Here is a 57,671-nt window from a genome sequence, read left to right on the forward strand (position 1 = left end):
ATTAGTTGTGTAGAAAAGAAAGTCCCCTTGAGTTCCTTCCTTACGGTAGTTTTTTTTTTTTAAAGAAGAAGACGGAATACGATTTTCGCTTTAGTCTGGTGGGCTGGGAGATGTTAAAAAGAGACAGCAAAAAGAGGGGGGGGGTGAAAAGCACCGCCACTCTCTTTTGGTTTTAATCACTAAGCGGTCTAAATTCCTGCCTTCACAAAAAACTGCTCTGATGTCACTGCCAAATCAGGAAATATCTCATCTGTTAATATTCGATCTCGGCGATAAGTCTCAGGTGGGCGATCGACAAAAAACACGGTCAGACTTCGCATCGGTGGATAAACTACCCACACTCGATCAACTCCAGCATTCAAATAGTCCATCGCTTTCTGGGCTAACTGATTAAAAGTCTGTTCGGGCGATACAATCTCAATCACCAACTCAGGCAATACAGGACAAGGAGCATCCTCACGCCAATCTGCAGCAAGGCGATCATGAGAAACATATAGCAAATCAGGTACAGGAACCCAATCTTGTCCTCGTCGTTTGAGGACTACCGACCACTCGACCCTCACTCGCCCACGTCCATCACACCATGCCGAAAGCTCGACCCAAAACACAGTTGTTAAAGAAGAATGAAAAAACTTTGGTGACATTTTTTTTATGCAATCTCCTTCAAATAGTTCATAACTCCCATCAAGGTCGGGTAAGTCCAAAAACTGCTCTAAGGTGAGCTTTTGCTTTGCTTCTGATTCAGGCGTAGTTTTTTCAATAACAACAATGGTCATTTCTTCAACTCCTAGCTGTGATGATTAGCCAACGAGATTTGCGATCGCCGTGATTAAAAGAGGTACAGCCGCTGCATCCCAAAAACCTTCAAAACTTCGCTCAGTCAATAATTGTAAATGTAAAGTAAAAGCATGGGGAAACCCATTCACTTCAAGGCTTATATCTTCAGTTTCCAATGTACAACAAATTTTTTCGCAGTCCGATAGCTCGGCTGCCATAATCTGCATCGTCTCGGCAAGTTGTGATGCTAGCTTACAAAAATCTTTAAACTCACGTTCAGTTAGCTCGATCGCCCAACTGTCTGTCCCCACCAACCCCTTATACAAATCTACATCCGATCGCAGACCAATCCGCCAACCTTCACCGCTTAACAACTGCTTAGATGTATCTTGAGATGCGAAATTTAGCATAGTACTTAGCAAAGTTGACGGTGCTAAGCACCGCCAACTCTAGGGCTTTCAGTCGCTCAGAATTTCAGGCTGGGAAATTTCGTCAGACATTTCCAGAATGGCGCGTAAAATTGGCTTCATCATGCGATCGTCATAGTCATCATCTTCATAGCGTCTGAGTTTGGCTCGGTTCGCAACTTGCACAGTAATGCGATAACGATTGGAAGAAGCACTTATCAGTTCTTCGACACGACGAATAATTTGCGATGAGTCAATAGTGTATCGTTTTGCCATAAAACCGAAAGAAAATGGGTCTTTTAAGTTTAACGCGATCGCGCTCATCTTGTACTGTTCCAGAAACAGTAATTCTTAAATATAGCAATGTAAGGTTTGCTTAGGACATAAAACCCAAATAAGTAAAGGCGGCACTTCGTGCCGCCTTTACTTATTTGGGTTTTGATTTGTCTTAGCTATCTCTTACGTTGCTATAACAGCTCTTTGCGTCCAAATCCAAACCAAAGAAATTTTTGAGAGTGTTGCTTTGCAACACTCTCAAAAATTTCTTTGTGGTTCGTTTGACCTGTAATTACTTTATGAAAACAATTTTGGTGTTTTCAGCGACGCAGGCGATAAAATTGCTGGATCAGAAAATATTTCAACCAACCAAGTTTTGTGATGTAATATGATGGTCTCGCATAATAGCTATTTGGGGCGGATTCTTCAAATCCATGACTGCAAAGAAAGTACTGGTAATTGACGACAGCATCATGATCCGTAAAATGGTTAAAAGCATTTTAGCGGGCAAGTATGATGTCTTAGAAGCAAGTGATGGCAAATCAGGTTTAGATGCTGCTCGCCGAGCTTTTCCTGACCTAATTTTGCTTGATTTCGTGATGCCCAAATACAATGGCTATCAGACCTTACAAGCAATTCGCCGTGTTGAAGGATTACAAAAAGTTCCTGTGATCATGATTTCGGGACTCAAAGAGCAGGTCACCGAGCATGTTCCCGAGCCATTCACTGAATTTGACTTCCTCGAAAAGCCCTTTGAAGCCGATGTATTAGTTGCCCGCATTCAAAACTTTTTGCCCCCTGAGCCTGCTCAACAACCAGTTTCCGCAGCAACCGCCCGCAGTAGTGCTCCTGCGCCTGCAAGACAGATGCCGCGTACCGAAGAACCTAGCCTGCAAACAATCATAAATCGCCTCACCGCGACTGAGACTTTGCTAGTACAGGGGATCGAGAACTTGATTCAGCGCGAAGTTGTGGCACGATTTAATGATTTAAATACTCGGATTGATCATCAAGACAATGCGATCAATGCGTTGACTCAGCGCATGGAAAAAATCTCAGAACAAATCGATCATCAAAACAAAGGTTTGATGGTAATTTTGCGTGAGTTAAAATCTCTACAGGGCAAATAAAAAAGGGGAGGCGCTTCGCGCCTCCCCTTTTTTATTTGCTTTAACGAGTCGCGATCGTTTCTACTTTAGAAGCATCTACGGCTACTACTGGCATATTTGCAGCAGAGTTAGTGATCGTATTGTCATCTTTACCATTAGGCGTAGTCAGATAAAGCACAACAAGTGGCAAAGCGCCAACAACAATACCTAGTAATGCTGGCACATAAAACCCTGCATTAAAACTTAGGATCAACGCAAACATAAAGTTGCCTGCATACATAATCGCTGGGAAAATGATTTGCTGGCGGTTGAGAATTGGTTGATTATCTTTGCCCCAAATTAGTGAGGCAACGGTCATAAATAATGAGCCAGTTCCAAACCAACCAAAAAAGTTTTGGTAAGGCATTCCATAAAATTCGCCTGCTTGATGCCATTCCCAAAAAGGATATGGGGTCTGGCTCATGGCAGGATCAAGTACAAAGTCCCATGATGTCAGCATCAAAGCTCCAAGTGCGATCGCGGCAATTCGATAGCCCCAACCTGTACCGAAGCGCATCAAAGTTGCAGACACGAGAAAAGCGGAAAACCCCATGTAGAACCATGACAAGGGGATTGTAAATGGAACTAAGTCAGCGATTTTGTAACCTAACCCACTCAGATAGGCATAAGCACCAAAAGGAAACCCAGTACTAGTTCCTAATAACTCGCTACTTACCGACAATCCGATCGCAGGAATGCAAAATGCAAGAGTCCGCTTAAGCCCGATGGTTTGCTTACCGTAAAGAAATGCGGCGATCGCGCCAAAAATCATGTAGGATGCGCCGCCATTTTGCATTCCCCATGAAAAGACCTGCAAGCCAGCCTCGGATAAGCTTTCAATAAACTCGGTATTTGGCAGCACAAAAATTAAGCCAAATAGACCAAACACCATTGAAACTAGGTGCATTCCTAAATTAATCCATTGTGCGGGGATCGCTCGCCTCATCACGCCATTTACTCCCAGAAATAGTTGAAATTTACTCGTTTACAACATCTTGCGCTGAAACTAGAACCAAGATTTTTGTTGCAAGTGCTGCTATGCAGCACTTGCAACAAAAATCTTGTGGTTCTATTGCTCGCAAATCACTATAAGTTTGAACTTTGCTTTAAGTAACTTAACAAAAGTATAAGCTAGCATACCATTCATTTTTGAGTTTGATGTTTACAGCACTTAAACCTCTACAATTCTCATTTTGAGCCCTATTTTTGTGTTTCCAGCACCTTTGGCGCTGGAAACACAAAAATAGGGTTTTTTAGCTATTTTGCTGCCCAAATAGCTAAAAGTAAGAGGGAACTTGCGATCGCCACCCACAAAAAATTGTTAGAGCTATTGGTATTTGGTTTTTCAAGGGAAACCTCACGAAATGGCTTTTGCTCTTCTGAACTTTTACTTCTAGCGACAGGTTTAGATTGATAGGTGTCAGGTGACTGTAAAATCGGCACTTCAGAGACAACACCTTCGAGCTTACTCAATTGCGGTGCGGTCAAAATCCCCAACATATAACGCGCTGACTTTCGCACACTATTAACTGGGTGTTTTTTGAGACTGCGACATATAGCAACTGCTTCTTCTGTTTTACCAACTGCATCATAGGCATTAGCTAGCCATACGAGAATTTCGCCGCCCAAAGTAGTTTCTAAAACAGCTAAAGCACGAGCGCGTTCAAGCAGTGCGATCGACTGCTGGTAGTTACCATTCTCAAAGTTACTCACCCCTTCTTGATATAGCTGCGATGCTAGCTGTTCTGCACTGACTTCTTCCATCAGTAAATATTTTCTCCATTAGTAAAAGACAAATTTTTGCTGTTACTTGCAAGAAAATAAGATACCAATCCAGATTCCCCAGAATCAGTGGGGTGGCTCCGCCACCCCACTGGTTCTGGTTTTATATTTGGTATTTTATAAAGTCGCAAGTCCCTTAGTTACTTTGCGAAACTAGCGACAAAAATTTGACGAGCTATTTTCCTTTAAAGCTTGGACAATTTGGTAATTGGCGGCTGGCAATTGATAGTGGTCTAATTCGTCAACTGTTACCCAGCAAATTTCTGAACAGGCGATCATCTGCGGTTCACCTGACAGGTGAGTACAGTGATGCACAATCAGACTTACCCGCAGAGTTTCATATTCAAAATCGACTGTAATCAAATGATCGCCAACTTCAACATCGATCGCTAGTTCTTCTTGCAACTCACGCTTGATGCATTCCGCCGCAGTTTCATGTCCATCAATCTTGCCACCAGGAAACTCCCAATATCCTGCCAGCTCACCCTCAGGTAAACGGCGATCGATTAAGATACGACGGCGATCGCGATCCCAGACCACACCAACACCAATACATCGATACTTTTTAGCAGTTAATTCAGTCATCAAATTAGTCATCCATAAATTCCAAGCCTTTAGACATTGGAGTTAGACCTTTTTCTGCTAACCATTCTGGGTTATACATTCGGCTCTGATATCGACCGCCACCATCACAGAGAATTGTCGCGATCGTGTGACCTTTACCAAGTTTACGTGCTAGCTTTACAGCTCCAACTACGTTTAGTGCTGCCGAACTACCAACAAACAAGCCATCGTGCTTTAGCAAATATTGTGACATCTCAATTACTTGCTGGTCAGTTCCTTGAAAAGCTCCATCTAATCTAGCTCGATTAAAATTTGCTGTTGCTCTGTTAATGCCAATACCTTCTGTAATTGAATTACCCTCAGCCTTAAATTCACCCGTCGTCATATAGCTATACAGCCCTGAACCAGTCGGGTCAATTAAATAAGTTGCGATCGCAGAATTTTGTTCTTTAAGGTAAGCTGTCACACCACCGATCGTGCCACCTGTGCCAGAGGACATGACAATCCCGTCTAGATCGCCGTCAGTCTGACTCCAAATTTCAGGAGCAGTCGCATAGTAATGCGCGTCAGAATTAGACAAATTCTCAAACTGATTTGCCCAGAAAGCATTTTCAACTTCTTCTGCGCGTTTTCGGGCAACATGATAGTAATTATCAGGACTAGAGAAAGGAGCAGGATTAGTTAGCTCAACTTGAGCACCCAAAGTCTTGAGCAAATCAATTTTCTCTTGCGATTGATTGCTGGGCATCACAATCACACTACGATAACCTCGCGCATTAGCAACAAGAGCTAGTCCAATGCCAGTATTACCTGCCGTCCCTTCCACAATTGTGCCGCCAGCTTTGAGTGTTCCCGCTTTTTCAGCCTCTAACACCATAAACAAAGCTGCCCGATCCTTAACGCTACCACCTGGATTCAGAAATTCAGCTTTTCCTAAAATAGTGCAGCCCGTTGCTTCTGAAAGAGACTCAATTTTAATCAGGGGCGTATTACCCACAGAGTTAGCAAAACCAATACGAATATCGCGTGTCATGGAATATTACAAGAAATGAACTACAGCAAAGATTTACAACTTGTTTATTAACTTCAGTATATTTGGGTCTGTAATTAGTTATATAGATATTTGCAAATTTGAGTTTTCTCGGTTTATTGCAGTTACACATATCATTTATTGCAAATAAACGCGCTAGGTTAACCAAATCTTGAAAATTAAAATTGGCGATCGCTATATATGCAAAGAATGCATTACTTACCAAGCATTACAGATGCATTACAGACAATATAAGTTCTATATTACGGTAACCATATGAAATTCTTAGTTCCTATTGATGGCTCTCAAGCTAGCGAAAATGCGCTTGCGAAAGCCTTGACCTTTGCTAATCCTCTAAAAGCCGAAATTGTTTTGCTGACAGTTGTTGAACCACTTAGCAGCTATATCCCTGAAGTCATGCTGCCCACTGGTGATTGGGTTGGTTGGCGTGGACTTCCTGACATTGAGCTAGAGCGTAAAATTTTGAGCGCAGGTCAAGCCTTGCTCCAAAAAGCTCAAGACACTTGTCAAGCTGCCCAGGTGGATAGTCGTACTAGGTTAGAAACAGGTCAACCTCGTGATGTAATTTGCTACGTGGCAAAAGAGGAAAGCCCCGATTTAGTAATAGTGGGATCGCGAGGATTGGGGTCAGTTGAGCGGCTGATGCTAGGTAGTGTCAGTGATTATGTTGTACACCATTGTGCTTCACCAGTTTTAGTCGTGCGCTAAAATTTAAGAAGACTAAGAGTATTGCTTGGCAATACTCTTGACCTATACCAAAAAACTGCCGCTACCTTGGATAGTTTCCCCATCCGTCAAGTTCTTGTTTGTCAACATCGCACCTGTACAAAAGATGGTGCGGCTAAAGTTTTGACAACATTTCAACAGCTAAAAATTGCAAATGTAAGTGTAGAAGCTTGTGGATGTCTAGGACTATGTGGCTCTGGGCCAATAGTTGTCGTGTTACCAGATAATGTTTATTACTGGCGAGTTACCCAAAAAAAAGCTCAGGCAATCATTGCAACACACTTACTTGGCAATTTAGAGATTCCATCAATGATGCATCCTCGACTACATCCAAACTAAACAACAAGGGTGCGCCGATTTGCGGCGCACCCTTGTTGTTTGGGTTAGAAAAGCCCACATAAATATGGGCAAACTTGATAACAGAATTGACAGAAATCATATGTTTCGAAAATCTGTTGATATCTTTCACTCAATTCATAATCTTAAAAAACAAAAACTTTAGTAAGCTCCAAATCCAGACAAAACCTTAGGAACGGTCATTAACAAAATTTTTAAATCTGACCACAAAGACCAGTTACGAAGATAATTTAAGTCGCAATCAGTAACAGCATCTAAATCAAGCATTGTTGAACGAGCGCTAACTTGCCAAGCCCCTGTTACGCCTGGTAATGAATTTAGTCTTCTTTTGCGATCGCCATTAATACGCAAAGCATCATACAAAGCCCAAGGACGTGGTCCTACGAGACTCATCTCTCCACGCAAAACATTGAATAGTTGAGGAAGTTCATCAAGACTATACTTACGCATCCAACGACCAACATTAGTAATCCTTGGATCATCTTCACACTTATGAAGTCCAGTTTGACCACTCATCACCAGATGATGCAATTTATCAGCATCGGTAATCATGGTACGAAATTTAATGATTCTAAATAATTTGCCACTTTCTCCAATACGCCATTGATGAAAAAATATTGAACCACTTGAGCTACTTGCAATAATCGCAGCTAGTGAAATCATAACGGGACTAAGAATTAAGAGAATTGCAAAAGCCGCTAACCAATCCAAAGCTCGTTTTATATTCCAAGTAATTGGATTATTGCTTTGTGGTAGTTCATCTGCATGAGGCAAATTCAAAAATACAGCTTTCTCAGATCTAAAACAGACATCAGCTAAATTCTTAAGTTCAGCTTCTCCAAAGTCAGGTTCAACCCTAATTAATTTAACTGTAGACTGGCTATTCTCAACAGATCTTTGATTAATCATAGTAGATTTATATATACTCAAAAGTGTATATAAATCTATAGAGATTTTGATTTGCTTAAATTTGAACGTTAAATCAGACATATAAGAAATTAATTTGGGGTGATCAGCCAGTTCTTTTATTTGCACTTTACTTACAATAAAACTAGTCATTTCTTCCCTCTCTATTACTTCTAGGTCTTTGCAATATCAACCTACTGAGCTTAGATCTCAAGAATTTGATTTTAACAACGAATAACCGAATTTTTCGTTGTTAACTTTTAAGGCATACACTGTTTTTTAATATACATACTTATCTGTCAATTCTATTTACATAGCAACTACTAGAAGTTAGCAAAAGGTCATACCAAAAGTTATATAAAAGTTATATTCGAGGGTTACATTTTCTAGAGTTCTCAAACAAACAGCTATCACTCAAAGCAAAGGCTAGCATTTTGAGAATTAGCAATAGCAATCCTAAACGGAAAGAGACTGCCCCTGCGAAGCAGTCCCTTTCCTTAGAAAAATCAAAACCCAAAAATTGGTTGGCGGCTCTCCGCGCCAACTAATTCTTGGGTTTTATGTCCTAGTACACTTGGCGATAGCTATAGATGAAGATGAATATAGAAATAAAACTGCTTAATAACAAAGCACAAAATGGCGTAGCCATTTTGTGCTTTTAAAACCCATGCAGGGAAATGATTCGAGCAGATTGTATCTTTTGGGATTTAAGTCTTAAACTTTTAAGAGATCCTCATCACCAATACCAACTGGGTTGTAACTATGGGGTAAATCTTTAACTGCATTAGCAATCACCCCGATTAAATTTAGCTTTTGGAGAATAGAGATAGATTGAGAAAATTCACCGCGAGTAATCCGATCAATACGAGCCACTGAAACCACACCACCACAGCAAGAGGCTATTTGAATTGTATCGACTGTGCCGAGAATTGGAGGCGAGTCAATAATTACAAGGTCATAATCCTGCTCAAAACTGGTGATCAACTTTTGCATCCATTCAGAACTAAGCAAAGTCACTGAATCACTAGGAATTGGACCAGCCGTAAGAATATCAATAGCTGAGTTGGATGATTGGATCACATCTTGGCTATCTACAGTACCTTTACTAGAAAGTAATGTTGATAGACCTCGTTCATTAGGTAAATTAAGTTTCTTATGTAAAGAAGGCGATCGCATGTCTGCGTCAATTAGTAAGACACGTTTGTGCAAACGTGCAGCACTAGTGGCAAGCCCAAGAGCAATAGTGGATTTACCCTCACCAGGAAGAGCTGAGGTAATTACTAGCGATCGGACACTTATTTCTTTAGAAAAACTATTAAGCTGAATATTTTTATAAATTACATCTAGCCCCTCTCGAAAAGGTAACCACTGGACAATCTCCACAGTAAGCGGCGAAACAGATTGACCTTTAAGAAACTGTGGCATGAAGCCAGAGCTAGATTCTTCAGCCTGCAAATATTCGGGAGTCATGCCCAGTAGGGATAAAGAAGCTATTTGCTGCTCCAAATCATTATAAGTATGCATCGTATCGTCTTGCATATCCCTAAAAAAAGCAGCCATACCACCAATAAAGAGTCCTGCTACCACACCTAGCAATAGGTTGCGGCGGAGTGACTCAGCAGCATCAGTAGAACCCAGACTAGGTTCCTCAACAACTTGCCAATCAAAGCCACCACGAGAAATTTCAAGGCTTAGATCTTGACGATTTTTGAGTAATGTTTGCAATGTGTCTTGCTGAACTTTCAATTTAGGTATTAAGGACTCATATTCACCAAGTAATTTAGGTAAACGCTTAATTTCAGCTTTTAAAACTTGTTCTTGAGATCCCAAAGAATCAAGTCGAGATTGCGATAAAGTAATCTGAGTTTGGGTTTCTGCAATCTGGTTTGCTAGAGTTATATCAATACTACTGAGCTGATCAGTATTCCATTTAGGATAATTTGATAAATTAGTATCTCCTAAAATACTTCTTCTTTCCTCTTCAAGACTATTCTGCTGCTGACTAAAACGTAGCTCAAGGGCTTCAACAATAGGACTAGCAGATTGAAATCTAGCTTTTTCGCGATTTAATGCAACTTCTATACCTTGCATTTCTAGGACGAGTGCTTGATATCGTGGCGACTGATTCAAACGGGTAAGTAATATTGCATCCTGTGAAGACAAGTTAAGGTTTTGTTGCAGAGATTCTAGTCGAGTGACAGCTTGATCAAGTTCTAATTTAGCAGTGCGTTTTTGTTGATCAATCCCATTCAGTGCTGCTGTAACTTCGGTTACTCGCTGTGTCACATCAAACAGATTGTTCTTGCTACGAAATGATTCGATTGATTCAGAAACTTCAGAGATGCTTTTACGTACATTATCTACTTGCTCATCTATACCTGCTAAGCCTTTCTGTAAACGCTTTTCTTGTTGTTCGCGGTTGTAGTCGGTGTACACTTTTTGAAAAGCTCTTAAAACCTCTCTAGTTTTTAGAGGATCTAAGTCAGTGTAAAGGATTTCAATAATTTTGGTTGGCTCTTGTTTTTCTCCCAGCATACCAATTTTTAAGGTTTGCAGATCCGTACCAGTAATACCTGGATATTTATCGTTTAGTAAAGTAGCAGCTTTTTGAAATAATGCAGAGCTTTTCAACAACTGTAGTTGAGTTGCATAGTCAATCTGGACATTTGAGTCAAGATTTAAGGATGAAGTTCCAGCTGCTTTGGTGTCAGTCTTATAAGTTGATTCAACCAATAGGCGCATGGAGCTGGTGTATTTGGGCTTAGAGATAATGTTTATAGAAACGGCAATTACTAGCCCCAAACTTATGCCGCCCAAAAGCCAAAAACGTCTACGGGAGAGAACTGCAAAAATTTTCCCATAACCTGGATCTTGCTCAGCGAGAACTGGAGCTGTTTGATTAGCAGCATTGATATTCATAGGGTTTCACTTCTTAATAGTTCCAGTAATAAAAACTCTTCTTTTTTAGTTAAGTTATTTCTTTATCCCTCTGCTGATACAGATTCCCTCTACGATCTGATCAACTTTTTTGAAGAATACCAACTCGGAAAAGTTAGAGATTGCATGTTCTCGGATTTTGGCGTAGTCCCAATCTACTTTTTGTGCTTTGATTATGGCATTTTTTAATGACTCCGCAGTTTGTTGTTCAAACAAAATACCTGTTAGCTCTGATATTTGCGTGTCCATGACACCACCAGCGCCATAAGCAATTACAGGTGTACCGCTGGCATTGGCTTCAATAGGCACAAGCCCATAATCTTCTAAAGCCGCAACAATTACAAATTTTGCCTTTGACATGAGATTGCACCGATCGCGATCGCTAACATGACCAAGAAATTGAATATTGGGACGCGCTCTTGCCTGTAATTGTTTCGTTTCAGGGCCTACTCCTGTAATTAGGAGAGGTAGATCTAGGCTATTAAATGCTTCGACAATTATATCAAGACGTTTGTAACTAAGATGTCGCGAGGAGACAAGACAGTAATCATCTTTTTGATCTGAAAAGGTAAATCTACAGTCATCGATGGGATAGTTTACAACTACAGCATCTTTTTTGTAGGTTTCTCGAATTCGTTTGGCAACTGTGGTGGAATTAGCGATGTAATAATCTGGTGATTGCGCATAAAAGATATCTTGTTTTCGCATTCTCTGAAAGACTGTCTCAATTAGAGGCTTTAAAAAGCTGTATGCACCATATTCTCTCAAGTAAGTATTAGTGTCCCAAAGGAACCGGGTAATGTTGTGGCAAAAGCAAATATGCACTGCATCAGAGCGCTTTTGTACTCCTTTAGCAAAGCTCGCACTACTACTAAGAATCAAATCATATTTCTGAAGATCAAGTGCGTTAAATGCACTGTAATAAAATGGCGCAAACAGACGAAAGTATTTACGAGTTGCAGGAATATTTTGTAAAAATGTAGTGTGAACTAGGCGATCACCTAAATCAATGGTATTTTGGCGATCATGAACAGAAGTATACAGATCCGCATCTGGGAAATGTTTGCACAAAAGTTCAAATACCCTTTCAGCACCACCACGTTGCGTAAGATAGTCATGGACTAAAGCAATTTTCATTTAATTTTAATTGGACTGACTAGGGTTACGAATTTCAAAAAGCAATATTCCCACAATTCTCATTATAAAAATTGGTTTTGATGAAAGTCTGCCCACGTAGACGTTCATCAAAACCAATTTTGGTATGTTCAGCTCTTACAGAACAGAACATACCAAAATTGGTTTCATAATTTAGAGTTGACAGCAATATTCTCAACAAAATACAACAAAGCATAAAACGTCTTAGAATGACAAGAGTGAAGTTATATAAAAGTTATATTTATATCTTTAAGGCGCATCTATGACGGCTGATGAGGCGGTAACATTTATAGAGTTGTCGTTAAAAGAGCGCAGTCTGTCTCGAGTTGAGCAGTCTGTCTTTCTTGGGGTATGGCAGGGTTTGTCTTATTCTGAGATTGCTAAGCAGACTGGTTATGATGCAGGCTACATCAAGCTAGTCAGCCATAAACTTTGGCATTTATTAACTGAGACTTTTGGCGAGAAGGTAAGCAAAAGTACGGTGCAAAATGTAATTCGCCGTCAAATACAAAAGAAGCAATTTGATTCTCCCACGACTGCCCCTAATTTACAGGGTTCGGCAAGCAGTCATCAAGACTGGGGCGAAGTAGTCGATGTTACTTTTTTTTATGGTCGTAAATCCGAGTTAGAAATCCTTGATAAATGGATTGATCATGATCGCTGTCGGTTGGTAGCACTTTTGGGCATGGGTGGATTAGGTAAAACGGCTCTGTCTGTTAAATTAGCTCAACAGTTGCAAGAGAAATTTGATTTTGTGGTGTGGCGATCGCTAAATAATGCCAAAACACCAAGCGAAATGTTGGCTGCTGTGATCCATTTCTTGTCTCAGCAGAGAGAAACTCCCGACACCACTGATACCAATGCCTTAATTTCACGATTAATGGAATACTTACAGCGATATCGTTGTTTGTTAGTGTTGGACAATTTTGAATCAGTCTTGAGAGATGAGGCACAAGCTGGAGCTTACCGCAAGGATTATGAAGGTTATGGCGCTCTGTTAAGAAGAATTGGGGAGGTCGCCCATAAGAGTTGCGTGGTGATTACTAGCCGAGAGATGCCTGAAGAAGTCGCAACTTTAGAGGGAGATATTTTACCAGTGAGAGCCATGCTGCTGAATGGATTAGATGAATCCGCAGCAGAACATGTCCTCGAAGCTAAGGGGATTAAAGCTATAGCGGGCGATTTGCATCGGTTAGTGGACTGGTATCGTGGTAATCCCCTAGCGCTAAAGATCGCCGCAACTTCGATTAAGGATCTTTATTCGGGTAGTATTAATCGGTTTTTAGAGCAAAAGACGATTATTTTTAGTGGGATTGGAAATCTGATTGAGCAGCAGTATCAAAGACTTACTGCCCATGAGAAACAAATTATGATCTGGTTAGCAATTAATCGTGAGCCAGTCCAGCCAAATGAACTACGCTCAGATATTGTGCCAACGATTGAGCAAAATCATCTAATGATGTCTTTGCGATCGCTAAAGAGACGTTCGTTGGTAGAACATACAGCCGCAGGATTTACACAGCAACCTGTAGTTATGGAGTTTGTCACCAACTTATTGATTGAACAAATTTATCAAGAAATCACTCAAGAGCATCCTCTCGGCATTTTACCAAGTATCCAATTAAAGCTAAATCGGCAACTTTTCTATTTGCGCCACTATGCGTTGATCAAAGCAACCACCAAGGACTATGTTCGCCAAAGTCAAATCCGTTTGATTTTAGAACCTCTTGCTACCAAGCTTTTAGGACGTTTGGGCAGCAAGCAAATGGTGGCTAAAGAGCTATTACAGAGCCTTGAAGAGTTACGCAGACGCGAACTACGCCCTGAAGGTGAACTTAAATCAACTTTTGGCTATGGTGGCGGCAATATAATTAATTTGTTATGCAATCTTGGCATCGATTTAACAGGAATTGACTTTTCTTATTTAGCCATTCGTCAGGCTTACTTGTCTGAGGTCAAATTACATCGGGTTAACTTTTCTCAAACTGCTGTCATTAAATCGGTATTTGCGGAGGTAATTGGTGGTGTGCTGTCAGTAGCTTTTAGTGCTAATGGCAAATTATTAGCGATCGGAGATACTAAAGGCGATATCCATCTTTGGCAAGTCAGTGATGGTAAGCCAATACTGACTTATCGAGGACATAAAGGATGGGTGGTTTCTGTAGCTTTCAATCCTGAAGGAACAGTTTTAGCAAGCAGTAGTGTTGATCAATCGATCAAATTATGGGATGTCTCAACAGGTGATTGCCTGAATACTCTGCAAGGATATATTGGTGCAGTTATGTCAGTCGCCTTCAGCCCCGATGGCATAACCTTGGCTAGCGGCCATGCCGATCGCACGGTAAGACTATGGAGATCGGGGCAAGCTATTAAAATTTTGCATGGTCACGAAGATATTGTCGAAGCTGTTGCTTTTAGCTCAAAAGGGAATCTACTAGCAAGTAGTAGTGATGATTGCACGGTAAGACTGTGGGACATTGATACTAGTGAATGTTTACAAATATTTGAAGGTCATGAAGATATTGTCTGGTCGATCGCCTTTAGTCACAACGGCAATGTACTAGCTAGTGGTAGTGAAGACAAAACCATTCGCCTATGGAATGTGGAAACTAGTAATTGCATAAAAACCTTAACAGGGCACACCCATACTGTTTTTGCTGTGAGTTTTAGCCATGATGGTTCAACACTTGCCACGGGAAGTGGCGATCGCACAATCCGTCTTTGGGATCTGAAGACGGCTCAATGCTTTAAAACCTTATCTGGACACAACCATTGGGTGCGTTCAGTTGCCTTTCATCCTGATCGCTTAGTCCTTGCAAGTAGTAGCGGCGATGAAATGGTAAAACTTTGGGAAATTGATAAAGGTTTATGTATGCGGACTTTTCAAGGTCATACAGGACGATCATGGACAGTCAAAGGTAGCAATCAGAGTGATACCGATATATCAGGCAATATCTCTAATGAGCATCTCCTGAATCTTTGGGAAGTCACATCAGGAAAGCAGTTTCGGATTTTGCAAGGTTATACCAATGCTGTGCGCTCCGTTGTCTTTAACTTAGAGCAAAGCCTGCTAGCTAGTGGTGGTGACGACTCGATTATTCGTCTTTGGGATATCCAATCAGGTCAATGCATTCGAGCTTTGAATGGTCATGCAGGGCATGTTTGGCAAGTTGCCTTTAGTCCTATAGGTACATTACTTGCCAGTTGCGCGGAAGACTGCACGATCAAACTATGGGATGTTAGCAGCGGCAATTGCCTAACCACAATTACCGAACATCCTGATTTAGCCCGAACTTTAGTATTTAGCCATGATGGGAAATTGTTGGCGACTGGTGAAACCAGTCGAGTAATTAAACTTAGAGATATTATCACTGGTGAATGTTTACTTATTCTCCAAGGTCATACATCGGCAATCTTGGCAATCGCCTTTAGCGCCGATGATCGTTATCTGATCAGCAGCAGTCGTGATAAAACAGTAAAAATTTGGGATACCCAAACAGGAGAATGCCTCCAAACGCTGGATCAACTTACCTCATTTGCTTCAAATATCACATTTATGCCAATGCAACCCAATATGGTTTTTGGCTGTGGGGAAAGATTTATCTATCGTTGGAATATCAAAAGTGGTGAATTTATCCCTGAATTTATAGGTCACGATGGCAATGTCTTGACAATTGCCGCCGATCCCAAAGGGATGTTGTTGGCAAGTGCTGGCGAAGATGCCCAAATCAATATTTGGAACTGGCAAACTGGCGAAGTGATGGGCACTTTAGTTGGACATGTTGGCACGATTTATGCAGTGTCATTTTCTCCTAATGGCGATCTGATTGCTAGCAGTAGTCGTGATGAAACAGTCAAACTCTGGGATGCTAAAACAGGTAAATGCATCAAAACCTATCGTGAACCACGTCCATATGAAGGTCTAAATATTACTGAAGCCACAGGTTTAACTTCTGCCCAAAAAGCTAAGCTACTTGCCCTCGGTGCGATCGAAGAATAATAGGTAGTTTCACGAATCGAGACTATCTATTATTTGATTTGATAACTTGCTCATACACAGATCTCATTTGCGTCGCAATTACTTGCCAGTCATAATTTTGCTTAACATAGGTTTGGCATTCTTCCGCACTCGGAATTTTTCGCTGTCCAGACAAGGCTTCGCTAATCCCCTGAGCTAATTGATTGGTTGTGCTACCTTCCAAGACAAGATCGGGAGAAAATGGCAGCAAAATTTCAGGAATACCGCCAATCGGTGTCCCTAATACAGGCGTACCCGCTGCTAAAGATTCAATTACGATTAGTCCAAATCCTTCCAGTGATATTGTTGGCACAATTGATAGTTCTGAGGCACGATAAGCGATCGCAAGGTCTTGATCTGGCACAAATCCTAATAGCTGCACATGATCCTCCAATTGTAATTCTTGAATCTGCGATCGCAGATTCTCGGCGATCGCTCCTTTGCCAGCAATAAGTAGTAATACATCAGGATGTTGCTTACGCACCAAAGCGATCGCGGCAATCAAATTCTCCAAACCCATGCGCTGAACTAATCGCCGTACACAGAGGATAATCCTCCGATCCTTCTGCCAGCCTAGTTTTTCTCTGGCTTGAGCGATCGTCAAATCTAGATTAAATTCTGCCGTATCAATTCCCCCACCAACGATAAAAATCTTTTCTAACGGCACATTATAGGTTTTATGTAAAACTTGCCGAAATGATTCTGACAAAACAATAAATCCATTTACCCTTCGATAAACGAGCTTCTCGACTGCCCATTTACCCCAAGTCGATAATCGTCCTCCGCCTTCAGCTTGACTCTCAAGTGCCCAAGGCCCGTGAAAATGCATCACTAAAGGCAATTTGCCTAAGCGATCTAGTAGAGGCAATGTATACAAAGCAAAGTGTGATGCTACCAAATCAAATTCAGAATTCGCTATGGCATGATTAAAGGCTTTTCTCACACCTAGCGATCGCTGCCATGTTGAGCTATTTGTCGATGCAAATGTCTGCACTTTCCCACCTGAACTTTGGAAAATGCGATCGGAGCCAGCCACCAGACCATTAACCTCAACGCCAACTCTGGGCAGATAGTTTACACAACCGTAATAAACACGAGCTAATCCTCCTGCTTCTTCTAAAAACCAGCTTGTACCTAGCTGTAATGTTTTCATAAAAATTTATTAACTATTGACATCTCTACATACAGCAATTCTAAATGGTTTCTAGAAGAGCATAACCTTCGGCAGTAATCTTCCACAAACTTATGGAAATTTGCGATAAAATCAAACCCATATTTTTGATAAAAGCCACGCGAAGCGTGGCTTTTATCAAAAATATTTGATCATAATTTGCTATAGAAGCCGACGATAGCATAACCCTAGCTTCGACTTTAACTAAATTTTCTAAATTGCTCTCATAATTTAAGAATAGCCGTAATCATTGCTCCAATTTGGATGTCACCGCACATGTCTTATACGATCGCCTCAAATATATGTGAAGGCATAGCCGAATGCGTACCTGCTTGTCCCGTTGCCTGTATCGAACAGGGTGAGGGCGCAAACATTAAGGGAACGATTTGGTTTAAGATTGATGCCTCAATTTGTATTGACTGTGGTGTTTGTTTACAGGTCTGTCCAGTTCAGGGGGCTATTTTGCCAGAAGAGCGCCCTGAGTTAGTAACCTAAGAGAAACGTGTGTTTTCACTATTTTTTCTCCTAGATCTGTAATCGGCGTGATAGTATAACTCCAGTACAAGCAGGTAAGTAATCAAGAGTAAACACGTTAAGATAACGATGTTTTTCCTGTAGTACACAAGCTCCGAAGAAATGTATCTGTATACTACTTGTTGCATATTTTGCAGGTAGCCATCAGATATATAGCAGCAAGAGGGTCGCAACTGTGATCCTTTTTGCTGCGATCGGTTTAAAGATAAAAGCACTCAAAGAGTGGGCGATCGTCCCACTTTTTTGTTTTTAAAATAGCTTTTTACAGCTTGGCGCTTAAACTCTTACGTCAATAGCAAAAGAAACGTTCACACTCTAAGCTCAAATCTTAAATTCTATGAGTCATCCTCTAATTCCGCAAATTTTTCAAATTGCTGAAGAAGTTGCCTCGCCCCTTGGGTTGGAGGTTGTCGATGTTGTATTGCATACCAATAAAAATCCTGTGGTATTGCGGGTCGATATTCGCAATCCTGATCAAAATACGGGGTTAGATGACTGTGAGCGGATGAGTCGATCGCTAGAGCCAACTCTTGATGCGGCCGATTTGATTCCCCATGCCTATGTGCTGGAAATTTCTAGCCCAGGAGCCGAACGTCAATTACAGGGCGATCGCGAATTTGTGGCTTTTCGAGGTTTCATGGTCACCGTTGGTACAACAGTCCTCCATGAAGGTAAACAAAGTTGGAGTGGACATCTCATGTCTCGAAACGAGACACATGTGACGATTAGTATCAAGGGGCGGATTGTCAATATTCCCCGTGAACTTGTTGAGCGTGTTGAATTAGCCAAAATGGAATAAATAGAACCTATAGCGTTTAGCAAATGAGTGTGTACTCATTTGCTAAATGAAAGCCAATCACAGAAAGGGTTTGGAGTTGTCATTTCTTGCCTACGACAAAATGACAACCGTTATTGAGAATTGCAATTATTGATTTTTATAGAAGCGAGAAATACTTATGTCATTATTGAATTTACCTGGATTAGGACAAATGGTGGAGGTGATTAGTAAAGAGCGTAATCTCCCCAAACATGCTGTCCAAAATGCCTTGCGTGAAGCTTTGCTCAAGGGATATGAGCGCTTCCGCAAAACCTATCGCTCCGATGGAATCAACTTTGAAGAAGAACATTTTAATAACTTTGATGTAGAACTAGATCTCGAAGGTGAAGGGTTTCGGGTTCTAGCGACGAAGACTATTGTCGATGAGGTTGGTGATGCCGATCATGAGATTGGTTTGTTTGAAGTGCGTGAAGTCGCTCCTGAAGCCCAAGCTGGTGGAACTGTAGTTGTCGATGTGACCCCAGAGCAGGGTGACTTTGGACGCATGGCAGCAATTCAGACTAAACAAGTATTAGCTCAAAAGCTGAGAGATCAACAACGCAAGATCATTCAAGAAGAGTTTCAAGACATTGAAGGAACGGTTTTACAAGGTCGAGTACTGCGTTTTGAAACTACTTCCGTAATTGTCTCGGTCAGTAGTGGATTTGGACAACCTGAAGTCGAGGCAGAACTCCCAAAACGAGAACAACTTGCGGGCGAAAGACCTTATCGCCCCAATATGACCCTTAAGGTTTATCTTAAAAAGGTTTTTGAAGGTTCGCGGCGTGGTCCTCAGTTATTGGTCTCACGGGCTGATGCAGGATTGGTCGTGTATCTGTTTGCTAACGAAGTCCCCGAAATTGAAGAGGAAATCGTCCGTATAGTAGCAGTGGCGAGGGAAGCTAATCCTCCATCTTCAGCTGTTGGTCCCCGCACTAAAATTGCCGTAGATACGCTTGAGCGCGATGTTGATCCTGTGGGAGCTTGCATTGGAGCAAGGGGGGCAAGGATTCAAGCAGTAGTTGCTGAGCTACGCGGCGAAAAAATTGATGTGATCAGATGGTCGCCCGATCCTTCGACTTATATTGCCAACTCATTAAGCCCTGCGCGAATCCATGAAGTCCGCTTAATTAATGCCAATGAAAGGATTGCTCATGTGATTGTCCCAGAGGATCAACTAAGTCTTGCGATCGGAAAGGAAGGACAAAATGTACGTTTGGCGGCACGTTTAACTGGCTGGAAAATTGACATTAAGAACTTATCAAAGTACGACTATGAAGATGAAGATCGCAAAGCTCAAGAAAGTATTGCAAGGTCAGCGCCCATCCTTGAACAATCGAATCTAGATGATGAAGAAAATGATTATGACAACAATGAAGATTAAAAATTCACAGATTTGTTGTAAGGTTCCGCCCCTATGGGGCGAAACCTTACAACGTTGACTAGCTTAGGAGTGAATTAGCTTGGCTTTAAAGCTACTCCGTCGTTGTGTTAGTTGCCAATGTATCGCCAGCCGCGATACTTTTTGGAGGGTAGTGCGCGTGCCGATCGCTTCAACAGATGAGAATCTCATCGAGGCTAAATCCAAACATGATCAAAATCAAATTCAACTTGATCATGGTATGGGGAGATCAGCATATCTGTGTAAAAAGTTGGAATGTTTACAACTAGCCCAAAAGAAAAATCGCTTAGGGCGATCGCTCCGCACCCAAATTCCACCTGAAATTTTTGACATTCTCAAATCACGCCTTTAATACAAAAGCTCAAAATAGCGTAACCATTTTGAGCTTTTATAGCTAATTTCACTTGTCTTAAGACACATAAAACCCAAGAATTGGTTTGCGGCGCGGCGCGCCGTCAACCAATTCTTGGGTTTTATGTCCTAGTACACTTGGCGACAGCTATAAAACCCAGACTGGGTTTATTTTTTAATTTTCGAAAGTGTCGCTACACTTTCGGAAATTGGTATAAACTCGCATTCAATTAGCAATAATCGGCAAAGTTATGAGTAAACAAACAATTTTGGTTACGGGTGGTGCAGGCTATATCGGTTCTCATGCTGTCAAAGCGTTGCAGCAAGTTGGTTATAAGGTAGTAATTTTAGACAATCTCGTCTATGGTCACCAAGATATCGCCGAAACCCTAGATGCAGAATTGATTATTGGGGACACGAATGATCGAGAATTGCTCGATCGCTTATTTAGCGATCGCCAAATTAGTGCAGTCATGCATTTTGCCGCCTATGCTTATGTGGGTGAGTCGGTGACACAGCCTGACAAATACTATCGAAACAATGTGGTTGGGACTTTAACATTGCTAGAGGCAATGGTCGCCGCCAACATTAAATCCTTTGTTTTTTCTTCAACCTGTGCCAGTTATGGCGTACCGCAGCAAATACCCATTACCGAAGAACATCCGCAAGCACCGATCAACCCTTATGGGGCTACTAAGCTAATGGTAGAGCGGATTTTACAAGATTTTGATATTGCTTATAGTCTGAAGTCAGTAATTTTTCGATACTTTAATGCCGCAGGAGCTGATCCTGCTGGGGCGATCGGTGAGGATCATAATCCTGAGACACATTTGATACCGTTAGTTTTGCAGACGGCTATGGGTATCCGCGAAGCAATTACAGTTTATGGGTCTGATTATCCAACCGCAGACGGAACTTGTATCCGTGACTATATCCATGTAACCGATCTAGCTGAAGCGCATGTATTGGGCTTGGAATATTTACTCAAGGGTAACAAGAGTGAAATTTTTAATCTTGGTAATGGTAACGGCTTTTCGGTCAAAGAGGTAATTGATGCTGCCAAGCAAATTACGGGTAAGCCGATTAATGTAGTGATGGGCGATCGCCGCGCAGGAGATCCACCCGCTTTGGTCGGCAGCAGTGAGAAAGCAAGGTCAATATTGAATTGGCAGCCTAAATATGCTGATTTAAATTTAATTTTGCAACATGCATGGCAATGGCATCAAAAACGCCATGCATAACAAAAAGATGAAATGCAGTTCTTTGCGCTGCATTTCATCTTTTGGGTTTTATGCCTTTGGATTACATACCAAAGCATTACAGCAATTTGTCAATTTTTTGAGCTAGCTCAAAGTCGAGGGCACTGATGCCAGCAGCATCATGGGTGGTGAGATCGATCTTGACTTTGTTATAGACATTAAAAAGCTCTGGATGATGTCCCATCTTGTCAGCAACGATCGCTACTTTACTGATAAAGCCAAAGGCTTCGACAAAATCACGAAACTTGAAGTTTTTTTGCAACTTATGATCAACAACCGCCCAACCAGCTAACTGTGCGATCGCTGATGAGATTTCGACTTCAGATAATTTTTGAATAGCCATGGCTTTTGTGTGAATAGAGAGTTAAGCCTATATTCACACAAAACCAAAAAAAGAGGCGACACAATGTGTCGCCTCTTTTTTTAGTTTTTGATAGGTTGATCTCGATACCACCAAGATAAAATCTGAACCCAATTCCAGCCATTTTCAGCCATTTGTTGAGTCATTTCTTGATCGAGGTGTTGTCCGTCAGAGACTGGCATATATCCACCACCCCAGCTAATCCAGTTGCGGGGTAAGCGAGCGCGATAATAGCCTTTAAAACCAGGTCTGAGCATATATCCTGCGGTTGAGGCTACAGCCTGATCGCTACGACTATGAATTAGGGCGATCGCTTGACCTGTCTGTGGATCAAAGCGATAGAAGCCTTTGTATACTTGATCGCGAGTATCACTCACTAGATCATAGGGTGCTTCGCCCCATTTTCGTTGACGCTGAGTATTGACAGCATAACTACGAGCCGCCACCGCTTGCGCCATTAATGCATCCATGTGCCAACTAGCAGGCATTTCGCTAGGTACAACGCTACGAAGATATTCTTCAAGGGACAACACGTTAACCGCGATCGCCTTGTTATTCCAAGCACGCAATTCGATCTCGCCTGGATAAAGATTGCTACCGACTTGCACCAATCCATTATTGCTAGGGGTAATCCGATATGCAGAAGTAAGAGGCAATGTATACCATTTACCGGGATCGAGACGGCGGCTTGACTGTCCTGATGCTTGTAGGGTCGATGGTTGAGTTACAGCTACAGACATTTTGGAGCCATTTTCCTCTCTAACCAAAACCCTCAATAAATTGGCGGCAGCAGCCTGAGAGACTCCTGCGACAATTACCAACATCAAGGACAAAATTAGCGTGTACATCCCTTTGGAGAAGTGTTTCATCATTTAGTTAGTCACTCACACCTGTAAGCAGAGAATGTAATTAATTTTGAGTAAGACTTGAGGCATTTTAGTTTGACCTCGGATAACCAGATAGTTTAGCAAAACAATCCGATTTTGATAAACATTATTTCTGCATACTTATAGCAGCTTTTGCCTGAATTTTACCGAGGTAATTTAATAAAACCAAAAAACGTTGCGGCGGGCAAAGCCTGCCGCAACGTTTTTTGGTTTTATATTTAATTGAGCCTGGCCACTTAGTACATAATGGTAATAAGGGAGAGTAAGCGTGTGGTTGCGAAATTTGTCTCAAAATAAACGAAAGGATATTTCGAGCACAAATTTTGAGGAAAGTCCGGGCTTCCACGAAGATCAGGCTGCTGGATAACGCCCAGTGCGAGCGATCGTGAGGATAGTGCCACAGAAAAATACCGCCCTTTGTAGACATGGCGCGAAGCGCTATGTCTACAAAGGGTAAGGGTGCAAAGGTGCGTTAAGAGCGCACCAGCAGAGTCGTGAGGCTCTGGCTCGGTAAACCCCAGTTGGAAGCAAGGCGAGAGGATGCAAGTGTTGAGATCTTCAGTTGATCTTGTATCCGTTGCTTGATGTGGTGGTCTAGTGAAAACTAGGCGATCGCAATTAAGTGTGTGCCGCATGAGGTATTTGGTAACAAATATCCCAGATAGATAACCGCTAAGGCAGTTGATAAAACTCCTGAAACAGAACCCGGCTTATGTCTTACTCTTTCTATTAAAATTCTCTAAAGACCAGAAATTACGCCACTTCACGCTGTAATTCCCGATCTTTTAACAACAAATTTTATTGTGCTTAAAGCAAAAATAAAAACTCAAAAACTTACTAGGTTTAATTTTGTTTTTTTCAAATGTGCACAACCTCGTTTGAAAAAAGTTGGTGATTTATATTATTTTTTTAGTTTTGTGCCATAGGTGGTCAAAAAACAAAAGGCAGATTTTAAGTTTTTTGATTGATATTAACCTTGAAGATCTGGTACATCTAGAATCTATATGAGCTCGCTTGAATCGCAACCTTAAACTGCATTTGTTCTTACGCAACATTTTAACTAGAGTAATTAAACTATGGGAATTGCTCCCAACCATTCATCATTGCTCCCTGAGACGACCAATCGCATATCTCGCAAGTGGTCTGGTAGAGCAGTTGTAGGAATTACATTTATCTGCTTAATTTCAACCCTCAGCGTTCGTTTTTACTCTGAGCCACGCTTAGGAATCGGTACTTTTGTCGATCAAGATTTACGATCGCCAAGAACGATAACTGCGACTGATATTGAGGCAACTAAACAGGCAAAAGAACTAGCTAAACAACAAGTAACCCCGATCTATCGTAGCAATCCTGAGATGGATACTAATGCCATAAAGCACCTAGACGAACTCCTGCAAGTGGGCGATAACCTACGCATATCATCTGGTAACTTACCTTACGTCGATCGCAAAATCCTCAGTGATGACGTGCAACGCTATCTTAGACGGATCTCTAATTTGGATTGGTCACAGTTACAAGACAGGGCTAATAAACTTGCTGCTAATGTCAATAATCAGGCTGCTATAGCTAGTTTTATCAATAGAGATAAAGAAGCTCCATCCATAGCACTGGCTGAGCTAACTCTATACAAAATAAATGCTCTTCCCCAAGACTATCAAAAGCTCATCAATACAGTGACTGATATTCGCAAAGCCTATGCAATAACTCAGCAGAAAGCCGCAAAAGGACCAGAGATGTTTCGAGATCGTCTCTTGGAGATGACCAATGAAGAATGGGAAATTTGTAAAAAACTGACAAGGCAAGCATTAATCGATGTCCAGTCCACAGGAATTGTGGCTGGATTACCAGATGATATGTTGCAAAAACGGCTAACAAACCTGAGCAACTTACCGACAAATGAAGAGCATCGAGCTATGTCGATTTCTTTGCTCAGTGCTACAGTCAAGCCCAATATGACGCTGGACTATGTGGGTACAACCGAAAGAGTGCTCAAAGCATCTGAATCAGTTCAGGCTCAGAGAATTTCACTTAAGGCTGGTGATTTAATTGTTAAGGGTGGGGAAAAAATTACTGAGCGACAATTCGTTATTTTGGACGAGCTAAAAATGACGCAAAGACAAGTCAATCTCAATGGATTGATCTTGATGGTCGCAACTACAGCAATCTGCTTTGGCATATTTGGCTATGCCAATCAGCGATGGCAATATTTACTCAAAGTAAAATTACATATTAAAGATCTATTAGCGCTTGGAATTATCTGCACTGGCAGTGCCTTAGCAACTGTGCTCATGGCTCCTAATATGCTTGTATTTCTCCCACTAGCAAGTGTCAGCCTAATCATCGGCAGCTTTTACAGCTCTCGACTTGCTCTCTTAATTACCTTCCTCACCTCAAGCTTACTAGCGCTTGCAATTAGTAGTGATTTGCTATTACTCACGCCTATAGTAATTGGGGCAATTGTTGCTGCGGCAATTACTAACCGCCCTCTTACGCGATCGCATTTAGCTGCAACAGGTTTACTAGTCGGCTTTTTACAAGCGGCTGTATATATTGCGATCGCACTTATTGCAGGTGCGACTCCACCAGTCTTGATCGCGATTACTGCGCTTCAGTATGCATCAGGAGGACTGATTTCCGCGATCGTTGCTCTTGGAGCAATTCCTTATTTAGAGCATATTTCTTATGCATTAACCCCATTTCGTCTAGCAGAGCTTGCTAACCTTGATCGCCCTTTACTGCGCCGTTTAGTCACAGAAACCCCTGGGACATTTCAGCATACTTTATTTGTGGCAAACCTCGCCGAAGCTGCCGCCCGCGAGCTGGGAGCAGATACAGCCTTAGTAAGAACAGGTACGCTCTATCACGATATTGGCAAAACTCTCAGGCCTGAATATTTTATCGAAAATCAAATGGGGCAGCCTAACCCCCATGATCTACTTAACGATCCTTGGGAAAGTGCCCGAATTGTTAAAGAGCATGTTTCAGGGGGCATCAAATTAGCGCAAAAATACCATCTTCCTGAAATGTTACAAGCATTTATTCCAGAGCATCAAGGCACAATCACGATTAGCTATTTTTATTGCCAAGCTCAAAAGCGCTCAAATCATCTAGTTGAAGCTGATTTTCAATATGCTGGGCCAATCCCTCAATCTCGTGAGACAGGAATTGTCATGTTGGCTGATGCCTGTGAAGCCGCTTTGCGATCGCTTGGCACAGAAACAACTCTCGAAGCTGCCAAAAATCTGCTTATGAGAATTTTTCAAGCTCGATGGGATGACGGTCAACTCAAAGATTGCTCTTTGTCTTGGGAAGACTTAGATCGGATTGCACCTGTATTTATCAAGGTCTGGCAAGAGCGCAATCATGGCAGAATTAAATATCCACACCTAGCAGACAAACTTGACCCTTCAGGCTCTGCTTTACCCGATCATCTTTGCAAACCAAAAGATTCAGTAACAGCTCAAATTCAGAAAGCAATATCAAAAAAAATTGCTTTGAAGTAAGTATTTTTATAGTACTAAGATTCAAAAACAAAAAAAGGTGCAACACACCTTTTTTTGTTTTTGAATCTTAAATTTTTTTACTATCTATCTATAGCAATTTCCAAAAGTATGAATATACTTTTGGAAATTGCTATAGATAGGAAATTTTGAAAATCAAGAAACATCAAAAGTAAAAAAGCAGGACAAAGCACCGTTTTACTTTTGAGAAGCTATCAAACTAAACACAGATAGGATTTTATAGTGCTTTCTGGTTAAGTAACCCAATAAATTTTTTGAAAGTATTACTTTTCAGTACTTTCAAAAAATTTATTGGGTTGGTTTATCAAAGCCTAAACTTTTAAGTAGAAACACTTAGTAGAGACACAAATAGAAGCCATCTTAATGTTTTCTTAATTATTAAAACCTTTACCTTAAATCTAGAAATCCCTCAAGAAGATTGTTATGAAAGCATTACAGGAATCAGTTAAGACATTATTAAGTTTATATTTTATTCGGGATCGCTGAAAAGCATCCTAAGACAGGATTTGGACTTACTTGAGCCTCTATTACTACCCTGCATAATTAAATCAATTAATAAATTGCATTTAATAAATTTTTGGCAAAGCCAAATTTAAGATATATGAACACTTCAGGCAACTCAGTTCCAGCTTGTCGATTGTGTCAGCACTATAATCCTGAAGGAAGAAGGGGCGGCTTTTGTGGAAAATTAGACGTTCCAGTCAGTCCTGCATGGGAAGCGTGTAGCCTAGCAGTACATCCTTTTGAATCATCTTGGCAGTCTAACAATGATTTCAACTCCCTATTAAATGAATCCTTTCATAAACCACTTCCCATAACTAATGAAGAAAGCCTAGAACTACAAGAAATTGATATGCGATCGCTCAGTTTCTCAGAATATTAAAATATTAAACTGATTCTTGAAGATAACAAGTAGTCTGTGTTTTAAACTAGTAAATAATGTTAGAAATTCAACTCTCAGTAATAAGTAATTCAAGTCTACGAGAATCTTTAAAAGAAGTATTGAATATTCTTATTAAACATTCTAGATTCTGATGGCTAATTAGACTCTTTAGTTGCGGTCACCCATGATTTTTTGAGATTGTGATATGTCTACAACCAAACAATTCAGAACATAAAAACCAAAGAGCCTTACGACGCTAAGCATCGCAAGGCTCTTTGGTTTTTATGAGAAACTCCCATTATTAAACAAACTTGGTAATTCGTAGCGCCGCTGGCGAAGAGAATTATCAAGTTTGTTTTGATTAAATTCTGATAACAGTGAACTTTAATTAAAATAAATTTTGAAAATGAGAATTGCTGGATTTTTTATACCCTACTTAATATCTCTAATCAGGAAACTAATCTTTGAATAGTGAGAACTGTTAGATGCTAAGCCAAGCTCCAAATAATATGTAATCTGTAGTAAATTTACATGTGATAATCTTAATTAATTGAGAATTAGCAAGTCTGTAATAGGTAAAAAGTGCTAGCAAGGGTCTGGAGCGCAGCAATCTTAGGTATCGATGCCATCCAAGTGGGTGTAGAAGTAGATGTATCAGGAGGATTGCCTGGAATTACCTTGGTGGGATTACCAGATACCGCAGTTCAAGAAAGTCGAGAGCGGGTTAAGGCAGCAATCAAAAATGCGGGTTTTGCTTTTCCCATGCGCAAGATTGTGATTAACCTTACACCAGCCGATCTACGTAAAGAGGGTCCCATTTTTGATCTACCAATTAGCATTGGCATTTTAGCTGCTTCCGAACAGGTCGATCCACAATTATTAGGAGATCACTTGTTCTTAGGTGAAGTTTCTCTTGACGGCTCACTTCGCCCCGTTTCTGGCGTATTACCGATCGCTGCCGCCGCTCAACGCTTAGGAATGATTGGGATTATTGTGCCGAAGGAGAATGCGCAAGAAGCCGCTTTAGTTAAAGGGCTTGCTGTATACGGATTGCAAAGTATTGCCGAGGTTGGAGATTTCTTAGCAAATCCAGACAAATATCCGCCAGTAATTGCCAATCCTGACCTGAAATGGCATGAAAGTGAATTTAAATTAGATCTTAAGGATGTTAAAGGTCAACAACATGCTCGTCGTGCTCTAGAAATTGCAGCAGCAGGTGGACATAATTTGATTTTTGTAGGTCCCCCAGGCTCTGGAAAAACTCTACTGGCAAGGCGCTTACCCAGCATTTTGCCGAATATGAATTTTGATGAAGCTCTAGAAGTAACCAGAATCCACTCCGTAGCTGGTTTATTAAAAGGTAAGGGACTCGTAAGCGATCGCCCATTTCGTAGTCCACATCATTCTGCTTCTGGCCCCTCATTAGTTGGTGGTGGCAGTTTTCCTCGCCCTGGGGAGATAACGCTAGCCACAAACGGCATCCTTTTTCTGGACGAGCTGACTGAGTTTAAGCGGGACGTACTAGAATTTTTACGGCAACCTTTAGAAGATGGATTTGTAAGTATTTCCCGTACTCGACAATCCGTAACTTTTCCAGCCCAATTTACACTTGTCGCAAGTACAAACCCTTGTCAATGTGGCTACTATGGCGATTCTGTTCAGCCTTGTACCTGTACACCTCGTCAGCGTGAACAATATTGGGCAAAATTATCAGGACCATTAATGGATCGGATCGACTTACAGGTAACTGTTGCAAGATTGAAGCCAGAAGAGATGACGCGATCGCCTGAGGGAGAAAACTCTAGTGCTGTTAAAGAAAGAGTACAAGCATCGCGCAAAATTCAACAAAATCGATTTCAACAGGAAACAAGAGTAAATTGCAATGCTCAGATGCAATCCAGACATTTACGCCAATGGTGTGAGCTAGATAACCCTTCCCGTGACCTATTAGAATCTGCTATTAAACGTTTAGGTTTATCGGCTCGTGCCACCGATCGCATTCTCAAGGTATCCCGTACAATCGCCGATCTAGCCAATGTCGAAAATATTCAAGTAGTTCATGTTGCAGAAGCAGTCCAATACCGCACTCTTGATCGAGTTACTTAGATAATGCGCAGCATTTAGAGACAGCTTGGCTTTTGCTTTATGGCTCATAGAGAGAGCATTAAATTATGTGGAGCTCACGTTACAACTAACATACTCAAAATTAAGTTGCCATTTTGGGAATCCAAAAACCTTGCTGAGTTTAATTTTTAATTCTCAAAATTGTCATCACATTTTCTAGAATTGGTATTATTTAGGTGATTTAAAAAATATTTTGGTTTTAATGCTAGAGCAAAGCCCTATACATGCTATTTTGTGTCTTGACTTTCAGCTCTACAATTAATCTCTTTATCGGAGAAGACTAAAATATGAACAGTTTAATAAATAATTAGGCGCTAACTTAAAATTTAAGATGGGCAAAGCAGAATGCCAACCATATTAACCTTAATATATTTGTCTGGTGATTTGCTAGTGGAAGAATCCTATCGGGGCATTCATGTATGAGTACAGTTCTGGTGGTTGAAGACAGCGTGACACAAAGAGAAATGATTGAGGACTTACTCAAGGGTAGTGGCTTAACCGTTAAGACAGCAGGTGACGGTGTGGAAGCACTAGAGCAGATGCAAGGCAATTGCCCAGACATTGTAGTTATGGACATTGTCATGCCCCGCATGAATGGCTATGAGTTATGTCGTCGCATTAAAACCGATCCCAAAACTGAGCGCGTTCCTGTCGTAATGTGTTCATCCAAGGGTGAAGAATTTGATCGCTATTGGGGAATGAAGCAAGGTGCTGATGCCTATATCGCTAAGCCATTTCAGCCTCAAGAACTAGTAGGTACAGTTAAGCAGTTACTGAGAAAAGCTTAAGAATTTCACGAAGAATGCTAAAAGTGTAGACAATTCTTGATTATTTAATGGCAGTTGGTTAACATCAGTACTTTAATACTTTCTCAATATTCTCGATGTTTGCTTTTGAAGACTTGAAGACATTAAAAATTTGCTATTTTGCAAGGTAGAGATCCTCAAATTATGGTAGGAAACCAAGAATTCTTCCCTGGCATCGGACAAGATCAGGCAACGGACTTTGATCAAGGGATCGAAGCTCCAGAAGGTGAGCTGCACTTAAGATTTTTTGTGGCTTCTGGGATTGAGTTTGCTTTACCAGCAATTGGAGTCAGTCAAGTTTTGGAATTCGCTCCAGATCGGATCAATCCAATGCCCAATGTCTCCCCCCTACTGCTTGGTACAGTGAATATTCGGGGTAGAGTAGTTTGGGTAGGCGATCTCGGTCAGTTTTTGGGAGAGACTCCTCCTGTCAATACAGATCGCGCAGAAATTTCGATCATTGCGATCGAGGATCAGGGCATGATGTTAGGTTTAGCGGTAGAACAAATTGGCGTAATGGCTTGGCTTGATTCTTCACAACTAAACGTCTCAAGAAACAGCTCTGACAGTATGGCTCCATTTATTAAAGGTGAGTGGATAATGGAAGATAGCGATCCCCTAAAGCTGCTAGATCAAGTCAATATTTTACGATCAGCAAGGTGGGCATCCTAGACATAGTAATTTCAATATGAATTCGCGCAAATGGCAGAGATTTTAGGGATTTTAGGAGAAAGCACATGGCATCAAGTACACAATACCAAAAAGAATACGAAAAGGCTTCCTTAGCCTATATGCAAGGAGACTACAGTCAAGCTGGCAAATTGACTCAAGAGTTGGTTAAAGCCTGTCCTAGCGATCCTATGTATCGTCTTCTTCATGCCCATATAAATCTCGCCCTAGAGCGCTATCAAGATTCAATTGGTGAATATGAAACTGTTTTACATTTGACGGACGACAACTCTATTTTAGAATATGCCCATAGTGGTATTGCGGCAGCTAAAGAAAGACTAGATATCAATGATGATAGCTACAGCATGGGCAGCGCAGTAGATGAGTTTAGTAATAAGCAATACGCCTACGAAGATAATAGTTATAATCAATCGAATTTTAATACGCAGGGATCTTGGTCTACTGATGATAGTGGTGGTCAAAGTACTGGCTCAAGTCGTATTGACGATTTTGATTTTGAAGATTTTAGTTCTGATACTTCGATGAATGGCTCTAATCAATACAGCTATGGGGCAGAGACTCAACTAGCAGGAGATTCAAGTTTTAACTCTGGTTACAAACCTAGCAGTGCTTCAGGCAACATGAATTCAGATACTGATGTTGTCTTTATGGATGAGTTTGATGATTTTGATGACATTAGTGAATCATCTTTTTCTAATTCATTTGGAGATTCAGAAGCAACACAGATGGTCTCAGACCGCTCTATGTCAGATTTTGGCAGTCAAGACTTTACAACTTCGGGACGCTCAAACACTACATCATTAGCCAATCAAGACATGCCCACGGCACGATTTAAGCAATCGGAAAATGAGGCAGAGTTATTTGGATTAGGATCAATTAATACACCAGTCGGCACAAAGAGAGCAGGTGCGGATGTTGTCGCTGAAGCCTCTGAGCAGGGCGGCTTATTTTCTCCTTTTGATAATATGCCGCTCAAGACCAAAAATGTGATCACCGCGATCGCGGCAGGGGTTGTCGCCATGGTTGCCGCAGGTGTGGTTACTAACTTTGCCACTGGCTCAATCTCAGATAAGACAACAAGGGAACAAGTCCGAAATACTGGCTGGATGATGGGGGGAGCCGCAGCTTTAGCAAGTGGCGCGATCGCTTGGGGATTGGGCAAACGCTCATCTCGGCTGATCGATCAATCGACTGCAAATTTACAATCGCAGTTTGAGGCAGTAATTCGTGGCGATATGAGTCCTCGTGCAACCGTTTATAGTGAAGATGAGTTTGGTAGACTCGCGGCAAGCTTTAACCAAATGATTCAGTCGATTGTGTCTAATACTACCGAAGCCCAACGCAAAGCCGCCGAGCAAGAACAAGCTAAAGAGGATTTACAACGTCAGGTAATCAGACTACTTGATGACGTAGAAGGCGCGGCACGAGGCGACTTGACTGTACAAGCAGAGGTGACTGCCGACGTACTAGGTGCGGTGGCTGACTCATTTAACCTCACGATTCAAAACCTGCGCGAAATTGTTAACCAAGTAAAAATAGCAGCGCGTCAGGTAAACGAAAGCTCTCGTGAGAATGAAGCATTTGCTCGTAGTTTGTCATCAGATGCGTTACGTCAAGCCGAAGAGTTAAGCGTTACCTTAAATTCAGTGCAAATGATGACTGAATCGATTCAACGGGTAGCTGAAAGTGCGCGTGAAGCTGATCAGGTTGCTAAACTCGCATCCGAAACCGCGATCAAGGGCGGCGATGCTGTAGAACGTACCGTGGCAGGTATTCTGGACATTCGCGAAACGGTTGCCGAAACTACGCGCAAGGTTAAACGCCTTGGAGAGTCTTCACAAGAAATTTCTAAGATTGTTGGTTTGATTTCAGCGATCGCTTCACGTACTAACTTACTTGCTTTAAACGCTAGTATCGAAGCGGCGAGAGCGGGCGATGCGGGAAGAGGTTTTGCGATCGTTGCCGATGAGGTTCGCCAGTTGGCAGATCGCGCCGCCAAGTCATCTAAGGAAATTGAGCAAATCGTATTACAGATTCAGAGTGAAACTAGTGGTGTACAACAAGCGATGGAAATCGGTACACAACAGGTTATTGATGGTACAAGACGCGCTGAACAGGCTCGTCAATCGCTCACAGACATTATCCAAGTTTCCCATCGCATTGAAACTTTGGTACTATCGATTACAGAAGATACAGTCAAGCAAACCGAGACCTCAAGGACGGTATCACAGGTTATGCAGTCAGTTGAATTGTCAGCCCAAGAAACTTCGCAAGAGTCTCAAAGGGTGTCAGCATCACTCCAAAATCTGGTGGGTGTGGCTCGCAGCCTCCAAGATTCTGTGGAACGATTCCGTGTTGACGCGGGTGATAAAACAACGGGAGTTCGTTAGGATTATTACCTCTAGCTATACTACTCACACCCTAAATCTTTGAGAGGATTCTGTCATGAACTCGGAACAACAACAGCAGCGAATCATGGGTTACTTCATTGAAGAAGCCCGCGAACATCTTCAGACGATTGAGCAAGGCGTATTAAACTTGGAAGATGTACTCAATGATTCCGAATCAGTTAATGAGCTTTTTCGAGCAGCTCATTCAATTAAAGGTGGCGCTGCGATGTTAGGAGTAGGCAGCATTCAGCATGTTGCCCATAGATTAGAAGATTTTTTTAAAATCCTCAAAGAAAATTCACAAATAACAGTCGATGAGCGATTAAAAAGCTTGTTGTTAGCAGGATTCGACCCACTGTCAGAACTTTTGGATGAGTTACAAGGTGGTTATAAAATATCTGATGAGTTAACACTTGAAACTAATAACCGAGTCAAGCCTGTTTTTGCTGAGCTAGAGTCCTACCTAAATCAGCTAGTCTCAGATACTGATGGGGAAATATCTACTGATACATTTAGACAACAAGAAGAAAGCATTCCTCAGCCACAAGAGTTAGCACTTTCTCAACAGTCAATATTTCAGCAAGAAATTACGACCAAAATGCGAGATATGCTGCAATTATTTCGGGCAGAAGATAATGCAGAGAGCCGATCGCAGTTACAAGCAGTTTGTAATTACTTCCAAGAAGTCGGTAATAACTTTGATTTACGGAATTGGACTAATTTAGTCATTCAAATTAAAAATGCGATCGCCCAGCCTAGCAATTCATACCGTACCCTCGCTCCTATTTTGATTCGAGAGCTAAAAGAAGCTCAAGATCTAGTACTTGCTAATCGGGAACTAGAAATCGCTGTGTCTTTACAACTCCAAAATCTCTTGCCATATCGATTTTCGGAACCAGAGGATGATGAAGTTAGTACAATTTTTACCACTGCGTCTGGAAATATCGGCGAAGATTTAAATATCGATGATTTTGATGTTTCTGATACATCCGACATATCCACCGATAGAGATTTAGATTTAAATCCAGATGTAGATAACGATCTATTTGCTGATCAGGTCAATGAAGAAGTATTTGATTTGCCAGATACTCGTAACAATCAAGGCGATCAAATGGATTGGATGGATAGCGAATATGAAATCACTGAAAATCAGCATATTGATGGGCCAAAGGTCGGTGCTTCAGAATTGAAGTCTCTGGCTATTCTATTTGAAAATGACGACATTGATTTTGATGCTGCATGGGAGGATATCGAATCTAATGAAACGAATATCGCAAACCATGGTGCTACTGAGACTTCTGATAGTCATGATGAATTTGCCGATCTCCTTGACAATAATTCTGACAACAATGATGTAACTGCTCCAAACTTAAGCAGTGGCGAATCTAGCATTGAACAACTATTTGGTGAGGTCTCTGGTCAAGACTTAACGACGGAAGCAAATAGTAGTTCTCTATTCCCAGATGATCTTGAAGATGCATGGGGAGAAGCTGCTGATGTTATTTCGGAAATCGATTCGGAAATTATTCCCGAAAGAGAACAATCAAGTCTAGATAGTCTATTTGCAGAAGATTTTGCAGATGACGATTCTCTAGACAATCAATTTGATCTTGATTTAGGGATGGATATTGTTGATGAGATTAGTGTTGAGCAAATCAGCAATTCTCAAGTAGATGATGCGCTTTCAATTGACAATCAGTTTAACGATATTGATGAGAACAACTTTTCTGAATTACCCTCTCAAGCAGAAAGCGAAGAACAGTTTATAGACAATATAGAGGCTGACACAGACGAGTCTCAGCTTCTCTCTAGTGAAGAATATTTTGCCGCGATCGCAAGGGCAGAGAGTGAGAATGCTGGTGGTGATGACAATATTCCTAGCGAGCCATTTGCCTTAACTTTTTCGGAAGAGGGAATGAATTTACTTGACGATCCTTTTGCGATCGATGGAAGTCTTGACGAGGTCTTGATGGAATCATCTCCTAGCCTTATCAATAACGAAGTCATCAATACGGATGTTGATAATTTCTTTGAAGCTTCCGAGGAAATTGAATCTAGCGGTCATGCAGAGATGATTTCTAGGAATAATGACTCTGATGGCATCGATACGACTGGATTGAATATATTTGATGAGCTAGGATTTGACAACGATGAATTTGATGAAGTAGGAATGTCGCAGGGATCTGTAGGATCAACAAATGCAGCTATTTCTGACACGATTGCTAAAGACTTCGATGATGAATTTGCTAGCGCTGACGATTTAGGTGATTTCTTCTCAGGATCTGAAGAACCTGCAATTGCTAGTGATATTTCTGATACTGACAATGCGATCGGTGAATTTGCTAGCGCTGACGATTTAGGTGATTTCTTCTCAGGATCTGAAGAATCTGCAATTGCTAGTGATATTTCTGATACTGACAATGCGATCGGTGAATTTGTTAACGCTGACGATTTAGGTGATTTCTTCTCAGGATCTGAAGAACCTGCAATTGCTAGTGATATTTCTGATACTGACAATGCGATCGGTGAATTTGATAGCGCTGACGATTTAGGTGATTTCTTCTCAGGATCTGAAAATCTTGATATTGCTGGTGATGTAAACAATAATCGTATTGATAGTTTTGATCAGAAATTTAGTAATACTGATGATTTAGGCGATTTCTTTTCCACATCTGACGAGCCTGAAGCTTCTATTGAAGTAAATGATGAATTAGATACTTTCACTGGTCGTACAGATATTACTGAGAAATCGGATGGTTTCTTTAGTGATTCAGAAGAGCCTGAAATTATTTCTAATAGTATCAGCGATAGTAATATTGATGGTTTTGAACAAGAATTATCTAATACTCAAGATCTAGGAGATTTCTTCGGTGATTCAGAAGAGCCTAAAGACTCTATTGATATCCTTAATACTAGTGAACCTACTTATGAATTCAACAACACTGAAGCTTTAGGCGGTTTCTTTGATGAATTAGAAGAGTCCCAAAGTTTAACAGAAAATACTACAAATAATGATTTTGATGAATTTAGTGCTAATTTAACCACTATTGATGAACTCGAGAATGTAGTTGATATTTCTGAAGAAGAGCAAGAATCATTTATTGATTTTGATTCTCCTCAAGACATTAATTCCGATTCCTTGTCAATATTAAATGAAGATACTTCTGAAGCAAGTCCTACAAATTTAGCAGGAGAATTTTTTGAGCAAATCATCTCTTCGGATGAATCAAATCTGGCTGACTTATTTACCGATGCTGAAGAAAATTTAACCGTAGTGGAAAAAGAAATCAACTTTATCCAAGCAAATTCTTTAACTCAAACCGAGGATATTGATGATTTGACAAGTATGTTCGATGACAATCTACAAGATGAAAGTTTGAAAACGATAGAATCGACTCTTCCAAATTTTCAAGAGGATCTAAATTTTAAAGATAATGAAGCGTCGGCAAAGACCACTATTGATAATTTGGCGGATTTCTTCCAAGGTGATGATGATTCGGAAGCAAATAATTTGTTGCAAAATTCTGAAGAAGAATTGGTAATATCCAATCTAACTGACGATACCCCTCTTAGTTTTGGTGAATTCAATGAATTTGCTGGCATAGATGAAGACATCTCCGAAACGGACTATTCTCTCACGCAAGACCCAGAAACAAAAAACCTAGAACCTGAGCAGCAATTGCAAACTGAAGAACTAAATGGGATTGACGATAACTTCGACTTCGATGATTTAGAAGCTATGATTGGCAGTTCTAGTAATATGCCAAATGATGTTAATAGTGTGAATAATAGAACCTTTGATGATCAGATTACAGCTACAGTTATCAATGATCAGGGCTCATCAGATTCCAATGACATGAATTTTGATGAATTAGAAGCTCTTCTAGGTGAGAGTAACAGCTTTGACGAGACTGAAAAAACTAAGAAGGCAACTGATGGGTTTGATGAGTTAGAATTGCTGATTCAAAATACATTTGCTCCAGAGGTCGGGCTGGTGAACACTAAAACTCCTAAACGTCAACCCGCCGCAACTCGCAAGCCAAGGCTTACAGATTCAACCATGCGTGTTGATGTAAAGTACCTTGACAGTCTTAATAACCTTGTTGGGGAACTGGTTGTAAACCGTAATCTTTTGGAACAGGATCAGGAAAGACTTCAACAGTTTATTACTAACCTATTGCATCAAGTGCAGTTATTAAGTGATGTATCGCAGAGAATGCGTGATCAATATGATCGTTCTTTGCTCGAAGCTTCGCTAACCGCAGGGCGTGGTGGACGCTCCTCCTATAGTTTTGACACGCCATCACAATTAAGTGATAGTTCAAATTCAAATACTTCGGTGACCAACGACTTTGAAGGAATTGAGTTCGATCGCTACAATACTTTCCACGTTCTATCGCAAGAGATCATTGAGTTGATTGTTCGAGTTCGTGAGTCGGCTTCGGACATTGAGTTCGTGGTTGGTGAGACAGATCAAGTAACTCGTCAGTTAGGCACGATTACCACCCAAGTTCAAGACGATTTAAAACAATCGCGCATGGTTCCCTTTGCGCAGATTGCCGATCGCTTACCTAGAGGTATTCGCGATCGCGCCCTCAAAACAGGCAAACAGGCGGAGCTAGAAATATTTGGACGAGAGACGCTGATCGATAAGGCAATTTTGGAGCAGCTAACCGATCCACTTACGCACCTTGTAAATAATGCGATCGATCACGGTTTGGAAGATCCTTCCACTCGCCAAGCGGCTGGGAAATCAGCAACTGGAAGATTGACTGTAAGAGCCTATCACCAAGGTAACCAGACCGTAATCTCAATTAGCGATGATGGTGCTGGTATCAGTACAGACAGAGTTAAGAAAAGTGCTGTTTCTAAGGGAGTGCGATCGCAATCTGAGGTTGATCGTCTCAATGAGACAGAAGTGTATTCTTTGCTTTTTGAGGCTGGATTTAGTACTGCGGCTCAAGCCGATGAATTTAAAGGTCGCGGAGTTGGTCTAGATGTGGTTAAAACCTGCCTTGATGATATTCGCGGCGTAATTATTGTGGAATCGGTAGTTGGTAAGGGTACAACCTTTACAATTCGCTTACCGTTGACTCTGAGTATTTCTAAGGCAATGTTTTGCATTAGCGATCGCGCTCGCATTGCATTCCCTGTTGATGGTTTCGAGGACATGGTAGAAGTTCCACAAAGCCAGATCATTCTTAACGAGAAGGGACAGCCCTGTTTGCCTTGGCGCGATACAATTTTGCCGTTTCAGCATTTATCCAACTTGTTGTCCTACAGTCGCCACCTCAGCCGTAGTAGCATCTATGGGAAGCAAGAAAACGATGAACTTTGCATCATTATTCTCCGCAATGACACTAGTTATCTCGCCCTACAGGTCGATCAATTCCTTGGTGAATATGAAATCGTAATTAAACAACTAGAGGGTCCAATTCCTCAGCCTTCAGGAATTGCAGGAGCTACAGTACTAGGAGATGGTCGTGTTATGGCGATCGCCAACGTGCTAGAGCTATTTGACATCGCTAGCGGCAGATTGCGTCCTTCGACTTCAGGAATGACTATTCAGCCAACCGTCGAAGAGGATGTTGCTGTCGATCCAACGGTACTAATTGTCGATGACTCGATTACGGTACGTGAGTTGCTATCACTGACCTTTGCGAAAGTAGGCTATCGCGTTGAGCAGGCAAAGGATGGTCAAGATGCATGGGAAAAACTTCGTGCTGGTCTGCCCTGTGACATGATCTTCTGCGATATTGAAATGCCACGGATGGATGGATTAGATCTACTATCGAGATTGCAAAAGGATTCTCGACTGAAAGAGATTCCTGTGGCGATGTTAACTTCACGAGGAGCGGATCGCCACCGTCAGTCAGCTATTCAGCTTGGCGCAAAGGGCTACTTCACTAAGCCTTATCTCGAAGAAGAATTACTGAGTGCCTCGAAGCGCCTCTTAGCTGGAGAAACTCTGCCTATCTAAATAGTTAGGAATGTGTAAAGCTCATTCCTAACTTAATAAAAAACTATGCTGCTGAGTCTCAAAATTGAAAATTTTGCCCTGATTGATCGCTTAGAGCTTGAGCTATATGCGGGTCTAAATATTCTCACAGGCGAAACAGGAGCAGGCAAATCAATTGTCCTCGATGCTCTAGATGCTGCACTTGGAGGCAAGGTGTCAGCGCGAATGTTAAGAACTGGAGCAAATCGCGCCAATATCGAAGCTACTTTTTCGACTAATCACGCGATCGCCCAGTGGCTAGAGATTCAAGAAATTGATGCTCTCGATGCTGAGACGCTGATTTGTAGCCGCGAAATTACGGCGCGGAGCAATCGTACCCGCATTAATGGCGTGGTTGTAAATAAGCAACAGATTCAAGAATTGCGCGATCGCCTTGTTGAGATTACGGCGCAAGGTCAGACGATCTTGCTCAGCCAAGCTGCTCAACAGAGGGAATGGCTAGATAGTTTTGGAGATCAAGTTTTTAATCAGGCTTTGTCATTGCAAAGGCAAAAAGTCGCAAAGCTATTTGAAGCAAAGGAGCGATCGCGCAAAGCTTTATTTGATCGTCAGCAGAATGAACGCAATCGGCTACAGCATTTGGACATGTTGCGCTATCAACTCAAGGAATTAGAGGCAGCAAAATTAGATGATCCCGATGAATTAGATAATCTCGAAAGCGATCGCAATCGGTTAGCCCATAGTGTGGAATTGCAAAAGCAAGGCTATGCCGTGTATGAAGCGCTTTATCAGAATGATGGTGGTAATGCTTGTGCGGATTTGTTAGGGCAAGCAGAGTCTATTCTCACAGAAATGACAACACTTGATCGTGAAGTTGAGGGCATTCTCGAACTAGTTTCTAGCGCCCTTGCTCAGGTCGAAGAAGCGGGGCGACAGATCAACAATTATGCCAATCGACTGGAATCTGACCCTGAACAATTGGAAGCGATCGAACAACGAATTAATCAAATCAAGCAAATCTGTCGCAAATATGGCACGCTTCCCGAAGCGATCGCCTATACCGAAAAGTTGCAACTTGAACTTGCTGAACTTACCGATCAAAGTATTTCTATTGAAGATTTAGAACGTAAAGCTGCGGCTGATTTACAGGCTTTGCTGAAGGCTTGTAAGAAATTTACGGAATTACGTCGGCAAACGGCGATCGCTCTCGAACAAGTGCAAATCGATGCTTTGAAAATGCTGGCGATGGAAAAAGTTCGTTTTCAGGTCGGAATTTATCCGAGTGAACCCAACGCATTAGGCGGTGATCGTATAGTCTTTGAGTTCAGCCCTAATCTTGGCGAGCCTTTACAACCTCTTGCTGAAACTGCTTCAGGAGGAGAAATGAGCCGATTTTTATTAGCGCTGAAAACTTGTTTTGTGAAGCAGAAAACCCAAGATTCTCAACCAGCATCTACAGAATTTAATCATGCGAATGTCGGCACAATGGTATTTGATGAAATTGATGCTGGCGTATCAGGTCGTGTTGCGCAAGCGATCGCAACGCAACTCTGGCAACTGAGCCGTAGTTCTCAAGTCCTTTGCGTGACTCACCAGCCATTAATTGCCGCGATCGCTGATCGTCACTTCCGTGTCAGTAAGCAGGTAATCGGCGATCGGACTCAAGTGCAAATCTGTCTCTTAGAATTAGAAGAGCGGAAACAGGAGCTGGCTCAGATAGCTTCAGGGATGACGGTTGATGAAGGGAAAGAAGGAAAAAGGAAAAAGGAAAAAGGAAAAAGTTTGGATAAGGAGATTAGTAGTACGGTATCTCAGGCGATCGCGTTTGCTGAGTCTCTGCTAGAACAATCTGCTGCTATCAAAGCTAGTATTTAGTAAGGATAGGCGGCGCTTCGCGCCGCCTATCCTTACACCTTTAGTATTTTTAAAGATATGACTACTCAACCTCAACCTGATAAGCAACCTATCTCTGAGACTAAGCCAGAACCTATTCTTTGTAATCACTGCCTGCGTACAGCAACTAACGGCATTAAGTGCCAAGGTATTTGTGTTGCTGATAGTAATTATTGATTGCTATGTTGCTAATCGTTGCGGAACTTTACCGTTTCTCAATTAAGTATTCTTAGTAATTTACACTAGGGGCATAGCTATCAACTTATTACATGAATTATTAGTCTTTCTAAACTCAATTTGTTGTAATTACTAACCTTATACCTATGTCACAACCCACGATTGAATCTGTTTTACAAGAAAAGCGATTGTTTGAGCCTTCTGCGGAGTTTTCGCAAGCTGCTCATATTAAAAGTCTTGCTGAATATCAACAAATTTACGATCGCGCTAAAGCCGATCCTGCTGCCTTCTGGGCTGAGCTAGCCGATCAAGAACTACATTGGTTTGAGAAATGGCACACCGTTCTCGATTGGCAACCGCCTTCGGTGAAATGGTTTGATGGTGGCAAAATTAATATTTCCTATAACTGCCTCGATCGCCACTTGACAACATGGCGCAAAAACAAAGCGGCTCTAATTTGGGAAGGTGAAAATGGCGACTCTCGTACGCTGACCTATAGCCAATTGCATCGCGAAGTTTGTCAGTTTGCCAATGCCCTCAAACAATTAGGAGTTACAAAAGGAGATCGCGTTGGTATTTATATGCCGATGATTCCTGAAGCTGCGATCGCTATGCTTGCCTGTGCCAGAATCGGTGCGGTACATGGGGTCGTATTTGGGGGATTTAGTGCCGAAGCTTTACGCGATCGCCTTGTCGATGCTGAGGCGAAACTCGTCATTACCGCTGATGGTGGTTGGCGCAAAGATGCGATCGTGCCTTTAAAAGAACAAGTAGATAAGGCGATCGCTAATGGAGCCGCGCCTTCTGTTACCGATGTCTTAGTGGTAAAACGGACTGGTCAAAATACGCACATGACTGCAGGTCGCGATCACTGGTGGCATGACTTACAGCAAGGTGTTTCTGCTAAGTGTGCAGCCGAACCAATGGATAGCGAAGATATGTTATTCGTTCTCTATACTTCTGGCAGTACTGGTAAACCGAAGGGAGTCGTCCATACCACGGCTGGCTATAACCTCTATAGCCACATGACCACCAAATGGATTTTCGATCTCAAGGATACCGATGTGTATTGGTGTACGGCAGATGTAGGCTGGATTACTGGACATAGTTATATTGTGTATGGGCCATTATCTAATGGCGCAACGACATTGATGTACGAAGGAGCGCCACGTCCTTCTAATCTGGGGTGTTTTTGGGATGTAATTGAGAAGTATCAAGTCAGTGTTTTCTATACTGCACCCACGGCAATTCGCGCTTTTATCAAAATGGGCGAACATCATCCTAATACCCGCGATTTAACTTCGCTGCGCTTATTGGGAACTGTGGGCGAGCCGATTAATCCTGAAGCTTGGATGTGGTATCACCGCGTGATTGGCGGTAGTCGCTGTCCGATTGTGGATACATGGTGGCAAACAGAAACAGGCGGAATTATGATTACGGCTCTCCCTGGAGCTGTACCGACCAAACCAGGTTCGGCAACACTTCCCTTCCCAGGGATTATTCCTGATATTGTCGATCTTGAGGGCAATCCAGCCCATGACAATGAAGGTGGCTATCTAATCGTGCGTCATCCTTGGCCAGGGATGATGCGTACTGTCTATGGCGATCCTGATCGCTTCCGTAAAAGCTATTGGGAACATATTCCACCTAAGGATGGTAAATATGTCTACTTTGCGGGTGATGGCGCTCGTAAGGATGAGGATGGATATTATTGGGTGATGGGTCGTGTCGATGATGTAATTAACGTCGCTGGTCACCGTTTGGGCACGATGGAAATCGAATCAGCGCTAGTTTCGCATCCTGCGGTTGCCGAAGCAGCCGTGGTTGGTAAGCCTGACGAATTAAAGGGTGAAGATATCTTTGCCTTTGTAATTCTTGAAGGTGATCATAAGCCTAGTGATGACCTCGCAAAGGAATTGAAGAAACATGTTGTCGCGGAGATTGGCGCGATCGCACGTCCGAGTGAGATTCGCTTTGCCGAAGCTTTACCAAAAACGAGATCGGGTAAGATTATGCGAAGATTATTGCGATCGCTTGCTTCTGGTCAAGAGATCACCAGCGATACTTCGACCTTAGAGGATCGTTCAGTTCTAGATAAACTACGTGAGGGAGTATAAATAAAGAGAGGTGGCTTACGCCACCTCTCTTTATTTGAGTTCAGATAGAGCTTTACGAGCTTGAGCTAAACCATCAATATTGCCTTGTCGATTAAAGAAACGTTCAGCATTTTCTAACATCTTGCGAGCTTCGATCACACGTTGCTGGGTTGCTAGAAGCTTCCCTAAAGCTAGATAAGTCGGGGCATCCTCTGGCTCAGCCTCAAGAATTTGGCGATAGGCAACGATTGCACCTGATAGAGAACCTTGCTGAATGTAAATGTCAGCGATCTCCCGTTGCAACTCGATCAAATTATTAACAGGGATATTTCGTGCTCCTGCGGCTCGGCGCAAATAGGCGATCGCTTCAGCATAATTACCTTCACTTTGGAAGACTTTAGAAATTGCTAGATTGGCTTGAGGATGTCGAGGATTTACCTCTAAGGCTCGTTTGTACTTAGCGATCGCTTCCTCATATTGATTTTGCTCAGCAAACACCCCCCCGATCGCAACCAGTACATCAGCATCAAACGGTGCAATCTTATCAGCTTGGTTATAGGCGGCAAAAGCACCTTTGCGATCGCCCGATAGCTTCAAGACATAGCCCAAATTAAGGTAGCTCTTAGGTTCTCTTGGAGCGGCTGAGATCGCTTGACGATAAATCTTGGCGGCTTCGGCATATTGTTTTTGTTCAGTTAACAAAAAGCCGACACTGTTATAAGCATCAATATTTTGGCGATCCAAGGCGATTACGCGGCGATAGGCAGTTAAAGCATTGGGATAGTCTTTAATGCGAACATAAACAAAACCTAAGGCATTAAAGGCTTTGGTGTTTTGGGCATCAAGTTTAGTCGCTTTCTCTAGAGCCGCGATTGCCCCAGAATAATTATTCTGTTGAGTTAATAAAAAACCCAGACTAGTTAAAATGAGTGAATTTTTTGGCTCAAGATTTGCAGCCTGTTGATAAGCTGCGATCGCGCCTGAAATGTTATTGTTTTGCCAAAGTTGCCGCCCCTGCCTGATCCATTCCGTAGCATCCTTTTGGGCTTGAGCATAGGCATTTTCGCTAATCGGCATGGCGATCGCTGTAGCGATTGTCATGACTAGAGCAAGATTCGTGAGTTTGGTGAGTGAACGAAACAAGGGCATAAACTTTTTGATTTACGTTATTAACCGTAAAATTCTATTCTTCTGGAGTTGACTCTTCCATATTAACAAGCTCGACAGAGTTCGGAGCATTACGCGCATCGGTAAAATCTGTACCTTCAATACTTTTAATCGTTGATAGATAAGTTCCCGTCAAATCAGCCCCAATTAACTTGGCATTAGCCAGATTTGCCCAATTTAGCTTGGCATTAGTCAAATTTGCGCGGCTAAGATCAGCCCCAGCCAGATTTGCACCAGTCAAATTTGCTCTTGTTAAATCTGCTTCCGTGAGGTTTGCCCCACGCAGATCTGCGCCGTTCAAACATGCGCCTGTCAAAAAAGCATTCGATAGATTAGCTCGACATAGACGCGATCGCGTCAGGTTAGCGCTAGTCAAAAATGCATGACTAAAATTTGTTTCCACTAACACCGCATCGCTGAGATCGGCTTCAATCAAAAAAGCTTCAGAGAGATTTGCGCCTATCAGTGAAGCCTGTTCAAGAATTGTGCCATTGAGATTTGCTTGAATCAAAATTGAACCACTCAAGTTCGCTCTGATTAAATTTGACAGATTTAGTTCTACATCTTCTAAATTAGCAATATCCAGCGTAATCTCTTCTAGATTTGATTCAATAAAATTTGCTCCAGACAAATTCGCCCCAGTCAAAATCAATCCAGTGAGCGATCGCTTACTAAAGTCGCGATCGCCCAAAGCGTAACTTTCAAGAAGTTCTTTTGCGTTCATGGTTGATGGGAAGACAATTAGTAACGATAACCCGAAGCAAGCAACTGCGCGACTGACTTGGCATGATAAGACAAGATAATATCTGCACCCGCACGCTTCATACTTAGCAGGGTTTCAAACATGACCTTCTTTTCATCAATCCAACCGAGTTGCGCCGCCGCTTTGACCATCGCATATTCGCCACTGACGTTATAGGCAGCTACAGGTACATTAGTTGCTTCTTTGACCTTAGCGATGATATCCAGATAGGCGAGCGCAGGCTTCACCATCACAATATCTGCACCTTCAGCAATATCGAGATAGACTTCCTTAATTGCTTCACGAGAATTGGCGGGATCCATTTGATAGGTCTTTTTGTCACCCGACTTAGGTGCAGAGCCTAGCGCATCGCGGAATGGCCCATAATAAGCGGATGCATATTTTGCCGAATAGGCGAGAATACCGACATTTTCAAATCCAGCTTCATCTAGCCCTTGTCGAATTGCGCCAATGCGACCATCCATCATATCGGAAGGAGAGACAAAATCAGTTCCTGCGACAGCTTGGGAAACAGACATTTTGACAAGAACTTCGACGGTTTCGTCATTAAGAATTACGCCATTGTCATCAATGATGCCATCATGTCCATGTGTGGTGAAAGGATCGAGAGCAACATCGGTGAAAATAATTACATCAGGAACAACTGCTTTAATAGCGCGAACTGCACGCTGTGCTAGCCCTTCAGGATTAAAACTTTCGCTACCAGTGAGGTCTTTTTTCTCTTCAGGTACAGCGGGAAAAAGGGCGATCGCCTTAATTCCTAAAGCATAAATCTCTTCTACTTCTTTAACCAATAGATCGAGGGTAAAGCGATAGGCTTCGGGCATTGAAGGGATTTCAACACGATTATTCTCTCCTTCCATCACGAACATAGGATAGATGAAGTCATCTGTTGTTAAATGATTTTCTCTAACTAGGCTACGGACTGAAGGATTACGGCGGAGGCGGCGAGGACGATGTGTGAGTTGCATTGATGTTTCTTGACTTTTCTTAATGAATTTGCGTTAAAAGCATTCAGCAAAACATTTATTTTTCAGATATGTATTATATCAGAATCGCTAGCACTATCCAAAAAGAAAAGCGCCGCTCCGTGCCGCTTTTCTTTTAAATCCCTAAACACTATCCCAAAAAGAGAGGCAGTGCTTCGCGCCGCTTTTCTTTTAAATCCCTAAACACTATCCCAAAAAGAGAGGCGGCGCGAAGCGCCGCCTCTCTTTAAATCCCCAAACGTTGATAGATTTGGTCAAGATTTTTGAGATGCTTATTCGGATCAAAACAAGCTGCTAGTTCTTCATCGGATAAATTCGATCGCACAGTTTCATCTTCGCTAATCAGCTTACGGAAATCTCCTTCAGGTTTATTCCATGCTAAGTGCGCGGCTTTCTGGACGATCGCATAGCTATCTTCACGGCTCAGCCCCTTATTTACCAAGGTCAGCAACACTTGCTGACTAAAGACCACACCACCATAACAATAGAGATTGCGCTCCATGTTGTGAGTATGCACCAACAGATTTTTGACCAGATCGGTGATTTCTCTCAGCATGAAATGAGTGAGGATGCAGCTATCAGGTAACAAAACCCGTTCCGCCGCGCTGTGGGAAATATCGCGTTCATGCCATAGGGCAACATTTTCGAGAGCCGTCGTCGCATAGCCGCGCAACAACCGCGCCATACCTGTTAGGCGTTCCGAGCGGATCGGATTGCGCTTGTGAGGCATTGCTGAGGAGCCTTTTTGTCCTTTGGTGAAATGCTCTTCCACTTCGAGGACATCGGTACGCTGCAAGTTGCGAATTTCCACCGCAAAGCGCTCGATTGATGCACCGATCAGCGCTAATACTTGCGAATATTCAGCATGGCGATCGCGGGAAATTACCTGTGTCGAGGCGCAGTCGGGCTGGAGTCCTAACTTTTGGCAAGCGATCGCTTCGATACGCGGATCGACATTGGCATAGGTTCCGACTGCACCTGAAATTTTGCCGACAGCGATAGTTTTGCTTAAGTTCAATAGGCGATCGCGATGGCGTAACATTTCTGCTAACCAGCCAGCCAGCTTGAACCCAAACGTGATTGGCTCCGCATGGATACCATGGGTGCGGCCAGACATAATCGTGTAGCGATGTTGCTGGGCTTGGTAGCGGATGGCTTGGATTGCTTCTTCTAACTGGGCTTGGATGATTTCTAAGCTATCAACTAATTGCACTGCTAGAGCTGTATCCAGCACGTCAGAACTAGTCAAACCGAGGTGGATGTAGCGCCCTGCATCACCTACATATTCATTTACGTTGGTCAAAAACGCGATCATGTCGTGTTTGACCGTTAATTCAATTTCATTGACGCGATCGGCATCAAAGTTTGCTTTCGCCTTAATTTCTTCGACAGCATCGGCAGGTATATAGCCTAATTCAGCCTGTGCTTCGCAAACGGCGATTTCAACTTGCAACCAAGTTTGGTACTTATGGCGATCCGTCCATAACCGACCCATTTCGGGCAATGTATAGCGTTCTATCAAAACTTACGCTCTTGAAATAATCACAATTTTTAATTATAGCAAGTTTTTTTAGCTATAGCTAAAACCCAAAAAATAGAAAGGCGGCGCGAAGCGCCGCCTTTCTATTGCATCATCGTCAAAACACCTTGCTGACCTAGCAACATTTCGCGCAAAAGACTAAAAATCCCCACTCCAATCACTGGTGATATATCAATACCGCCGATGGGTGGGATTAACTTTCTTAGTAAAAACAGTAAAGGCTCAGTTGGAAAAGTAATTAGGCTATAGGGAAATTGCTTGAGGGGAATCTGGGGATACCATGTCATGATGATCCGAAATATATACATCAGGATAAATAATCCCAACACAATATTGAGAGTAAGAGAGCTAATGGCGATCGCGTCCACAACAGTAACCAGTTTCAAATTTCAAAGTACTTATGCGAACGATCCTAACAGTTTTACTTGACATTTTTACTCGCGTTTGAACTAGATCATGCCTCCATATAGAGCTATAGACACCTGTATCAGGACAAATCAAAACCCAAATAGTGAGAGGCGGCGTTTCGCGCCGCCTCTCACTATTTGGGTTTTAAGAATGATCTACTGATATCGTTCTAGAAAATCTAACGCTTGATTGCGTAATTCATAATATTCCGCTACCACGTCCTCGCAATTCGTGACGATCGCGAGGACGTGGTAGCGGAATATCTAGCACCTGACCAATCGTTGCTTTTGGTCCATTGGTCATCATCACCACGCGATCGGACATAAAAATGGCTTCATCAACATCATGGGTAATCATCATCACTGCTTGGCGATGGTTTTCCCAAATATCTAAAACTTGCTGTTGTAACTTTGGTCTAGTTAGAGCATCGAGCGCTCCAAATGGTTCATCTAGCAATAGCATTTTCGGACGAGTTGCTAAAGCGCGAGCAACCCCAACTCTTTGCTTCATACCCCCCGAAAGTTCTTGGGGATATTTATCGGCGGCAGCAGTGAGATTGACCATTTCAATATGTTCGTTAACTATAGATATTTTTTCATCACGACTTGCGGTTTTAAATACTTCATCTACCGCCATGCGAATGTTTTCTCTGACTGTCAACCAAGGAAGCAACGAATAGCCTTGAAATACCATCATCCTCTCTGCCCCTGGTTTGCGAATGACTTTACCTTCTAGGGTGACTAAGCCTGATGTCGGTTTCTCTAAACCTGCCACAATTCTGACTAAAGTAGATTTTCCACAGCCAGAGTGACCAATTACAGAGACATATTCCTGCTCAGCGATCGCAAGGTTAATGCCATCTAGTACCACAAATTGACTGCCATCGGGTTTGCGAAATGACTTGACAATATTTTCGACCACTAAAAAGGTTTTGTCAGGGGGATGGTTGTTAGATGTGGTGCTGCTTGGGGAAGTAGTCATACAGTTTTTTTGTTTCTAGGATAATTTTTAGGCAAAGAAAAAAGACTGGGGAGCATTTGCCCGAATTGCAAAGTTGCTGAGATAGCCGATGGGATTACTAGGATCAAAGGATTGGCGATCAGCAAAGGCTGAGGCAGGTTCTACTTTATAGTCATCAGCAGGACTAACAATGCCCATTTCGGCAGCAATTTCTCGATATAAATCGGTGCGCCATCCTTGACGTGCGATCGCTTCGGCATTCTTGGGAAACTCAGGGATTTGTCCCCAACGGGCGGCTTGGGTCATTAGCCAGAGGCTCTGTGATTGCCAGAGGAACGTAGAATGATCGTTGGCAATTTCAGAAACAGCAGTAGGCATTTCAAAGAAAATGGTTGTTTCTAGGCTGTTAGTGATGCGTTGTTGATTATCAAATCCTCCGTAGTTGTAGTTCCCTACAATTGCGGGTCGCGTATATTTAACATTTGCTCCTGTAAAGGAACGTTGGGAGATGATTTTAGCAACTTCTTCACGATTCGCAGGTTCACTACAATATCGACAGGCTTCGATCATCGCTTTTACTAGCGATCGGTAGGTTTTGGGATAGTCTTGAATGAAGGATTCGCGCACAGCTAACAGGCGATCGGGATGTCCATTCCAAATTTCTCGCCCTTGAGCAAAGGTAAATCCAACTCCCTCGTTACCTGCGATCGCTCGCGTATTCCAAGGTTCAGCAACCATGTAGGCTTGAATTGCATCCATTCGCATATTGCTCACCATCTGAGGTGGTGGTGTAATAATAGAACGCAATTCAGTAACTGGATTAATACCAGCCGCTGAAAGCAGATAGCGAATGAAATATTCATAAATGGAAGAACTCAGAACCGTTGCCCATACGCGATCATCTATGGATGCTGTTTGCCAATATTGTCGCATAGCTCTTCCAAAGGCATCTAAATCGCCTCTATATATAGATAGGGGACTGATACCCGCTTCCCATAATTTACGATTGAAGGTAATGGCATTACCATGACGGTGAATCGTCATGGCAGCACAAAGGGGAAATTGACGTGCGCCTTCTGCGCCAATACGGGCATTGGTGACAGCACCAGATACAACGGGAGAAGCATCTAAGCGTCCAAAAATGATCCCGTCACGGGAATTAGCCCAACTCGCTTCTCGACTGAGCGTAACGTTTAATCCATACTTGCGAAAAAAACCTTTTTCCCAAGCGATCGCAAAGGGAGCGCAATCGTTAACAGGTACAAAGCCAACCGTTAAATTTGGCTTTTCCAAACTGGCAGGATTAATTACAGGCTCCACAGCCAAAGCTGTCTCCGATAGTCCAGTGGGATTTCGTCCTTGTTCTTGGGAACATGCAGAAAAGGCGATCGTTGAGGCAGTAGCGGTCATTCCCTGAAGGAATGCTCTCCTTGTGGTAGACATGGGAATCTCCGAAACTTAAGATTGTGCAGGGCGACGAGTCATGATTGCTTGTAATTTAGCAAGGGCATAGTCCAAAATCAGTCCTGTCACACCAATCACAAAGACCGCCAAAAATACAGAACTTACATTTAAACGATTCCATTCATCCCAAACAAAAAAGCCAATACCAAAGCCACCCGTGAGCATTTCCACCGCCACAATTACTAACCATGCAATCCCTAAACTAATCCTTAAACCTGTAAAAATATAGGGCAAACTCGCTGGCAAAACTACTTTTATTAACTGCTTCCAACGAGGCATTTCTAAAACTTGGGCAACTTCCAAATAGTCTTTGGGAACGTTACTTACTCCTTCAGCAGTGTTAATAATCGTAGACCAGAGGGAAGTAATGAAAATCACGAAAATTGCTGAAGGTTCGGCAGCATTAAAAATAGCAAGGGCGATCGGCAACCAAACGAGTGGCGAAACTGGCTTAAAAACCTGAATAATCGGGTTAATTGCTAACCAAGCATTTCGTGATAACCCAATCCAAACCCCGACGGGAATGGCAACTATAGCTCCTAAGAGAAAGCCAATACAGACTCGACGTAAACTTGCTAAAAGTAGCCATCCAATCCCAATATCACCAAGTCCACGACGATAAAACGGATTTAAAATAAAATCTAAATTCTTGACAAATGCTTCTGGCGGTGTGGGCATCATTTCATTGCGAAATAAAGCGATTGCCCACCATAGGGCGATGACTCCTGCAAATCCTGCGATCGGCAGCAATACATTAGGTCGAAACAAACTGCGAAAACACCCAATCATAAAAGTGCGGGTATTAGTCGCCAAACTCATCAAAACCATGATTTGTAGTACCTTGTTTCAGAATGGACTGATGTGATCTGAAAGTCCAAACAAGAATCCTGTTGAAACTGATACTAATCGTCAAAAAATTTTAACTTGCAGCGATCGCCATTTCCCACAGTCTTCTCTCAATGCCTACGAGGTTAGCTGACGGGCTAGGACTGAGAGATGTCCTTTTTCAGATTCATTCTGAAAATACGCCCCTATGCTCTTAGAGAACTTGGTTCCCCCGTTTTTTGTTTTACTTTAGGTAATAACTTAGAGATAATACCAATTCACGAAAGTGTGGCTACACTTTCGTGAATTAAAAATCAAACCCTGTAAGGGTTTTAAAAACACAAAATGGCTACGCCATTTTGTGTTTTGGGATAAAACAAAAATTAGGCTGACTTACTCAGTTGCACAAAGATATATCACCATTTTTTTTAACATGTCAACACCTAAAATCTAGATATAATCTAACTTGCCATTAAACGGAAAGTTTCTTTCTGATAGGGTATTTAGGCTTAGCAATAACTATCTAACTCCTCAATAATACCAAGACACAAAATGGCTACGCCATTTTGTGTCTTTAAAACCTTTACGGAATTTGGTTTTTAATTCACAGAAGTGTTGCCACACTTTTGTGAATTAGTATAAATCACTGTTTCCTCATTACTAATCCATGCCCAAAGATGATCTCCATAGATGAAATGCCACCATTTATATAGGATGCCTCACCAATCCGCTATGGTTCATCACTTCATTTAATAATTGGCGATCGCGATGCAATTCCATTTCTAAACTATCAAAAGTAAGGTGGGCAAAGCCCACCCTACTTCTACTATTTCTCAGTTTTAGGAACTACCGACACAATCAAAAGATTATCGGGTTGTAATAATTCCTTAGCAGCGCGATTGACCTGCTCAAAAGTCACGGATTGAATGCGCTGAGGAAACTTGTAAAAATCGCCAACTGGTAAGCCGTAGATCTCATCGCTAAGTAAAGAACTAGCAATGTTATCAGGATTGGCAAACTCAGTAGAGAAATTGTTGATCAAGCTCTTCTTTGCCACATCAAATTCAGCTTGAGTTATGCCCTTATCGCGGACAGATCTAAGCAAAGCCACCGTTGCGGCGATCGCCTTTGCCGTATCCTTACCACTGGTTTGCATCTGCACGATAAATGCGCCCTGTGGTGGTCTGCCTGCTTGGAAATAGCTGTAAATGCCATAGGTTAAGCCAAGGCGATCGCGTATTTCCGTACCAAGGCGGCTGGATAAGGTATCACCGCCTAAAACTTGGTTTAGCAATAGAGCTGGATAGTACTGCGGATCAGAGCGAGAAATACTTGGATGTCCAATGATCGTGACCGCTTGAGTTTTACCAGCTAGAGATATTTGCTTCTCATTGGTTGCAGCTAGGTTAGAAACTTTAGGAAATTGGAACTTTGGTACTTTGCCAGTAGCTTGCCATTTACCCAATTTTTCTTCGAGTAAAGTTCTCACCGTCGCAGGGTCAAAATCTCCCATGAGTGTGAGAATCGTACTGTCAGGACGATAATAGGTTTTATAAAACTTTGCCAAATCTTCTCGTTTTAAAGATTTGAGAGTTGCTTCAGTTCGCATTGCATAAAAAGGATGCCCTTTAGGATAGAGCGTTGACTGGAAGATCCGCCGCACTAAGGTATTAGGATTATCCAGCTCTGACTTAAAGGCTAGGAGATTGCGTTGAAGATTGAGGTCAAATTCCTTCGCTGGAAAAGTTGCATTTTGCAACAAGTCGGCTAATTGATCGAGCACAATTGGCAGATCTTTAGCTAAGCCGATGCCAGAAATACCGACATTTTCCCGACCTGCCGAAAATCCTAAACTAGCACCACGATTTTCTAAACGTGATGCAAGGGTTAACGCATCTTTGGTGGTCGTGCCATTGGTAAGATTTTGCGCCGTGATTCCTGCCAAGCCAGCTTTGTCAATTGAGTCAAAGCCCGCACCTGCATTAACTTCACCCACGAGAGTTACTGTAGGCGTACTGCTATCTGGCAATAACAATACTTTCAAGCCATTGGCTAACGTGAACTTGTCGGGCTGCACCGCCGTGGGAATATCGACTTTGTTATTTAAAGCGCTTTCTGGCAAATACTTCGCTACTTCCGATGGATCTACAGGAGAGCCAGGCTTAAAAGCTTCTAAAGAATGTGCATTACTGGGAGTTGTCCCAGCACCAGCCGTAATTACTGATGGCTCGAAATATCCGACCACTCGGCGATCACGTTGTAAATATTGCTTAGCGACGCGCTTGATATCAGCGCTCGTGACTTTGTTAACAGCACTTAAGTAGCGATCGCTATAGCGATAATCTTTAGCAACAGTTTGGTTATAACCAATTTGACTAGCTTGAGAATTAACATCGCGATTGCCTAAAATGTAGCTAGCTCGCATACTAGTTTTAGCGCGTTCTAGCTCTTCTGTGGTTATTGGCTGCGTTTGCAGCTTGTCAATTTCAGCCAACAACAAGCGATCTAGTTCTTCGAGCGATTTACCCTCTGTCGGTGTCGCGCTCATAAAGTACCAGCCCGTGCCAATCATTGATGAGGCACTACCACTAGCACTACTCGCTAAGCCTGTCTCCACTAGCGCTTGATAGAGTCGTGAACTTCTACCTGATGTCAGAATGCTATCCATCACATCGATCGCGGCAACATCTTCACCATTAACATTAGGCAAATCTGGATAAACTGCTTGCAAAAATGGCACACTACCAGGCTCTTTGAGTCGAATCGGCTCACGCGCCGATTTAGGCTCTAGCGGTTTGGGTTTACTTTGCTGTGTTTCAGGTGTGATTAAAACTTTGGGCTTTGGTGGAGCGGCGATCGCGCCATAGATTTCGCGCACTTTTTTGAGCGTGGCTTCTGTCTCGAAATTACCAACAATTACCAAAGTCGCATTATCGGGGCGATAGAAAGTACGGTAATAATTTTGAATATCCTCAACTGTATAGTTCTCAACATCGGGACGATAGCCAATCACTGGCCAACCATAAGAACTATCAGGATAAGCCGCTAGCATCACTTGTCGATAAAGTCTTGTGCCTGGGCTATTGTTCCCGCCGTCTAGCTCTGATAAAACAACAGTACGCTCACTTTTGAGTTCATTTTCACCCGCGACTGTATTGACCATGCGATCGGCTTCCAATCTAAGCATCGCATCCAGTTTGTCGCTTCCTGCTGTCCCCACATAGGCGGTCATGTCATAGCTAGTAAAAGCATTAGAGTCACTACCTAAGGCACTAAACAAGCGTCCAAACTGGATTGGACGATCTTTTGTCCCTTTAAACATCAAATGCTCGAGCTGGTGAGAAATGCCTGTTATTCCTGCTTTCTCATTTTGGGAACCGACGCGATACCAGACCTGCACACTGACTACAGGAGCTGTGTTTACTTGCTTAGTTAATACCGTCAAACCGTTATCTAAGACAGTTTTAATCACATTTCCTGTCAACGAGTCGGGCGATTGGTTAGTAATTGTCGTAGTTTTGGCAACTAGATCAGGTTGAGCAGCATAGGCTTGACTACCTGACAATTGCCCCAAAGTTGATTGCCAAGATAGGGGCAAGTTACTGAACATCACCACTGCGATCGCAGTAGCTAAACCGCGACTCAAAAAAGAGAGCATAAAGTTACGCTTCACCGAAATCTCCACGAAATACAGTTTTTATTATAGATGGGCAAATCAAGACAAGTTAATTTGAGGAAAATTTCCCACGCGATAGTCTAATCATTGTTTTGGGCATTGCATAATATTTAAAGCTATAGGTCTTTCCTGCTCTAGCCCCAAAAGCATAGTTTTTCTGTTTCTTTGATTATTCTGAATATTCCTATGAATCCATGTGATGACATGAGTCTGCCATTCTCTCTCACCGAACTAAAATCCGATCTTACTTACGAATTAATGGATGTAGAGGCAATCCAAAAAGCTTTAGGGCGATCGCGTGCTTCGGTATATCGCTATGCCAATACCGATCCGTTGCAAGGTTTACTAAACTTACCTTACGATCCAACGCGGTTAAATCCTGAGCTGCGCCAAAGCGATCGCGAACCTTTATTATTTCATCCCACTGAGGTGTCAAGATTTGCAAGGGATGTTTTAAAAATGAAACAGGTGACCATTCAGGTGCAGGAGCCAGCCCAAAACGAGACTAATCGACTATTACGAGAAATTTTGCAAGAGATGCGATCGCTCAATCAAGCGATCGCATCTCTTCGTAATCTCTAGTACCCGTTTGGATTCAGCGTGCAAACTATCTCCCAAAATAAAATAAAAAAAGGCGGTGCTTAGCACCGCCTTTTTTTATTTAGTCTTCATCATCAAAATCATCATCATCTTCCTCATCATCATCTTCAAATTCAACGTCATCATCCACCAGCTCATCGTCAAAGCTACGACGACTACGTGGTTTATCAACGACGCGAATTGGCTCAATTCGAGGCTCAATGATTTGATAATTACGTGCAGTATTGTCATCAATAATCACGTCATCCGCTTCTTCGTCATAGCCGAGTTCTGGCTCATAGCCATTATCAACATCTACGATTGGCGTATCGTAAGCATTAAAGCCCGTACCCGCAGGAATCAAACGACCGATAATCACGTTCTCCTTCAAGCCGCGCAGCCAGTCAGACTTACCTTCAATCGCAGCTTCGGTGAGAACACGAGTGGTCTCTTGGAAACTCGCCGCCGAGATAAAGCTGTCGGTATTTAAACTTGCCTTCGTAATACCCATCAATACTGGCGTGTAATCAGCAGGTGCGCCACCCGTAATTTCCATCGCTTCATTGATTTGTTCAACTTGGTGAAGTTCTACCAACTCTCCAGGAAGACGAGTAGTATCACCACCATCCTCGATCCGTACCTTAGAGGTCATCTGCTTCACGATTACCTCAATGTGTTTATCGGAAATATCTACACCTTGAGATTGGTATACCGACTGGACTTCGTTCATTAAGAACTCTTGTACCTTTTGCAAACCAATTAGAGCAGCTTTTCTGACTCCAAGGGATTCCTTGTAAGCATGGAAATAGATCTCGAGAATATCGTGGGGATTGGCAGGTCCATCAGTAAGTGCTTCACCAGCCAAAAGCTTCTGACCATCAGAAATAATTACACTCTGACCCGCATTGAATGAATAGTCATCATCCAGAACGCCATCATCCCCAAGAATCTTTACTTCAGGATTGTCGTCAGAGTCGTAGGTAACTTGAGCAGTTCCTGTTGTCCGCGCAAGTACACACATTTCCTTAGGTTTACGTGCTTCGAGCAGTTCTTCAATCCGAGGTAACCCTTGGATGATGTCTCCAGTTTTAGCACGTTCAAATACCAGCAGTGCAATGTTGTCACCACGCTGAACAAGGTCAGCGTCATGGATTTGCAACAAAGCTCCAGGGGAGACGAGGTAGGGGCGACCGATCCGAAATACGACTGAGTCATTCTCAATCCTGAGGACTTGTCCAGACTCTTCAGTAATCACGCCCGCACCAATTTCATCACCCGAGCGCAAGAGATCGCCAACTTGAACTATGGGATTAGGACAATGAGTAGTAATACAATCGGCTTCAGTGACTACCAGCAAACGACGAACTACTTCCGAGCCTTGACGAATACCACGGATCTGGCCTGGTTTCTTACAAAGAATTTCGGTACGCGCAACAACTGCACCTGGTTCAATGCGATCGCCGTCATTTACCAATAGTCTTGTGCGTGAGTTGCTATGGGCAGGATCGCCAGAGTTGTCTTGACGAATCACTAAAGATTCGAGAATTACCAATTGCAAGCGCAGACTACCTGGATCAGCGTCGTTAGGAATAAACTCAATGTCGGCAGCTAATTGAGGGGCATCAGTATCAACCTCTAGCAATAGCTGGGTCTTGAGTAGCTCCACGCTATCGATCGCCTTTACGCGATCGCCATCCTTATAAGGAATGCGTTGAACCGCACGCAGACCAATCGAACGACCTTCTTGGTTAACTGATTCTTGACTAGGTACTGTTGGTACATCAGGAACTTGGTATTCTTCGACAGGGCGCAATAGCAATGCTGGTCCCTCGGTTGAGTCCAGATATTCCACATAGCGGAGTTCGGGCGAAGTCA

General features: G+C 42.3%; 42 protein-coding genes, 1 other RNA gene, 1 pseudogene and 1 riboswitch (1 of these 45 running past the window's edge). Of the genes and pseudogenes, 21 read left to right on the forward strand and 23 right to left on the reverse strand.

Annotated elements, in window-relative coordinates; all coding sequences use genetic code 11:
- Positions 1 to 188: 188 nt before the first annotated feature.
- From PseudUWO311_RS14465 to PseudUWO311_RS14475, 3 genes are read right to left on the reverse strand one after another with little or no spacing between them, the layout of a single operon-like run.
- A complete protein-coding gene (locus PseudUWO311_RS14465) occupies positions 189 to 776 on the reverse strand; it encodes a Uma2 family endonuclease (RefSeq protein WP_142655968.1) in 588 nt (195 codons plus the stop codon).
- A 24-nt stretch (positions 777 to 800) separates the two neighbouring features.
- Positions 801 to 1,187 (reverse strand): DUF1818 family protein, encoded by a 387-nt coding sequence (locus PseudUWO311_RS14470; RefSeq protein WP_142655969.1) that lies wholly within the window; start codon positions 1,185 to 1,187, stop codon positions 801 to 803.
- Between the two features lie 48 nt (positions 1,188 to 1,235).
- The gene (locus PseudUWO311_RS14475; protein WP_142655970.1) at positions 1,236 to 1,460 is read right to left on the reverse strand and encodes a DNA-directed RNA polymerase subunit omega; all 225 of its coding nucleotides are present in this window, start codon (positions 1,458 to 1,460) and stop codon (positions 1,236 to 1,238) included.
- Between the two features lie 434 nt (positions 1,461 to 1,894).
- Here PseudUWO311_RS14475 and PseudUWO311_RS14480 point away from each other — a divergent pair, with 434 nt between their 5' ends.
- The gene (locus PseudUWO311_RS14480) at positions 1,895 to 2,590 is read left to right on the forward strand and encodes a PleD family two-component system response regulator (protein ID WP_142655971.1); all 696 of its coding nucleotides are present in this window, start codon (positions 1,895 to 1,897) and stop codon (positions 2,588 to 2,590) included.
- A gap of 40 nt (positions 2,591 to 2,630) precedes the next feature.
- Here the strand turns inward: PseudUWO311_RS14480 and cruF are convergent, their stop codons facing one another.
- The 4 genes from cruF to PseudUWO311_RS14500 form a co-directional block, all read right to left on the reverse strand.
- Positions 2,631 to 3,554 carry a gamma-carotene 1'-hydroxylase CruF gene (gene cruF / locus PseudUWO311_RS14485; RefSeq protein WP_142655972.1) on the reverse strand — a complete coding sequence of 308 codons (924 nt, stop codon included), beginning with the start codon at positions 3,552 to 3,554 and terminating at the stop codon, positions 2,631 to 2,633.
- A 311-nt stretch (positions 3,555 to 3,865) separates the two neighbouring features.
- Positions 3,866 to 4,372 carry a hypothetical protein gene (locus PseudUWO311_RS14490; RefSeq protein WP_142655973.1) on the reverse strand — a complete coding sequence of 169 codons (507 nt, stop codon included), beginning with the start codon at positions 4,370 to 4,372 and terminating at the stop codon, positions 3,866 to 3,868.
- Between the two features lie 171 nt (positions 4,373 to 4,543).
- Positions 4,544 to 4,987, reverse strand: coding sequence for an 8-oxo-dGTP diphosphatase MutT (mutT, locus tag PseudUWO311_RS14495; RefSeq protein WP_142655974.1), 444 nt, complete (start codon positions 4,985 to 4,987; stop codon positions 4,544 to 4,546).
- Positions 4,980 to 5,987: a cysteine synthase A gene (locus tag PseudUWO311_RS14500; protein ID WP_142655975.1), complete on the reverse strand. Its 1,008-nt coding sequence runs from the start codon at positions 5,985 to 5,987 to the stop codon at positions 4,980 to 4,982. The genes mutT and PseudUWO311_RS14500 overlap by 8 nt, the downstream gene beginning before the upstream one ends.
- A gap of 273 nt (positions 5,988 to 6,260) precedes the next feature.
- Here PseudUWO311_RS14500 and PseudUWO311_RS14505 point away from each other — a divergent pair, with 273 nt between their 5' ends.
- The gene (locus tag PseudUWO311_RS14505) at positions 6,261 to 6,713 is read left to right on the forward strand and encodes a universal stress protein (protein WP_142655976.1); all 453 of its coding nucleotides are present in this window, start codon (positions 6,261 to 6,263) and stop codon (positions 6,711 to 6,713) included.
- Positions 6,714 to 6,734: 21 nt separating this feature from the next.
- A complete protein-coding gene (locus PseudUWO311_RS14510) occupies positions 6,735 to 7,070 on the forward strand; it encodes a (2Fe-2S) ferredoxin domain-containing protein (RefSeq protein WP_223807585.1) in 336 nt (111 codons plus the stop codon).
- 159 nt (positions 7,071 to 7,229) lie between these two features.
- On the opposite strand, the gene hepC is transcribed toward PseudUWO311_RS14510, so the two are convergent.
- The 3 genes from hepC to PseudUWO311_RS14525 form a co-directional block, all read right to left on the reverse strand.
- Positions 7,230 to 8,147: a heterocyst development glycosyltransferase HepC gene (gene hepC, locus PseudUWO311_RS14515; RefSeq protein WP_142655977.1), complete on the reverse strand. Its 918-nt coding sequence runs from the start codon at positions 8,145 to 8,147 to the stop codon at positions 7,230 to 7,232.
- 561 nt (positions 8,148 to 8,708) lie between these two features.
- Positions 8,709 to 10,913: a GumC family protein gene (locus PseudUWO311_RS14520; RefSeq protein WP_142655978.1), complete on the reverse strand. Its 2,205-nt coding sequence runs from the start codon at positions 10,911 to 10,913 to the stop codon at positions 8,709 to 8,711.
- A gap of 54 nt (positions 10,914 to 10,967) precedes the next feature.
- Positions 10,968 to 12,068 (reverse strand): glycosyltransferase, encoded by a 1,101-nt coding sequence (locus tag PseudUWO311_RS14525; protein WP_142655979.1) that lies wholly within the window; start codon positions 12,066 to 12,068, stop codon positions 10,968 to 10,970.
- Positions 12,069 to 12,348: 280 nt separating this feature from the next.
- Here PseudUWO311_RS14525 and PseudUWO311_RS14530 point away from each other — a divergent pair, with 280 nt between their 5' ends.
- Positions 12,349 to 16,086: a WD40 repeat domain-containing protein gene (locus PseudUWO311_RS14530; protein ID WP_142655980.1), complete on the forward strand. Its 3,738-nt coding sequence runs from the start codon at positions 12,349 to 12,351 to the stop codon at positions 16,084 to 16,086.
- Positions 16,087 to 16,108: 22 nt separating this feature from the next.
- On the opposite strand, the gene PseudUWO311_RS14535 is transcribed toward PseudUWO311_RS14530, so the two are convergent.
- Positions 16,109 to 17,257, reverse strand: a complete 1,149-nt coding sequence (locus PseudUWO311_RS14535; protein WP_103667768.1) for a glycosyltransferase family 4 protein — start codon at positions 17,255 to 17,257, stop codon at positions 16,109 to 16,111.
- A 294-nt stretch (positions 17,258 to 17,551) separates the two neighbouring features.
- Between PseudUWO311_RS14535 and PseudUWO311_RS14540 the strand changes: the two genes are divergently transcribed.
- The 5 genes from PseudUWO311_RS14540 (at position 17,552) to galE (ending at position 21,620) form a co-directional block, all read left to right on the forward strand.
- On the forward strand, positions 17,552 to 17,770 hold the full coding sequence (locus tag PseudUWO311_RS14540; RefSeq protein ID WP_103667767.1) for an indolepyruvate ferredoxin oxidoreductase subunit alpha: 219 nt from the start codon (positions 17,552 to 17,554) through the stop codon (positions 17,768 to 17,770).
- 376 nt (positions 17,771 to 18,146) lie between these two features.
- Entirely contained in the window at positions 18,147 to 18,608 is a 462-nt protein-coding gene (gene rimP / locus PseudUWO311_RS14545) for a ribosome maturation factor RimP (RefSeq protein ID WP_142655981.1), read from the forward strand.
- A gap of 157 nt (positions 18,609 to 18,765) precedes the next feature.
- Positions 18,766 to 20,010 carry a transcription termination factor NusA gene (gene nusA, locus PseudUWO311_RS14550; RefSeq protein ID WP_142655982.1) on the forward strand — a complete coding sequence of 415 codons (1,245 nt, stop codon included), beginning with the start codon at positions 18,766 to 18,768 and terminating at the stop codon, positions 20,008 to 20,010.
- A 79-nt stretch (positions 20,011 to 20,089) separates the two neighbouring features.
- Positions 20,090 to 20,380 carry a YlxR family protein gene (locus tag PseudUWO311_RS14555; RefSeq protein WP_142655983.1) on the forward strand — a complete coding sequence of 97 codons (291 nt, stop codon included), beginning with the start codon at positions 20,090 to 20,092 and terminating at the stop codon, positions 20,378 to 20,380.
- Positions 20,381 to 20,630: 250 nt separating this feature from the next.
- A complete protein-coding gene (gene galE, locus PseudUWO311_RS14560; RefSeq protein WP_142655984.1) occupies positions 20,631 to 21,620 on the forward strand; it encodes a UDP-glucose 4-epimerase GalE in 990 nt (329 codons plus the stop codon).
- A 76-nt stretch (positions 21,621 to 21,696) separates the two neighbouring features.
- Here galE and PseudUWO311_RS14565 read toward each other — a convergent pair whose 3' ends face one another.
- Together PseudUWO311_RS14565 and PseudUWO311_RS14570 are read right to left on the reverse strand one after the other, a co-directional pair.
- Positions 21,697 to 21,981, reverse strand: a complete 285-nt coding sequence (locus PseudUWO311_RS14565) for a 4a-hydroxytetrahydrobiopterin dehydratase (protein ID WP_142655985.1) — start codon at positions 21,979 to 21,981, stop codon at positions 21,697 to 21,699.
- Between the two features lie 80 nt (positions 21,982 to 22,061).
- The gene (locus tag PseudUWO311_RS14570; RefSeq protein ID WP_142655986.1) at positions 22,062 to 22,871 is read right to left on the reverse strand and encodes a SpoIID/LytB domain-containing protein; all 810 of its coding nucleotides are present in this window, start codon (positions 22,869 to 22,871) and stop codon (positions 22,062 to 22,064) included.
- A 273-nt stretch (positions 22,872 to 23,144) separates the two neighbouring features.
- On the opposite strand from PseudUWO311_RS14570, the gene rnpB reads away from it, so the two are divergent.
- The 11 genes from rnpB to acs all read left to right on the forward strand — a co-directional run bounded on the left by rnpB (position 23,145) and on the right by acs (position 43,446).
- Positions 23,145 to 23,615, forward strand: an RNA gene (gene rnpB, locus PseudUWO311_RS14575) — RNase P RNA component class A.
- A gap of 347 nt (positions 23,616 to 23,962) precedes the next feature.
- Positions 23,963 to 26,389 carry an HD family phosphohydrolase gene (locus PseudUWO311_RS14580; protein WP_142655987.1) on the forward strand — a complete coding sequence of 809 codons (2,427 nt, stop codon included), beginning with the start codon at positions 23,963 to 23,965 and terminating at the stop codon, positions 26,387 to 26,389.
- Positions 26,390 to 27,008: 619 nt separating this feature from the next.
- The gene (locus tag PseudUWO311_RS14585; protein ID WP_142655988.1) at positions 27,009 to 27,290 is read left to right on the forward strand and encodes a hypothetical protein; all 282 of its coding nucleotides are present in this window, start codon (positions 27,009 to 27,011) and stop codon (positions 27,288 to 27,290) included.
- A gap of 582 nt (positions 27,291 to 27,872) precedes the next feature.
- Complete coding sequence (locus PseudUWO311_RS14590) at positions 27,873 to 29,396, forward strand: YifB family Mg chelatase-like AAA ATPase (RefSeq protein WP_142655989.1); 1,524 nt, start codon at positions 27,873 to 27,875, stop codon at positions 29,394 to 29,396.
- Between the two features lie 437 nt (positions 29,397 to 29,833).
- Positions 29,834 to 30,202: a response regulator transcription factor gene (locus tag PseudUWO311_RS14595; protein ID WP_094532768.1), complete on the forward strand. Its 369-nt coding sequence runs from the start codon at positions 29,834 to 29,836 to the stop codon at positions 30,200 to 30,202.
- A 162-nt stretch (positions 30,203 to 30,364) separates the two neighbouring features.
- Positions 30,365 to 30,892 carry a chemotaxis protein CheW gene (locus tag PseudUWO311_RS14600; protein ID WP_142655990.1) on the forward strand — a complete coding sequence of 176 codons (528 nt, stop codon included), beginning with the start codon at positions 30,365 to 30,367 and terminating at the stop codon, positions 30,890 to 30,892.
- Positions 30,893 to 30,957: 65 nt separating this feature from the next.
- Positions 30,958 to 33,300 carry a HAMP domain-containing methyl-accepting chemotaxis protein gene (locus PseudUWO311_RS14605; RefSeq protein WP_142655991.1) on the forward strand — a complete coding sequence of 781 codons (2,343 nt, stop codon included), beginning with the start codon at positions 30,958 to 30,960 and terminating at the stop codon, positions 33,298 to 33,300.
- 55 nt (positions 33,301 to 33,355) lie between these two features.
- Entirely contained in the window at positions 33,356 to 39,280 is a 5,925-nt protein-coding gene (locus tag PseudUWO311_RS14610; protein WP_142655992.1) for a hybrid sensor histidine kinase/response regulator, read from the forward strand.
- Between the two features lie 45 nt (positions 39,281 to 39,325).
- Positions 39,326 to 41,134: a DNA repair protein RecN gene (recN, locus tag PseudUWO311_RS14615; RefSeq protein WP_142655993.1), complete on the forward strand. Its 1,809-nt coding sequence runs from the start codon at positions 39,326 to 39,328 to the stop codon at positions 41,132 to 41,134.
- Positions 41,135 to 41,191: 57 nt separating this feature from the next.
- Positions 41,192 to 41,329, forward strand: coding sequence for a hypothetical protein (locus PseudUWO311_RS24045; protein ID WP_190303506.1), 138 nt, complete (start codon positions 41,192 to 41,194; stop codon positions 41,327 to 41,329).
- Between the two features lie 146 nt (positions 41,330 to 41,475).
- Positions 41,476 to 43,446 (forward strand): acetate--CoA ligase, encoded by a 1,971-nt coding sequence (gene acs / locus PseudUWO311_RS14620; protein WP_142655994.1) that lies wholly within the window; start codon positions 41,476 to 41,478, stop codon positions 43,444 to 43,446.
- Between the two features lie 30 nt (positions 43,447 to 43,476).
- Here the strand turns inward: acs and PseudUWO311_RS14625 are convergent, their stop codons facing one another.
- The 9 genes and pseudogenes from PseudUWO311_RS14625 to PseudUWO311_RS14665 form a co-directional block, all read right to left on the reverse strand.
- Positions 43,477 to 44,574 (reverse strand): tetratricopeptide repeat protein, encoded by a 1,098-nt coding sequence (locus PseudUWO311_RS14625; protein WP_223807586.1) that lies wholly within the window; start codon positions 44,572 to 44,574, stop codon positions 43,477 to 43,479.
- A gap of 34 nt (positions 44,575 to 44,608) precedes the next feature.
- Positions 44,609 to 45,316, reverse strand: coding sequence for a pentapeptide repeat-containing protein (locus tag PseudUWO311_RS14630; protein ID WP_142655995.1), 708 nt, complete (start codon positions 45,314 to 45,316; stop codon positions 44,609 to 44,611).
- A 17-nt stretch (positions 45,317 to 45,333) separates the two neighbouring features.
- Positions 45,334 to 46,326 carry a porphobilinogen synthase gene (hemB, locus tag PseudUWO311_RS14635; protein WP_142655996.1) on the reverse strand — a complete coding sequence of 331 codons (993 nt, stop codon included), beginning with the start codon at positions 46,324 to 46,326 and terminating at the stop codon, positions 45,334 to 45,336.
- A gap of 244 nt (positions 46,327 to 46,570) precedes the next feature.
- The gene (gene purB, locus PseudUWO311_RS14640) at positions 46,571 to 47,866 is read right to left on the reverse strand and encodes an adenylosuccinate lyase (protein ID WP_142655997.1); all 1,296 of its coding nucleotides are present in this window, start codon (positions 47,864 to 47,866) and stop codon (positions 46,571 to 46,573) included.
- 101 nt (positions 47,867 to 47,967) lie between these two features.
- On the reverse strand, positions 47,968 to 48,252 hold the full coding sequence (locus tag PseudUWO311_RS14645; RefSeq protein ID WP_142656038.1) for a YggT family protein: 285 nt from the start codon (positions 48,250 to 48,252) through the stop codon (positions 47,968 to 47,970).
- Positions 48,253 to 48,447: 195 nt separating this feature from the next.
- Positions 48,448 to 49,273, reverse strand: a pseudogene (locus PseudUWO311_RS14650) (ABC transporter ATP-binding protein).
- Between the two features lie 27 nt (positions 49,274 to 49,300).
- Positions 49,301 to 50,695, reverse strand: a complete 1,395-nt coding sequence (locus tag PseudUWO311_RS14655) for a CmpA/NrtA family ABC transporter substrate-binding protein (RefSeq protein WP_142655998.1) — start codon at positions 50,693 to 50,695, stop codon at positions 49,301 to 49,303.
- Positions 50,696 to 50,710: 15 nt separating this feature from the next.
- Positions 50,711 to 51,505, reverse strand: coding sequence for a nitrate ABC transporter permease (ntrB, locus tag PseudUWO311_RS14660; protein WP_411729926.1), 795 nt, complete (start codon positions 51,503 to 51,505; stop codon positions 50,711 to 50,713).
- 157 nt (positions 51,506 to 51,662) lie between these two features.
- Positions 51,663 to 51,807: riboswitch (cyclic di-AMP (ydaO/yuaA leader) on the reverse strand.
- Positions 51,808 to 52,367: 560 nt separating this feature from the next.
- The gene (locus PseudUWO311_RS14665) at positions 52,368 to 55,199 is read right to left on the reverse strand and encodes a M16 family metallopeptidase (protein WP_142656000.1); all 2,832 of its coding nucleotides are present in this window, start codon (positions 55,197 to 55,199) and stop codon (positions 52,368 to 52,370) included.
- A gap of 222 nt (positions 55,200 to 55,421) precedes the next feature.
- Here PseudUWO311_RS14665 and PseudUWO311_RS14670 point away from each other — a divergent pair, with 222 nt between their 5' ends.
- Complete coding sequence (locus PseudUWO311_RS14670) at positions 55,422 to 55,799, forward strand: resolvase (protein ID WP_142656039.1); 378 nt, start codon at positions 55,422 to 55,424, stop codon at positions 55,797 to 55,799.
- Positions 55,800 to 55,878: 79 nt separating this feature from the next.
- Here PseudUWO311_RS14670 and PseudUWO311_RS14675 read toward each other — a convergent pair whose 3' ends face one another.
- On the reverse strand, positions 55,879 to 57,671 hold the 3' end of the coding sequence (locus PseudUWO311_RS14675; RefSeq protein ID WP_142656001.1) for a DNA-directed RNA polymerase subunit beta'. It continues 2,185 nt past the right edge of the window; only the last 1,793 of its 3,978 coding nucleotides appear in the window; the start codon falls outside the window, past its right edge — the gene reads right to left on this strand; its stop codon occupies positions 55,879 to 55,881.

The organism is Pseudanabaena sp. UWO311 (assembly GCF_006937785.1).
Lineage (GTDB): Bacteria > Cyanobacteriota > Cyanobacteriia > Pseudanabaenales > Pseudanabaenaceae > Pseudanabaena.

Excerpts from the sequence above, each read along its gene's own strand:
- PseudUWO311_RS14465 (WP_142655968.1), bottom strand. The coding sequence starts at position 776 with ATGACCATTGTTGTTATTGAAAAAACTACGCCTGAATCAGAAGCAAAG.
- PseudUWO311_RS14655 (WP_142655998.1), bottom strand. The coding sequence starts at position 50,695 with ATGTCTACCACAAGGAGAGCATTCCTTCAGGGAATGACCGCTACTGCC.
- nusA (WP_142655982.1), top strand. The coding sequence starts at position 18,766 with ATGTCATTATTGAATTTACCTGGATTAGGACAAATGGTGGAGGTGATT.
- PseudUWO311_RS14490 (WP_142655973.1), bottom strand. The coding sequence starts at position 4,372 with ATGGAAGAAGTCAGTGCAGAACAGCTAGCATCGCAGCTATATCAAGAA.
- PseudUWO311_RS14535 (WP_103667768.1), bottom strand. The coding sequence starts at position 17,257 with ATGAAAACATTACAGCTAGGTACAAGCTGGTTTTTAGAAGAAGCAGGA.
- PseudUWO311_RS14595 (WP_094532768.1), top strand. The coding sequence starts at position 29,834 with ATGAGTACAGTTCTGGTGGTTGAAGACAGCGTGACACAAAGAGAAATG.
- PseudUWO311_RS14565 (WP_142655985.1), bottom strand. The coding sequence starts at position 21,981 with ATGGCTATTCAAAAATTATCTGAAGTCGAAATCTCATCAGCGATCGCA.
- PseudUWO311_RS14540 (WP_103667767.1), top strand. The coding sequence starts at position 17,552 with ATGTCTTATACGATCGCCTCAAATATATGTGAAGGCATAGCCGAATGC.
- PseudUWO311_RS14500 (WP_142655975.1), bottom strand. The coding sequence starts at position 5,987 with ATGACACGCGATATTCGTATTGGTTTTGCTAACTCTGTGGGTAATACG.
- PseudUWO311_RS14480 (WP_142655971.1), top strand. The coding sequence starts at position 1,895 with ATGACTGCAAAGAAAGTACTGGTAATTGACGACAGCATCATGATCCGT.
- recN (WP_142655993.1), top strand. The coding sequence starts at position 39,326 with ATGCTGCTGAGTCTCAAAATTGAAAATTTTGCCCTGATTGATCGCTTA.
- cruF (WP_142655972.1), bottom strand. The coding sequence starts at position 3,554 with ATGAGGCGAGCGATCCCCGCACAATGGATTAATTTAGGAATGCACCTA.
- PseudUWO311_RS24045 (WP_190303506.1), top strand. The coding sequence starts at position 41,192 with ATGACTACTCAACCTCAACCTGATAAGCAACCTATCTCTGAGACTAAG.
- PseudUWO311_RS14520 (WP_142655978.1), bottom strand. The coding sequence starts at position 10,913 with ATGAATATCAATGCTGCTAATCAAACAGCTCCAGTTCTCGCTGAGCAA.
- PseudUWO311_RS14600 (WP_142655990.1), top strand. The coding sequence starts at position 30,365 with ATGGTAGGAAACCAAGAATTCTTCCCTGGCATCGGACAAGATCAGGCA.
- PseudUWO311_RS14610 (WP_142655992.1), top strand. The coding sequence starts at position 33,356 with ATGAACTCGGAACAACAACAGCAGCGAATCATGGGTTACTTCATTGAA.
- PseudUWO311_RS14580 (WP_142655987.1), top strand. The coding sequence starts at position 23,963 with ATGGGAATTGCTCCCAACCATTCATCATTGCTCCCTGAGACGACCAAT.
- PseudUWO311_RS14630 (WP_142655995.1), bottom strand. The coding sequence starts at position 45,316 with ATGAACGCAAAAGAACTTCTTGAAAGTTACGCTTTGGGCGATCGCGAC.
- PseudUWO311_RS14605 (WP_142655991.1), top strand. The coding sequence starts at position 30,958 with ATGGCATCAAGTACACAATACCAAAAAGAATACGAAAAGGCTTCCTTA.
- PseudUWO311_RS14585 (WP_142655988.1), top strand. The coding sequence starts at position 27,009 with ATGAACACTTCAGGCAACTCAGTTCCAGCTTGTCGATTGTGTCAGCAC.
- acs (WP_142655994.1), top strand. The coding sequence starts at position 41,476 with ATGTCACAACCCACGATTGAATCTGTTTTACAAGAAAAGCGATTGTTT.
- PseudUWO311_RS14670 (WP_142656039.1), top strand. The coding sequence starts at position 55,422 with ATGAGTCTGCCATTCTCTCTCACCGAACTAAAATCCGATCTTACTTAC.
- PseudUWO311_RS14570 (WP_142655986.1), bottom strand. The coding sequence starts at position 22,871 with ATGATGAAACACTTCTCCAAAGGGATGTACACGCTAATTTTGTCCTTG.
- PseudUWO311_RS14505 (WP_142655976.1), top strand. The coding sequence starts at position 6,261 with ATGAAATTCTTAGTTCCTATTGATGGCTCTCAAGCTAGCGAAAATGCG.
- rimP (WP_142655981.1), top strand. The coding sequence starts at position 18,147 with ATGAGTCATCCTCTAATTCCGCAAATTTTTCAAATTGCTGAAGAAGTT.
- PseudUWO311_RS14530 (WP_142655980.1), top strand. The coding sequence starts at position 12,349 with ATGACGGCTGATGAGGCGGTAACATTTATAGAGTTGTCGTTAAAAGAG.
- PseudUWO311_RS14665 (WP_142656000.1), bottom strand. The coding sequence starts at position 55,199 with ATGCTCTCTTTTTTGAGTCGCGGTTTAGCTACTGCGATCGCAGTGGTG.
- PseudUWO311_RS14625 (WP_223807586.1), bottom strand. The coding sequence starts at position 44,574 with ATGCCCTTGTTTCGTTCACTCACCAAACTCACGAATCTTGCTCTAGTC.
- galE (WP_142655984.1), top strand. The coding sequence starts at position 20,631 with ATGAGTAAACAAACAATTTTGGTTACGGGTGGTGCAGGCTATATCGGT.
- PseudUWO311_RS14475 (WP_142655970.1), bottom strand. The coding sequence starts at position 1,460 with ATGGCAAAACGATACACTATTGACTCATCGCAAATTATTCGTCGTGTC.
- PseudUWO311_RS14470 (WP_142655969.1), bottom strand. The coding sequence starts at position 1,187 with ATGCTAAATTTCGCATCTCAAGATACATCTAAGCAGTTGTTAAGCGGT.
- ntrB (WP_411729926.1), bottom strand. The coding sequence starts at position 51,505 with ATGATTGGGTGTTTTCGCAGTTTGTTTCGACCTAATGTATTGCTGCCG.
- hemB (WP_142655996.1), bottom strand. The coding sequence starts at position 46,326 with ATGCAACTCACACATCGTCCTCGCCGCCTCCGCCGTAATCCTTCAGTC.
- PseudUWO311_RS14525 (WP_142655979.1), bottom strand. The coding sequence starts at position 12,068 with ATGAAAATTGCTTTAGTCCATGACTATCTTACGCAACGTGGTGGTGCT.
- hepC (WP_142655977.1), bottom strand. The coding sequence starts at position 8,147 with ATGACTAGTTTTATTGTAAGTAAAGTGCAAATAAAAGAACTGGCTGAT.
- mutT (WP_142655974.1), bottom strand. The coding sequence starts at position 4,987 with ATGACTAATTTGATGACTGAATTAACTGCTAAAAAGTATCGATGTATT.